Raw genomic sequence first — 57,671 nt, forward strand, 5'->3', positions numbered from 1 at the left:
GAATTTCTTGACGACCATAGAGCGTTGGAACCACCTGATCCCATCCCGAACTCAGAAGTGAAACGATGCATCGCCGATGGTAGTGTGGGGTTTCCCCATGTGAGAGTAGGTCATCGTCAAGATTAAATTCCGAAACCCCAATTGCGAAAGCAGTTGGGGTTTTGTTTTGCCCGCAGGAAAGTTTTTGCTCACGTTTGAGCACGCGTTGTTGGTTACCATGTGCGTCCGTTCGGCAGGAGGCAGGCAATGCAACTCAAGTTCAGTCACGTCGATGTACTCGTCAATAACCTCGAAGAAGCCTGCGCGTACTACGCGCAAATATTAAAGGCGAGAACCTCCAGGACGCTGGTGTGGGAGCGGGGCGGCCTGCATGTGCGTTATGCGATTGCGTTGATCGGGCAGGAGCGTTTCATGCTGGTTCAGCCATTGGCCGGGAATCTGCGGGAGCTCCTGGATAGCGCAGGCGAGGGCATGATCTACCGTCACTGCTATTCGACTCCCGATATCGAAAAAGCCTACGACGAGCTTGTCGCTGAAGGCGTACAGCCCGAAGATGAAAACGGTAAACCGTTGGTCCGCGAACATCTCCAATCACCGGCAGGGGCACGCATCATCTGGTTGCCCAAACGCTTCGGCCACTTCTCGATCGAAATCCTCGAGGAAGAGACGCTAGAGGCATTTATCGAAGACGCGTTTGCCTGATAGCTTCCCCTCTTGTGATACGCCATCACTACCCCGTATAAGAGCGACTTTCATTTCCGATATCAGAGTAGGGTGCACGCATGAGCAATGCCTGGAACGAGGGATATTTCACGGACGAAGGCTACACCTACGGGTATAGCCGGGAAATCAATCCGGTTTTCCAGCGTTATTGTCTGCTGCTGCGCGGTTTCGCCACGCTGGAGAGCACCGACGGTTATCACTGTGAGCTGGGCTTTGGTCAGGGCGTTTCGATCAACATCCATGCCGCGGGCAATCCAGGCTCCTATGTCGGTACCGACTTCCACCCGGGTCAGGCGTCCCATGCCATCGCTCTGGCCAGAGACTGGGGCAGCGATGCGCGACTGTATGACGACAGCTTCGAGCAGTTGCTGGCCCGCCATGACTTACCTCAGTTCGATAGCATCAGCCTGCATGGCATCTGGACCTGGGTCAGCCGCGACAACCATAAGCTGATCGTGGAATTCGTCCGCCGTCATCTCAAGCCAGGTGGTCTGCTCTACGTCAGCTACAACTGCTTCCCGGGCTGGTCGCCTCAGGCACCGTTGCGCCAACTGTTCAGTCTGCACGACCGTTTCGCCAGCCAGCCGTCTGCGCGCCCTGATCAACGTATCGACGCTGCGCTGCAATTTTCCGAAGCGCTGCTGGCTGCAAATCCTAAATATGCCAACTCCGCACCGGGGCTGGACGCCAAGCTCCAGAGCATCAAGGGTCAGGATCGCCAGTACGTCGCCCATGAGTATTTCAACCGCGACTGGAACTGCATGTATTTCACCGACGTGGTGGATGCCCTGGCACCCGCCAAGCTCGATTACGCCACGACAGCCGTGCCGCTGGACTCCGTCGACCCGCTCAACCTGAGCGCCGAAGGCATGGACTTTCTGGAAGGTATCGAGCATCCCGTCATGCGTGAGCAGGCGCGTGACTACTTTGTGAACCAGAGTTTCCGCCGGGATCTTTATGTGCGTGGCGCCAACAAGCTGTCCGCCTCCGAGCACCGTGAGCGGATGCTCAGCACGCGCTTCGTCCTGTTGCAGGCAGCCGACAGCGTGCCGGCCAACGTCACCGGTCCGGCGGGCGCAGCGACGCTGCAGGCAGAGATCTATGGCCCGGTACTCGCAGCCCTGGCGGATGACGCCTATGTGCCGAAGACCTTGCGGCATTTGCTGGATCTCGTGCCCTCGTTGGCCTATGGCGACGTCGAGCAGGCCCTCAACGTGCTGATCGGCATGAGCGTTGTAGCGCCCTGTCAGAGCGAGGCGGCTGAAAAGCTGGTGCAGGCCCGTTGCAACACCCTCAACCTGCAGCTGTGCAAGCGTTCGTTGTACGGCAACAGGATTCAGACCCTGGCGAGTCCGGTGACCGGTGGTGGCGTGACGGTCAGCCGCTTCCAGCAGTTGTTCCTGATCTCGATCAAGCAAGGCAAAAAGCACCCGGCTGAATGGGCGCAACTGGCGTGGGGCATCATCGGCGGCCAGGGCGAAGGTCTTCTGAAGGACGGCAGGGCCCTGACCACCGCTGAAGAAAACCTTGCCGAACTGACCTGGCAGGCTCAAGCGTTTGCCGAGAATACGCTGGTGATTCTCAAGACTTTGAAAATCGTCTAGTCGAGACGAGGGACGGCGCAGCGGTCGTGGCGCAAATAATCCTGAAACGCTTGGCGCAAGAGCCTATCGCTCACCGGACCAGTCCATTCGGCCGAGTGAGTGTGAGCATCGGCACTGCGGCCGCCACAGGGTCGCAACTGGACACGGTACAAGGCTTGATCGCTGCGGCAGATCAGGCGCTGTATCAAGCCAAAGGGGCGGGCCGCAATCAGCTCGCCAAAAGTGTCGCCAGCGAAAGCTACTCTCCGTACACCGGGTAATCCACATAGCCTTCGGCATGGCCGCCATACACCGTGGCCGGGTTCAGCGAATTCAGCGGCCAGCCATTGGCGATCCGCGCGGGCAGGTCCGGGTTAGCCATGAACGGGCGACCGAAAGCCACGAGGTCCGCCAATCCGGATTCAAGCAACCGCGCACCGCTTTCGGCGTTGTAGCGGCCCGCGTAGATGATCGCGCCGCTGAAGGTGTCGCGTACCGCTCGACGGAAGGTTTCCGGCATCACTGGCGCGTCGTCCCAGTCGGCTTCGGCGATGGACAGGTAGGCGATGCCGACGTCTTGCAGCACCTTGATCGCTTCGATATAGGTGGTGTGAGGGTCTTCCTCGACCATACCCAGATAAGTCCGCGCTTCATCGGTGGTGGTGAACAGCGGCGCAAAGCGCACGCCGACCTTTTCCTTGCCGATGCATTCGGCGACCCCGGCCACTACTTCGCGCAGAAAGCGCAGACGGTTATGCAGCGAACCGCCGTATTGATCGGTGCGCAGGTTGCTGTGGGCGGAGATGAACTGGTTCACCAGATAACCATTGGCACAATGCAGTTCGATACCGTCGAAACCGGCGTCCATGGCATTGCGCGCCGCCTGGATGTACAGCTGAACCAGTTCCTGGACTTCATCGGTGGTCAGCGCTCGAGGCGCGGACGGCGGAACCAGAGCGCCCACACCGGGCGCGGTTTCGATGAACACACTGACCCGGTCGGTGGCGATGGCGGAGGCCGACACCGGTGCGTCGCCATTGGGTTGCAGGGCAGTATGGGATACGCGACCGACATGCCATAGCTGCGCGAAAATCACGCCGTCACTGGCGTGGACAGCCTCGGTGACCTTGCGCCAACCGGCAATTTGCTCAGGTGTATGAATGCCCGGGGTCCAGGCGTAACCCTGGCCACGGGGTTCGATCTGAGTGCCTTCAGTCACCAGCAAGCCCGCACCGGCCCGCTGCTGGTAATACTCGGCCATCAATTCATTGGCGACATTGCCCGGTTGGGTGCTGCGCTGGCGGGTGAGGGGCGGCAGGACTATGCGGTTTTTCAGGATGTGGCGGCCCAGGGTGACGGGTGTAAAGAAACTGCTGTGGTTCATGGAAATACCTTTTCATGGCCTTATTAGACCAGTCGACTATTCAAGTGGCGAAAAAAGAACACCGTGCAACGCACACACGGTGTCCGGATCAGTTGTTCGAGGATGTAGCGGAAAGCTTCAGCCCAGCAGCTTCAGCAGTTTTTCGGCGACAGCTGCCGAGCTGGCAGGATTCTGGCCGGTCACCAGTTTTCCATCAGTCACTACATGAACCTGCCAGTCGGCAACTTTGGAATAGCGACCGCCAAGACGCTGAAACTCGTCTTCGATCAGGAAAGGTACGACATCCGTCAAACCGACGGCCGCCTCTTCGGAATTGGTGAAGCCGGTCACTTCGCGATGCTGGATCAGCGGTTTACCGTCCGTATCGACCACATGACGCAGTACCCCCGGTGCGTGGCAGACAAAACCATGGGGCTTGTTGCTGCGCGCGAAGGCTTCGATCAGGGCAATCGAATGCTTGTCTTCGGCCAGGTCCCAGAGCGGGCCATGGCCACCTGGATAAAACACGGCATCGAAATCTTCGGCGCGGACGTCGGCCAGGCGGCCGGTGCTCGCGAGTACCTGTTGGGCCGCAGGGTCCTGGCGGAAACGGTCGGTTTCAGTCGTCTGAGCGTCGGGCTCGTCGCTCTTCGGATCCAGCGGTGGCTGACCGCCAGCGGGCGAAACCAGGGTGACGTCGGCACCGGCGTCCTTGAAGGCGTAGTAGGGGGCGGCGAACTCTTCGAGCCAGAAGCCGGTTTTCTTGCCGGTGTTGCCGAGTTGATCGTGGGAAGTCAAAACCATCAAGATTTTCATAGAGCACCCTGGGTTGGTCTGGCGGCGGTCATGAGCAAGGGATTCGCACAGGATCGGCACCGGGAAAAGGTTTGTCGGGGCGCAGCATAGTTTCCAATTAGACCAGTCGTCTAGTAATTTTTTCTTCCAGGGTTTTTCATGGACAGGTGTGGCAAACTCGCGTTCCTTTGAGATAAACGACTGGTCTATTGCCTGGTAATTCGTGCCCCATGAAACCGACCTACGACGACACCCGCCAACATTTGCTCGACACCGGCCACCGGATGATGGCCGAGAAAGGCTTCACCAGTGTCGGCCTGAACGAGATCCTGCAGACCGCCGGCGTGCCCAAGGGCTCGTTCTATCACTACTTCAAATCCAAGGAACTGTACGGTCAGGCCTTGCTCGAGGATTACTTCGTCGACTATCTGGCGGACATGGAGCGACGCCTGACGCTGCCCGGCCTGAGCGCCTATGAACGGCTGATGGATTATTGGCAAGGCTGGCAGGATCGCTGCACCCTGGAAGGCCATGGCGACGAATGCCTGGTGGTGAAACTCAGCGCCGAGGTGGCTGACCTTTCCGAAACCATGCGCCTGACCTTGCGTGATGGTGCAGAGCGAGTGGTGGCGCGCATCAGCGAGTGCATCGAACAGGGCCAGGTCGAAAAAAGCTTGCCTGAGGGCGATGCTCGGCAACTGGCTGAAACCCTGTATCAACTGTGGCTGGGGGCCAGTTTGCTGAACAAACTGCAACGCACAGGACAGTCGTTGAGTACGTCAATGGCGACCACGAAACGCCTGTTGAGCGTGTGAGCAGGAAATAGACGCAAGAGGTGAGAGTCAGCTGCACAAACGAATGGGAATGCCTATCAATTGCGCGGCGAGTGGTATACCATCCGCCGCGTTTTTGCTGGCAGTTATCCCCTTCGTTCTGGCCTATCCGTAAGGTTTTCTCCTCATGCGTCGAACTCTGCTGTCCATCTGTGTGTTGCAAACGTTGTCTCCCTTTGCTTGGGCCGAGCCATCCGATTCAACGGTGTCAGCGCTGGAGCTGGAGGCAACCGATGTGGTCGGTACCGCGGATTACGAAAGAGCGGACGGCCCGGTACACGGATATCGCGCGACCCGTTCGGCCAGCGCCACCCGAACCGATACCTCGATCCATGAAACCCCGCAGTCGATCAGTGTCGTCACTAAAGACGCGGTCGAAGACATCGGTGCTACCCGGCTGCAGGACGCACTGGATTACGCGGGCGGCGTAGGGCGAGCCAACAATTTCGGCGGCCAGGGACTGACCACGTTCACCGTGCGCGGATTTACCACCGGCGAGTTCTACCGTAATGGTTTCCCGATCAACCGCGGTTATCCGAACATGCCGGATGCCAACACCATCGAGCGTCTGGAAGTCTTGCGCGGGCCGGCGACCATGCTCTACGGCCGTGGCGATCCGGGTGGCACCTTCAATGTCGTTTCCAAACAACCGTTGCCCGAGCGCACGGTCACACTCGGCAGCCAGTTGAATGACCAAGGCATGCGCCGCGGTACCCTGGATGCTTCCGGTCCGCTCGATGAAGAGGGGCGTCTGGCCTATCGCCTGAACGTGGTGGGCGAGGGCGGCGATACCTTCCGCGATCACGTCGAAACCGAACGCTACGGCGTGACCCCGGTGCTGACCTGGCAAGCCAGCGATGACACCCGAGTGATCTTCGAGGGTGACTTCATGCGCAACAATCATCCGCTGGACCGGGGCGCGACGCGTTATCCCCGGCAGATCGGCACTGCCTCCCGTGACACCTTCTTCGGTGAACCGGACGCTGGCAAATTGCACAACGACAACAACATGGCGCAATTGCGCTTCGAGCATGTGCTCAATGAGGACTGGACGCTCGGCGGTGGCTTCCAGTGGCTCGACGGTACCTTGCAGGGCAATGCCATTGAAGCCAACGGCATTGCCGCCGACGGCCGGACCCTGGGACGAAATTTCAACTACCGCAAGCTGGAGTGGACCGACAAGGACACTCAGCTCAACCTGACCGGTCACTTCTCCACGGGCGGCCTGCAGCACACATTGCTCACCGGTATCGAATACGAGGACTACGACTACCAGTCGATCATCCAGCGCTCCAGCGGCGCGGTAAGTGCCTATCCGATCGATATCTTCAATCCGGTGTATGGGCAGCCCCGTCCGGCACTGACGCGCACTCCGACCCACGACAAGGAAAATCTCAAGACCTACGCCGCGTTCGTACAGGACCAGGTAGCGCTTACCGATCGGTTGAAAGTCCTGGCCGGCGCACGTTTCGAACGCTTCGAACACGACTACGAAACCTACGTGCCCGGCGGCAAGAACTGGCAGGCCAGTGACAATGCCGTGACGCCCCGCGTCGGTGTGATCTACGACCTGACCGACACCCTCGCGGTCTACGCGGACACCGCGCGTTCATTCAAGCCCAATACCGGCGCGAGCCGACAGGGCGGGGGCTTTGAACCGGAGAAAGGCAAGTCCTGGGAGGTGGGCGTCAAATGGGAAGCGCTGGATCATCAGTTGAGCGTTGACGCGGCGATCTATCAGATTGAAAAGCGCAATGTCCTGACCACTGACCCGGTGGACTCGACTTTCAGCGTGGCTGCCGGGGAAGTGCGCAGCCGGGGATTTGACCTCAATGTCGCCGGCAACCTGACCCCCGAGTGGCGTGTCATCGGTGGTTACGCCTACGTCGATGCCGAGGTGACCAAGGACAACGTGATCCGCTCCGGCACGCGACTGATGAACATCCCGAAAAACAGCTTCAGCCTGCTCAACGTCTATGAGTTCCAGGACGGTGCCCTCAGTGGTCTGGGTCTGGGAACAGGCCTCAAATATGTCGATGAGCGCGCGGGTCAGACGGCGAACACCGCGTTTTCGATGGGGAGCTATACCGTTGTCGACCTGCTCAGCTACTACAAGGTCAATGACAAGGTGCGCCTCAACTTCGACCTGAAGAACCTGTTTGACCGGGACTACGACGAGGGTGCATTCGGTAACGTCTACGCCTATCCGGGGGCACCGAGAACGGTGCAGGTCGGCATTTCTTACACGTTGTAGTCGGGGTCTGGAATCTGTCAGCGGGGGCTGTGGCCCCCGATGACTGTGAGGTTCAGCCGGTCACACACCCTTGCGGAGTCTTTCCGGCAAAACTGTCCACCAGGCTCGCCACAACCATCTCGCCCATGCGGGTGCGGGTCTGCAGGGTCGCACTGGCGCGGTGCGGTTGCAGCACCACCTGTTCCTGGGCAAACAAGGCTTCAGGCACGTTGGGCTCATCGACGAAAACATCCAGCGCCGCTCCCGCGATCTCACCGGCCGTCAGGGCCGCCACCAGATCGGTTTCGTTGACCAGTTTTCCCCGGGCGACGTTGATCAGGTAGCCGCCCTTGCCCAGGGCCTGCAGCACGGAGGCATCGATGATGGCTTCGGCCTTGTCGGCGGCCGCCGCGAGAATCAGCGCATCACTGTCGCGGGCCAATTGCTTGAGGTCGGCGATGAAGGTGTGGCTGATATCGCTCATCGGTTGCAGGTCGGTGTAACTGATCGGACAGCCAAACGCGGCAGCGCGAGTGGCGACCGCTCGGCCGACCCGGCCCATGCCCACGATGCCGATCCGCATGCCGGACACCTGACGTGCCAGCGGCAGCGGTGCAAGCGGCGTCGGGCTCTGCGGCCACTGGCCCGAGCGCACGTAACGGTCACTGGTACACAACCCACGGCACACGGCGATCAGCAAGCCGATGGCCAGGTCGGCCACGTCTTCGGTCAGAGCCCCGATGGTCGCCGTCACGCGGATCCCGCGATCCCGGGCGTAGGCCAGGTCGACCGCATCGGTGCCGACACCGTTGACCGCCACCACTTCCAGTTTGGGCAGTTGCGCCATCAACGCCTGACTGATGCCCGTGTGGCCACCGGTGATCACGCCGCGAATGTTGGCGCCGTGTTCCTGCAAATACGCCGCTTTGTCGGCCTGCTCGAAATAACGCCTGATCGTGAACAGTTCGCCGAGACGGGCATTGATTTGCGGAATCAGGATCGGGCTCAACTGCAAGACTTCTGGCTTCATGTAAACCTCACTTACGCAATAAAAAAGCCGGCTCAACCACGGCCGACAAACGGCATGGCAGTGGCCATGACGGTCATGTTCAGGACGTTGGCCGACAGGGGCAGACCGGCGATGTAGCGCACGGCGTCGGCGACATGCTTGACGTCGACCATCGGCTCCACGGCGATGCTGCCGTTGGCCTGGCGCACGCCTTTGGTCATGCGCACCGACATTTCGGTCAAGGCATTGCCGATATCGATCTGGCTGCAGGCGATATTGAAGTCCCGACCATCCAGCGCCAGGGATTTGGTCAGCCCCAGCACCGCGTGTTTGCTGGCGGTGTACGCGCTGCTGAAAGGACGCGGGGTGTGCGCCGAAATCGAACCGTTGTTGATGATGCGTCCGCCCTGTGGCTGCTGCCGGCGCATGAGTCCGAACGCTCCTCGGGCGCAGAGAAAAACACCGTTGAGGTTGGTGTCGATCACATTTCGCCACTGCTCGAACGTCAGCTCATCCAGCGGCACGGCGGGGGCATTGACCCCGGCGTTGTTGAAGACCACGTCCAGGCGTCCGTAGACTTCGGCAATGGTTGCAAACAGCTGATCGACACTGGCCGGGTCGCGTACATCGGTGGGCACCGCCAGCGCTTCGTTTCCTTCGCTGGCCGCCAGATCGACCAACGCCTGCAAGGGTTCGGGGCGGCGTCCGGCCAATACCAGTGTGTATCCGTCGGCCAGCAGGCCCAGGGCTACGGAACGGCCGATCCCGCTGCCGGCGCCGGTCACCAGGGCAACTTTCAAGGGTTGAGTGTCAGACATCTTGTTGTTCTCCTTTTTTCCAATCACTTAAGGCCAGACTCAAGACCGGGGGCCGACGCGCATTTCGAGTTGGCCAATGCCGTCGATCCCGGCGCTGATGACGTCGCCGGGTTGCAAGACATCGACGCCGGCGGGGCTGCCGGTCATGATCAGGTCGCCGGCCTTGAGTGTTACGGATTGCGAGATGCGGCTGATGACTTCACTCACCGACCAGATCTGGCTGTCGAGACGATCGCGCTGGCGTTCTTCACCGTTCACGCTCAACCATAATTCCCCTTCGAGCCGACCGGCCCGAGTGACCGGCACAATGGCGGTCATCGGTGCGGCGCCGTCAAACACCTTGGCACCTTCCCATGGCAAACCGTCGCGCTTGGCCAGGCGCTGTACGTCACGACGGGTCAGATCCAGCCCGGCGGCGTAGCCCCAGACATAGGCCAGCGCCTGGCTCTCGGGAATCTGCGAGCCGCCTTCGCCGATGGCCACGACCAGTTCGATTTCATGGGCGAACTCTTCGGTCAGTGACGGGAAGATCACTTCGCCGGCAGCGTCGACGACACTGCTGGCCGGTTTCATGAAGAACACCGGTGGCTGACGCGGTTGGCCCAGCGTGTCCGGCCACGGGTAGTTACGGCCGACGCAAAACACGCGTCCGACGGGAAAGCGTTGCTCACTGCCGACAACCGGCAAGGTCACTGGCAGATCCGGGGTAAAGACGTACTCGGTCATGTTCATCCTGGTGCAAGTCCTGTGTGAAAGGTCAGCGTACGGCGGCAATCGTTGGCGAAGTTGGACGAAAGCCACCTCCTGTTGGAGAAAACGGTGATTCTTGCTTCAGCGTGTTTTCAACTCGATGCGGTACAGGCGGCCGAGCAACAATGAATAGGAGAGGGTGCCGATCAGCGCCACGGCGCCGATGAACCAGAACGCCCAGGCGAACGAGCCGGTGGCGTGGACGATGGCGCCGATCACGATCGGGGTCACAATGCCGCCGATGTTGGCGGCCAGGCTGGTGATCCCGCCGGTCAGCCCGATCAGTTCCTTGGGCGCCACCTCCGACACCGCCGCCCACGAGGACGACGCGATGCCCTGCGCGAAGAAGGCAATGGTCAGCACGGCGATGCAGATGACGTTCGAGTCGGTGAAGTTCACCAGCACGATCGACATGCCCAGCATCGACCCGACTACCAGCGGCAATTTCCGGGCGAAAGACATTGAATAGCCACGACGGATCAACAGGTCGGAGACGATGCCGGCGAGCAGGATGCCGACCGTTGCGCCCACGAAGGGCATCACGGCAAAGATCCCGGCCTTGATCGTGGTCAGATGGCGTTCTTCAATCAGATAGGTCGGGAACCAGGTGAGGAAGAAGTACAGCGCCGAGGTGCTGGCGAACTTGCCGATACAAATGGCCCAGACCTGGCGATAGCTGAACAGCTCGGCGATCTGCCGCCAGTTGAAACGGGTGCGTTCCTGGCTGCTCTTGACCAGTCCGCCACCGGCCTCGATGTATTTCAACTCTTCTTTGCTGACCTTCTTGCAGTTCAGCGGATCGCGATACAGATACAGCCACAGCACACCGAAGACGATGCCGAGCGCGCCGGTGCTGTAGAAGACATGGCGCCAGTCAAAGGTTGTGGCCAGCCACAGCAGGGCACCGGTAAACAGTGCCGTGCCCAGGTACTGCCCGCAGACGTAAATGCTGCTGGCCAGTCCCCGTTCCCGCGCCGGAAACCATACGGTTACCGCACGGCTGTTGGCCGGAAACGCCGGCGCTTCCATCGCCCCGACGGCCAGACGCAAGCCGAACAGCGAAGCGAAACCCGTGGCGAAGCCTTGAAACACCGTGACGGTCGACCAACTGATCAGTGAAACCCCGTAGGTGAAGCGTGAGCCGAAGCGGTCGGCGATAAATCCGGCCGGCACGAGAGCGAGTGCGTAGGTCCAGGCAAAGGCAGAGAAGATCAGCCCCATTTCGATCTTGTCCAGGCCCAGGTCCTTGGCCATGAACGGGGCGGCGATCGAGATGTTCACCCGGTCGATGTAATTGATGATCGTCGCAATCAGCAGCAGCGAGAGCATGAACCAGCGTCGGCGCGTCGGCAGCCGCCGGGAAGAGACGGCGTCCCTGTCGCCGGCAATCAACGGCGGGGCGGTGGTGGGGGAGGTGTGTGAATTCGACATGAGTGGACCTCGTTATTGTTAGAAGTGTCGAGTTGTTTGCGGACAGCCGACGCCGTTGCCCGCTGTTCGGGGGCAAGGCAATCGAAGTTGAAACCAATGGCAAAAACGGCCAGGGTCAGACGTTCAGGGACGTCTTCCGGCTGGCATCGTCGGTAAAGGGTGGGGAGGGGCGGCGGGGAGCAATTGCAGATTCATGACGTGCGCACCTTTTTTGTTTTTGAATGAGGTTGGGCTGCATGGGAAATACAGTGGTCGTACAACCTCTTGAAATCAATCAAGGTGTTAGATCATTTTTTCCGAAGAAGGGCGCGTCGGATAAACCTGTCCAAAAAAAGTCCACACAGTAAATTTTCCATATGCTCTCTGCTTTGTTTTCTATCCGACTGTTTTTAAAAGGAAAAAGTACTGAATTTGCGGACGCGTTTTTTGGACAGTGATCATTGGCAGTGGCGGTGTAGAAAAAACACTGAGTCTGGCGTCGTCGTATGACTGCTTGAAGGGGCGGCGACGAACCTTCAAGATGAGCCAAGCCGATAACTCGGTAACGCCAGGAAAACCTGCCCAAGTAACCTGTCGAGGATTCTCAAGAAATGACGTCACAATGCCGTGTGCCCACCTACGTCATGCAGCAACGCAGCGAGATGATGGATTTCTACATTCGTGACAAGAAAGGTCGCCGCGCCGAGACTGGCCCGCACCGACACGAATACTTCCAGATCCAGATCAACCTCGGCGGCGACACGGTGCAGCACATTGGCAACGCGGTTCGTCCGTTTCCGCGTAACGCACTGGCGTTTATCCTGCCGCACCGTGTGCATGTGATCCCGCATCCGGCGGACAGCAATTTCATGGTGATCAACTTTTCCCAGACCTTTCTGTTGCCGCATTTGCAGTGCGACCCGATGGATCTGGAGGAGGTATCGATTCTCCTGGCGCCCGAACTGTCGCCGTTTCGCTTTCAGGAGCATTTGGATTTCATTCTGGGGAATGAGGATTTCAACGAGGTCTGTGGCCTGATCGAACAGATGCGCAGGCTGGACGAGAATCGTCAGTTCGGTACGCGCGAAGTGCTCAAGGGATTGCTGCTGCAACTGGTGGGCAAGGTGTGCGTCCTGTATGCCGAACCGCTCAAGCGCCTGGCGGAAGAAAACGCAGCACAGGCCAGTCGACGGGATGCACTGAGCCGGATGTTCGAGTACTTGCGCAAGAATATTGCCGACCCCGATCTCAATCTGATCAAGGTGGCGGCGGCGACCTACCTGTCACCGACTTACCTCACGCACTGGCTGCGCAAGGAAATCGGCAAGACCTTCACCGAGCTGGTGCTGGAACGCAGAATGCACGCGGCGCGCAATTACCTGCTCAATGGAGCCCGGCCAGTGGGCGAGGTGGCGAGGCTGTGTGGTTTTGCGGATGAAGCTTATTTCTCCCGGCGCTTTCGCCAGATCCACGGCCAGCCACCTGGACAGTTCCGCCGTCGGCAACTGGACCCCGACACCCCGCAGTCACCTGTAGATGCCTGATCGGCTAATGCGACGAAACATAAACCGAGGCCGACGTCGGCGCAGGCAACGCATACGTTGCCTTCATCCACTCGATCTCCGCTTGCGGCGTTCGGCCGAAGAACCGTTTGAACTCGCGGCTGAATTGCGACGCGCTTTCATAGCCGACACTGAACGCCGCCGCTGACGCGGTCATCGCGTGGCGCAACATCAAAAGTCGCGCCTGATGCAGGCGTGTCGACTTCAGGTATTGCATGGGCGAGGCGTCCGTCACGCTGCGAAAGTGCAGGTGAAAACTGGGTACGCTCATGCTCGCTTCGCGGGCCAGTTGCTCGACGTCCAGGCGCTCCTGATAGCTGCTGTGGATCTTGCGGATCGCCCGCGTCACCTTGCCGAAGTGTCCCTGTCGATTGAGTGCGGCGCGCATCGAGCCGCCTTGTTCGCCGGTCAGGATGCGGTAATAGATTTCCCGCAACAGCGCTGGCCCCAATATCTGTGCCTCACCCTCAATACTCATGGCTTCGAGAAAGCGCAGCGTCGATGCGCGCAGGCGGTCGTCCATCGGCGAGGCAAACATGCCCTTGGGTGGCGCATCACTCGGGCCGTGAATCTCATCCACCTGCGGCATCAACTCGCTGGCCACCTGGAAATCGAGTTGCATATAGATCGCGAGCATTGGCTCGTCCTCAGAGGCGTCGGTCTCCATGGTGAAGGGGATCGGAACCGACACCACCAGGTAATGCTGGGCGTCATACACGTAGATGTCATCGCCCAGATACCCGCGCTTCTGGCCCTGACAGAGAATCACGATGCCGGGGTCGTACAGCACCGGCGTGCGGGTCAGTGGCCGGTTCGAGCGCAGGAAGCGCACGCCCTCCAGCGCGCTGAGGTTGTAGCCCTCGACCGGTGCCAGCGTTTCCATGAGCTGCACCATGCGCGAAGTGCTTGGGTCGGCCTGTTTCATCGGGTTCTCTCTGTGGGCCGTTCAATGGTCGGTGGAACGGGTCAGCGCTTCCCATTGATCGATCTCGCTGGCGGCGCGTTTCAGCTTGTCGCGCACCAGGTTCAATGCATCGCTGCCCAGCAACAGATGCGCTGGCGGAGCAGGGCTGGCGATGATCTGCAACATCGCCTGCGCCGCTTTGCGCGGATCACCGAGTTGCTTGCCGCTTTTGTCTTCGCGGGCCTTGCGCACCGGATCGAAACTGGCGTCATAGTCGGCGATGCTGCGCGGTGTGCGCTGCATCGAGCGACCGGCCCAGTCGGTTCGAAATGAACCCGGTGCGACGGCGGTCACGAAGATATTGAACGGCGCCAGTTCCTTGCTCAGGGTATCGGAGATGCCTTCGAGCGCAAACTTGCTGCCACAGTAGTACGCGATACCCGGCATGGTGATTGTGCCGCCCATCGAGGTGATATTGAGAATATGACCCGCCCGCCGCTGGCGAAAGAACGGCACAAACGCCTTGGTCACCGCGACCGCGCCGAACACATTCACGTCGAACTGGCGGCGCATGTCCTCCAGCGGCGATTCTTCGAAAATGCCTTCGTGACCGTAGCCGGCGTTGTTGACCAGCACATCGACCGGGCCGTGGGTCGCTTCGACAGTCGCCACGACGCCTTCGATGCGGTCGAAGTCGGTGACGTCCAGCAGCACGCCGTACGCATTATCGATAGAAAGAGCCTGAAAGGCTTGCAGATCGGCTTCGTTGCGCACGGTGCCGATGACGCGGTGGCCGGCATCCAGCGCTTCCTTGGCCAGCGCGTGGCCGAAGCCGCTGCTGACGCCGGTGATGAAGAGGGTTTTGGTGGTGGTCATGACGGGCTCCAGTTAATCCGGTTTCAACTCATGGTATCCATCGAAGAAACACTCCCCTATGTCGGTTTGTCTTTGATCATTGCCTATTCCTATCAACGGCGCGACAAACGGCCAATGAGCTTTTTGCGTTGCTCCAGGCATCCAGGCTGGAACAGACCGCAACCGCTGATATCCTGCGCAACAACCGCCGATTAGCCAGGACGAAATGAAGACATCAACCCGTTGGCCCGCAGACGATAACGAGTTGGCGCAATTGCGCGCGTTCAACCGCAAGCTTGCCCGGCTGCCGCGCTTTCGCATCCGCAATCGCATCACCCCACGGGCGATTCAGTTGTTGTTGCGCCTAAGCCAATTGGGCGGCGCAAGAAAGTTGCTCAAGCACGGGCTTAAGGCCGAACGAAAAGTGGTGGGTGTCGACGGCGCGTCAGTGCCGGTGCGGATTATTCGGCCAAATACAAAGGCCAAAGGCGTAGTGCTGGATTTCCATGGCGGCGGCTGGGTCATCGGCAACGCGCAGATGAACGATCCCCTCAACATCGCCATGGTGAAAGCCTGCGACGTGGCAGTGGTCTCGGTCGACTATCGGCTTGTGGTCTCGACTCCGATCGAGGGCGTCATGCAGGACTGCCTCACGGCGGCCCGCTGGCTGCTGAGCGATGACTGCCGCGAGTTTGCGAACCTGCCCGTTATCGTCGTGGGCGAGTCGGCAGGCGGCCATCTCGCCGCCGCGACCCTGTTGCAACTCAAACAGTGGCCTGACCTGCTCGAACGGGTGAGCGGGGCGCTGCTGTATTACGGCGTCTACGACCTGACCGGAACCCCCAGCGTACGCAACGCCGGGCCCGATACCTTGCTGCTGGATGGGCCGGGGATGGTTGAAGCGCTGCAAATGCTCACTCCGGGATTGAACGATGAAGAGCGCCGGCAGGCGCCGTTGTCTCCGCTGTACGGTGACTTCACCGGTTTTCCGCCAGCGTTGATGTTTGCTGCGCAACTGGATCCGCTCAGGGATGACACGCTTGAGTTGGCTGAGCGTTGGGGTAGAGCGGCGGAAGTGGAGGTGCATCTGTTGCCGGAAACCGCACATGGGGTGATTCATTTTCCGCTGGGGTTGGCGGGGAAAGTGCTTGGGTATAGTCGTGCGTGGGTTGCGGGGCGGCTTGTTGAGGGCTGAACCATCGACCCTCACTCAGCCGCCACCTTGAATTGCTCGAGAATAAGTTCAGCCAATGTCCTGACAGGCTCGGTGAAACTTCGCCGAGGCCTGTGCACCAGTCCGATATCACGATGGAAGGTGTGTTGGCCGAGATCAAGCGCCCGCACACCTGACGGCCATTGCTGATGGGTGGCCGTCTGCGGCACGAGCGCGACCCCTACGCCATTTTCCACCAGCCTGATGATGGCCTCCAGCTCATCCAGCTCAGAGACTTCACGCAAAGTGAAATGCATCTGTCGCAGGAAACGATCGACCTGCCTGCCGCCGAAGGAGGAGCGGTCATAGCGAATGAACGGCAGGCTTGAGAGCAGTTCGATCCAGTCTTCTCCCGGTACGTCCTTGGGCACGATCAGACGGTAGGGTTCAAGCGCCAGCGTGGTCCAGCGCAGATCGCTTTGAAGCGAGAAGGGCGGCCGAATGATCGCTGCCATGTCGATTTCGCCGGTGTCCACCAGATTCACCAGCTCCATGGAAAGACCGGGCACGACACGCGTTCGGCATTCCGGGCACTGCTGGTGAAACCTGGCGAGTGCGTCCGGGAGAAACGATCGCTGGACTGAGGCGATTGCGCCGACGTTGACCAGAATGCGGGTGGAAAGACCGACGGTGGTCGATCCCAGGTTGTCGTAAAGACGAAGCAGCTCCTGCGCCTGAAGCAGGACTTGCTGGCCCATCCTGTTGAGGTGGGCCGAGCGTCCTTTTCTGTCGAATATTTCAAAGCCGAGCTCGGCTTCCAGACGTTGAATCTGGGCGCTCACCGCCGCCTGGGTGAGGCCGATCCGGTTGCCGGCAGCCGCGAAAGTGCCTTCCCGGGCGACGGCAATGAGGGTCTTGAGTTCTTTGATCATTCACAAATATTAGTTGTGTTTCTGAGAAATATATATTGATTTTTTTGCTGTCAGTGTCGCCCTACGATGTGCTCACCAACCACAAAAACCGTATCGGAGTCCTGATGAGCCTTTCGCCATTCCACCTCGCCATCCCCGTGTACAACCTGGCTGCAGCCCGCACTTTTTACGGTGAGGTCTTCGGCCTGGAAGAGGGTCGTTCCAGTAACCAATGGGTCGACTTCAACTTTTACGGGCATCAACTGGTGATTCACGAACACCCGAAAACCGCGTCTCAGGAAAGCGTTCACAGCAACCCGGTCGACGGGCACGACGTTCCTGTTCCTCACTTCGGCATCATCCTGGGATGGGAAGAGTGGGAAGCGCTGGCAGAGCGCCTCAAGTCTTTCGGTACCGAATTTGTGATCGAACCTTACATTCGATTCAAAGGACAGGTTGGCGAGCAAGCCACCATGTTCCTGTTCGACCCTTGCGGCAATGCCCTCGAATTCAAGGCCTTCAAGGATATGAGCCAGCTCTTCGCCAAGTAAGAAACGCAATGGCACAACGGCGTTGTGCCATTTGATCTCAAGTGAGCTGGAAGCTCATGACTCTAGCAACTGCCGATTGATGCAGTCCTTTCATTCCAACAAGAAGGCTAGACATGAAACGTATTCCCCTGGTGTGGCAAATCGTTGCCGGGCTGTTGCTTGGCGTGCTCGTTGGTTGGTACTTCAATACCCATCCGCAGTATCAGTCGTGGGTCAGTACGGAGATCCTGAAACCGCTTGGCGATATCTTCATCAAGATGATGAAGATGGTGGTCGTGCCTATCGTGTTCTGTTGCATGATCCTGGGTATCGCCGGAGGCGGGGATAACAAGTCGTTCGGCCTGATGGGCATCAAGTCGCTGGGCTATTTCTTTGCGATCACCGGCCTGGCCATCGTGATCGGCCTGTGTTTCGCGAACCTCTTCGAACCCGGTACGGGCACCGATATTTCGGGCATCGCACACGGTGCTGCCGCCATCACGATGGAGCCTACGAAGGGCGCGCTCGTGATTGTGCAAAACATCGTTCCGGATAACGTTCTGGTGGCGATGTCCGAGGCGAAGTTGCTTTCTGTGCTGTTCTTCGCGGTGTTGTTCGGTGTCGCGCTCAACGCATTGCCCAGGCAGAAAAGTGCACCTGTGGTTGCGCTGGTCCAAGGCATTTCAGATGCGATGTTCAGGATCGTCTCGATCGTCATGGCCTATGCCCCGATAGGGGTGTTCGGCATGATCGGTGCGACCGTCGCTACCTTCGGTTTTGCCTCGTTGTTGCCCCTGCTCAAGTTGATTGGTGTGGTTTATCTGGCGCTGATCGTCTTCGCATTGGTAGTGCTCGGAGGAATCAGTTACCTGATCGGCGAGAACATCTTCAAGTTGATCAGGTATTTCCGCGACGAGTTGATTCTTGCGTTCTCCAGTGCTGCCTCTGCAGCGGTCATGCCGCAGTTGATGAGCAAGCTGGAGAACTACGGCGTACCACGGCGCATTGTCAGTTTTGTGGTGCCAGTGGGGTACGCGTTCAACCTCGATGGCGCGTCGATCTTCCTCGGCGTGGCGACAATTTTCATCGCCCAGCTTTATGGAATCGATCTGTCGCTTTCTCAGGAAATCCTGCTGGTGGTGACCATGGTGCTGACCTCCAAAGGTGCTGCCGGGGTGCCTGGATTCGCCATCGTCATCCTGTCGGCCACGTTGGCGTCTGCCGGTCTCCCGCTGGAGGGCGTGGCACTGATCGCCGGTATCTTCAGGATAATCGACAGCGGCACCACCACCCTGAATGTATTGGGCAATGCGATTGCGCCCCTGGTGATCGCCAAGTGGGAGAGGGTGACTCTTGAGCCTTCGCGCACCCGCCCGGACGTACAAAAGGCCTGACGATCACAAGGAGCACTGACGGCGCTGCACGAGTAAACGCCTGCTGATGTACAGGCGATTTTTTTCATCAAGTTACTAGACGACCGGTCTGATATTGAAGGTATGCAACATGATTGATAACAGTCGCAACACGGATCTTTTTTCTCCCATGCAAATGGGCGCCCTGCAATTGACCAACCGGATTGTCATGGCGCCCGTGACCCGCAGCCGGATGGCTGAAGACGGCGTTCCGAACGAACTGCACGCGACTTACTACGCACAGCGCGCGAGTGCCGGCTTGATCATTGCCGAAGCGACAAACATTTCGGCGCAGGGGCGTGGCTACGCCATGACGCCGGGGATCTGGTCGGACGCGCAGGTGGCGGGGTGGAAAAAAGTCACGGACGCCGTCCATGCCGCAGGTGGCCGGATTGTCAGCCAGTTGTGGCACGTGGGGCGTTTTTCCAGCGTCGAGTTGCAGCCCGACCGCGCCGCTCCCGTTGCGCCCTCGGCGATCAAGGCAGAAGGCAGCACCTACACCGAGAACGGCTTTGTCGAAGTGTCGATGCCCCGGGCGCTGGAGACATCGGAGATTCCCGGCATCATCGAGCAATACAAGCGCGCCGCTGAAAATGCCAGGCGTGCCGGTTTCGATGGGGTGGAGGTTCATTCGGCGAACAGCTATCTGCTCGACCAGTTTCTGCGTGACTCGACCAATCAGCGTACTGACCGGTACGGCGGCACCATTGAGAACCGCGCCCGACTGACGCTTGAAGTCACTGAAGCGGTGATTTCGATCTGGGGCAGTGACCGCGTCGGCATCCGTCTTTCGCCGGTCACGCCCGATGCCGGAAACACGCCTCCCGACAGCAATGTCATGGCGACTTACGGATATCTGATTCAGCAGCTCAACCGACTCAATCTGGCCTATCTGCACTTCGTCGAAGGCGCCACCGCGACTTCGCGAACGGTTCCTGATGGCGTTGATATGGATGCATTGAGCGCGCAGTTCGAAGGCCCCTTCATCGGCAATAACAACTACGACCTCGAGATGGCACTGAAGCGCCGGGCGCAGGGCCGGATTGACGCGGTGGCGTTCGGGCGCCTGTTCATTTCCAACCCCGACCTCGTGGAGCGCCTGCGTCGGGGCACCGAACTGACCATCGCACCACGCGAGAGCTACTACGGCGGCGGCGCCAAGGGCTACACCGACTGGCCAACGGCTGACCATTGATGTGTGCGCCCTGAACCGGATCGGCGCAGGGCGGCTTGATTGAAAAAACATTCACAGCAAACAGGAGTTCGTCATGAGCCATCCAACTTACGTGCAGGAATACAACGCAATCGTCGAAGTGCTCAGCCAGTACAACGAAGGGGGAGCGAAGGCTGACAGCGCCTTGATGAAGCCCGCGTTCAATGCGCAGGCGACCATGTTCGGGGTTGACGACGGCAAGCTCGTCGGCGGCGCGATCCAGAATCTGTATGACGTCATCGACAGCGCGTTTCGTCCATCCCCCGAAGCCGAAGCCGCGATCGTCCGCATCGACATCGTCGGCACGGCCGCGAGTGCCCGGGTCGATACCGACAACGTGTCGGGGTTCCGTTTCACCGACTTCTTCAACCTGCTGAAGGTAGACGGCAAGTGGACGATCGTCAGCAAGATCTACCACACCCACCCGAGCGCCTGAGCCCTCGTCTTCTGCCCCGGCAGTACCGGGGCAGCACCGTTTACGCCTGATCCATCGCCTCGGCCACGCCCTGATCCTCACCCAGAAACCCGCCACTCTGATGCTGCCACAACCGCGCATAAGTGCCGTTTTTCGCCAGCAGTTCGGTGTGGGTGCCTTGCTCGATGATCCGTCCCTCATCCATGACAATCAGTCGGTCCATCGCCGCAATCGTCGACAGCCGATGGGCGATGGCGATCACGGTCTTGCCCTGCATCATTTCATCGAGGCTTTCCTGGATGGCGACTTCGACTTCCGAGTCCAGCGCGCTTGTCGCTTCGTCCAGTAGAAGGATCGGAGCGTTCTTGAGCATCACCCGGGCGATGGCGATGCGTTGGCGCTGGCCACCGGAAAGCTTGATGCCACGTTCACCTACCAGCGTGTCGTAGCCGGTGTGGCCCTGACGGTCGCTGAGCTGGTTGATGAAGCCGTCGGCCTGGGCGTTGGCGGCAGCGCGCTGGATCTGCGCGTCGGTCGCGTCCGGTCGGCCGTAGGCGATGTTGTCGCGAATCGAGCGGTGCAGCAGGGACGTGTCCTGAGTGACCATGCCGATCGCGCTGCGCAGACTGTCCTGTGTCACCTGCGCGATGTTTTGCCCGTCGATGCGGATCTCGCCGCGATCCACATCATAGAAGCGCAGCAGCAGGTTGATCAGCGTGGATTTACCGGCGCCGGAGCGGCCCACCAGACCGATTTTTTCCCCAGGCTGGATACTCAGGCTCAAGCCGTCGAGCACCTGGCGTTCGCCGTTGTAGTTGAAGCTGACGTTGTCGAATTCCACGGCGCCGCCGGAAGGCACCAGCACGCCGGCGTCCGGCGCATCCTGCACCTTGGGGCCACGGGTCAGGGTATCCATGCCGTCCTGCACGGTGCCGATGTTCTCGAACAGCGACGTCATCTGCCACATGATCCAGTGCGACATGCCGTTGATGCGCAACGCCATGGCCGTGATCGCCGCCACGGCGCCGGTGCCGACTTCGCCGTGATGCCACAGCCACAAAGCGTAGCCGCCGGCGCCCATGATCAGCCCGACCACCAGCGCCTGATTGACGATCTCGAACTGGCTGACCAGACGCATCTGGCGGAATCCGGTCTGCTTGAAATCCTCCATTGCCGCCCGCGCAAAATGCGCTTCACGTTTGGAGTGGGAGAACAGTTTCACCGTGGTGATGTTGGTGTAGGCGTCCGACACCCGGCCCGTCATTGATGACCGCGCATGGGCCTGTTCCTGGCCGACCTGGCCCAGGCGTGGCACGAAATACAGCATCGCCAGCCCGAACAGCGCGACCCAGGCAATGAACGGAAGCATGAGTTTCAGGGCGAAACCGCCGGCCAGGGCGATGATCGCAATGAAATAGACGCCGATACCCGGTGCGATCTCGATGACGGTGAACAGCACTTCGCGCACGGCCAGTGCGGTCTGCATCACCTTGGTCGTGACCCGGCCGGAAAACTCATCGGAAAAGAACGAAAGGCTCTGCCGCAGCATCAGCCGGTGGAAATCCCAGCGCAGGCGCAGCGGCAGATTGATCGCCAACACCTGGTGCTGAACCATCGTGCGCAACGCCACCAGCCCGACGCTGGTCAGCAACACGATGCCGATGCCCCACAGCACACGGCTCTCTTGCCCGTTCACGTCGCCGCCGGCCTGCCAGGTCGAGAGCAGATCCACGACCTGACCCAGAAAGGAAAACAACCAGGCTTCGTAGATCGACACACCGGCACTGAGCAGCGCCAGCGCGAGGATATAACCGCGAGCGCCACGGGTGCAGGCCCACAGGAATCGCGCCAGACCGACCGGCGGTGGCGGCGCTTCGTCGGGCGGGAAGGGGTCGAGCCGTTGTTCAAACAGGCGAAGCATTGTGGGTCTCCGAATTCATCAGTTGCGGGGATTCTGCCACTTATCGATCACATTGAGGGGCTGCAGGTTCAGCGCATGATTTTTTGAGGGAAAACCCTCATTGTTGTAACGCTGACGCCTTACTAGCATGAACTCCGACATTGACCCACTCGATGGAGAGCACCATGGCTACCACGCAGACTGACGACAAGCGCCCAACCCCCGATCCGGCCGAGGACAACGCGTTTTTCCCCTCGCCGTACTCCCTCAGCCAGTTCACTTCGCCCAAATCCGATCTCGGTGATGCCGAGTACCCGAACCGTTACAAGGGCGGACGCTGGAAGGTTCTGATGATCGGTGCGGACGAGCGCTATCTGTTGACCGACAACGGCACCATGTTCTCCACGGGCAATCAGCCGGTTGAAACGCTGCTGCCGATGTATCACCTCGACAAGGCCGGTTTCGGCTTCGACGTCGCGACGCTGTCGGGCAATCCGGTCAAGTTCGAATTCTGGGCCATGCCCTCCGAAGACGCCGAAGTGAAGGGCTTCTACGAGCAATACCGCGATCAGTTCAAGCGTCCGCTCAAGCTGTCCCAGGTGATCGAAGAAGCGCTGGGCGAAGACTCGGACTACATCGGCGTGTTCATTCCCGGCGGGCACGGCGCGCTGATCGGCCTGCCGGAAAGCGAGGACGTGAAGAAAGTCCTGCAATGGGCCGTCGCCAAGGACAAATTCGTCATTACTCTGTGCCACGGCCCGGCGGCGCTGCTGGCGGCCGGCCTCGGCGAAACAAAAGATTCATGCATCTTCAATGGCTACCGGATCTGCGCGTTTCCCGATGCCCTGGACGCGACAACCCCTGACATCGGTTACATGCCCGGCCACCTGACCTGGAAGTTCGGCGAGCAGTTGCAGGCGCTCGGTGTGGAAATCACCAATCAGGGTATTTCCGGGGCCACGCTTCAGGATCGCAAGTTGCTGACCGGTGACAGTCCGCTGGCGGGCAATGCGCTGGGCAAACTGGCGGCGGCCGCGCTCCTCAAAGAGGTCACGTCGGGGTGAGCTCCGGACCTGCCGAGGCACTCTTGCGCGCCGCCCTCGACATCGAGGCGGCGCCCACGCTAGTGGCGATCCAGAAGGCCGTTCGCGGTTTCGCCGGGGCCTATGGTTACGATCGGTTCGTCCTGTTCTCCGCCACCTCGGCGTCGGAGGACGTGGTCGAGCGCATTTACTGGGTGGAAGGCGACTGGTTTGGTGATGGCACTGGCGTCGACGCCGAGACCTACGTTCAGCGCTGCCCAGTGACTCGCCACCTGTTGGACGCCCCCGAATCGTTCTTCTGGAGCAAGGTGCAGGAGGAGAGCGGCGAACTCTATCGGGTGGTTCGCTTGCCAAGCGGGCCGGGCGTGCATGGATTACAGATTCCGGTCTTCGGCCCGCAGGGGCTTGAAGGCGCCATGAGCCTGGGTGGCGAACAGATCGATGCTTCTGCGCGGACTCGACTGGCGCTGGGCATGCTCGCCTCGGTGGCGTTTTACGCTGCACGACGCTTGCTCGAAGCGCCGCTGGACGAGACGGCCGGAAAACTCTCGACCCGTGAGCGCGAAGTGCTGGCGTGGGTCGCTGCCGGTCGGCGGCAGGCCGACATCGCTGCCACCCTCGGTCTGTCCGGGCGCACGGTGGAAAATCACCTGCGTTCGGCCCGTCGGCATCTCGGCGTGGCCACCACCGCTCAGGCCATCAAAATTGCCATTCGCAAAGGGGAAATAAAGGGGTGAGGTTCTCACTCTGCCGGTGCCGTGCTTGAACGACCATGCAAAACTCCTATCATGCAAAGGGCCTGCGCCGGCTGTCTGTAACTGGCGCCGCCCCCTACGTTTTTTAGAGAGATCGATCCTCGTGGAGTCTTTTCCGGACGCATTGCACGAATCCCTCACGACCCAATTCATTTTCGGTCCGTTCTGTGTCGTTCCAGGTAAACGGCTGCTGACCCGCAACGGGGTGGCGGTCGAGATCGGCGGGCGGGCGCTGGATCTGCTGATCGCCCTGCTCGAGCAACCGGGACGCGTGCTGTCCAAGTACGACCTGATCGACAAGGTATGGCCCGACAGCGTAGTGGCCGAAGGCAGCCTGCGCTTTCATATGACCGGCCTGCGGCGGATTCTCGGCGATGGCGAGGAGCAGGCGCGTTACATCGCGACCCAGGTGGGCGTGGGTTATGCCTTCGTCGCACCGCTGGAAAGAAAACAGGCCGCTGTGCAACCGGCGCCCATCGTGACCCGAGCCATCGAGGGCGTGTGCAGTCTGCCGCCCCGGGCCAAACTGATCGGCCGAGAAACCGATCTGCAACTGGTCATCGACCACATGCAGCAACCGAGGCTGTTCACCATCGTCGGCCCCGGCGGCGTCGGCAAGACCAGCCTGGCCATCGAAGTGGCGCACCGCATCGCCGCCCAGGGCTACGAGCGCGTCAGCTTCGTCGATCTGGCGCAAGTGGAAGACTGCGCGCTGGTGCCGTCGGCGCTGGCCCGATCGCTGGACATCCCGGTGCAGGCGGAAGACCCGCTGTTTGTCCTGCTCGCGCATTTGCGCGAGCAGCGGTTGATGTTGGTGATTGACAACTGCGAACACCTGATCGACGCGGTGTCGACGCTCCTGGAGCAGATCAGCGACACCGCGCCGGAGGTCGGGGTTCTGGCCACCAGTCGCGAGCCGCTGCGGGTGCGTGGTGAATACGTGCACTGGCTCAATCCGCTGGAATTTCCCCGTGAGCCGCAACACCTCGGCGTTGAGGAGTTGCTGGCATTCCCGGCCATCAAGCTGTTTGTCGAACGCGCGTCGTCGAGCAACGCCGCGCTCTTGCTGGAAGCGGGCGGAGGGCAAATGATTGCGGACATTTGCCAGCGGCTGGAGGGCATGGCGTTGCCGATCGAACTGGCGGCGATGCGGGTCGCCAGCCACGGACTGAAGGCCACCCACGCACTGCTCGGCGAGCGTTTCTCGCTGGGCTGGTCGGGGCGCAGGACGGCGGTGCCACGCCATCAGACCCTGCGTGCCATGCTCGACTGGAGTTATGACCTGCTGTCGCCGCAAGAGCGCTTGGCGCTGGAGCGATTTTCGGTCTTCGTCGGGCCGTTCTCCCAAGAGGCCGCCGCTCAGGTGGTGGCTGAGTCGCAACACGAAAGCGCCACGGCGGCCGCGCTCCTTGATGACCTGGTGTGCAAGGGGCTGGTCACGGTCGATCACAGCGACTCGACGGATTCGTATCGCTTGCTGGAGATGACGCGCGCCTACGCCCGGGAAAAATTGACCGCGCGGGGAGAGGCCGAGGTCAATGCGCTGGCGTTCCGGCACGCGGCGTTTTACATGGATCTGCTCGGCCATCTGGGGACTGCGCCCGACGAAATTTTCCGTCATTCGGCGCGTCTGGCCAGCCAGTTGGGCAACGTTCGCGGTGCGCTGGAATGGAGCTTCGGGCCCCACGGCGATCCGGGACTGGCGTTGCCGCTGGCGGCCGCGAGTGCGCCGTTGTTCCTGCATTTTTCCTTGCTGGTCGAGTGCCGCACCTGGTGTTCCCGGGCGGTGGAACTGCTGGAGCTGGGGTACTACGGCACGCTCACCGAGATGGAGCTGCAAGCCGCGCTCGGTCTGGTGCTGATGTTCACCCGAGGCAACAGTGAAGCCGCCGAAAAAGCCTTGCTCCGGGCGCAGGATATTGCCGTCGCGCTGAACGACTACGGCTCACAGCTGAGGTTGCTGGGCCGCTTGCAGATCTTCTACGAGCGCATCGGTGATTTCCCGTCGTCGCTGGCCTGGGCGGAGCAGGCCGCCGTGGTCGGCAACATCCTCAACGAGCCCGCCGCCATCGCGATTGCCGCATCGCTGACCGGCATCTCCCATCATCTGCTGGGCAACCAGCGTCTGGCCCGTCAGGAACTGGAAAGCTCGCTGCGCAACAGCTTGCCGTCCCATCCCAGCAACACGATCTACTACGGCTTCGATCACCGCAATCGCACGGGGCTGGCGCTGGCGCGTTCACTCTGGCTGCAGGGCTATCCCGATCAGGCCCGGCGTTGGGTCGAGCAGATAGAGGCTGAAGCGTCGGCACTGCAGCATCCGGTCACCTACTGCATCGCCATGGTCTGGATCTTGTGCATCTATATCTGGACCGGTGATCTGGCGAAGGCAACTGCGAGCCTCGAGCGGTTCAGCGCCATCGCCGAAACCAACGCACTCGGCCCCTACATTGCCGCCTGCCACGGGTTGCGCGCGGCGATCGCCATCCGCGCCGAGGAGCTGGGGGATGCAGTTGCCATGCTGGAAGAAAGTCTGGCGCGGTTGCGCAGCATGCGTTACGAACTGCTCACGACCTCATTTGAAATCGCACTGGCCGAAGGCCTGATGCTGGCGGGCCTACACCAAAAGGCACTGACGCTGGTTGACGGCACCATCGCTCACTGCCGGCAAAGCGGTGATGCCTTTGCGCTGCCGGAGTTACTGCGGATCAAGGCCGGTATTCTCAAGGTGATCCAGGCCGACGATGTTCAGGCCATGCTGGCGGTTCTTGAGGATTCCATTGCGCTGAGCCGCGAGCAGGGCGCCTGGGCGTGGGAGTTGCGGTCATCGATGGATCTGGCCCGGTTCTGGCTTGAACAGGGTCAACCGGATCAGGCCCGGACGTTGCTCGGTGCCTGCCGCGAGCGGGCTTCGGAAGGCTTCGACAGCCTTGATCTGCGTCGGCTGGAAAGCTTCTGGCAGAGCCTGCCGGTCACGCAGGCGTAATCAGGGCGGCCATTTTCACCAGGTCCGCCAGCGAGCGGGCCTTCATCTTGCGCATCACCTTGCCGCGATGGGCCTTGACGGTGATTTCGCTGATGTTGAGGTCGGCGGCAATCAGTTTGTTGAGCCGCCCGCTGACCACTGAAGCCATGATCTCTTGCTCGCGCGGCGTCAGGGTCTTGTAGGCCTCGAGCAGTGAGCGCAGGTGCTTTTCTCCCTCCAGCGCCACACGACTGCTTTGCAGCGCATCGGCCATGGCGGCGAGGATCACCTCGTCATTGAACGGTTTGGTCAGAAACTCCACCGCGCCGGCCTTCAAGGCCCGCACCGTGCGCGGAATATCGCCGTAGCCGGTGATGAAGATGATCGGCATGTTGTGGCGTTCATCGGCAAGGGCGGTCTGCAGATCCAGGCCGCTCAGGTCGGGCAGGTTGATGTCCAGCACCAGGCAACTGGGCACCAGCGTTCGGGGCGCGTCGAGAAAATCCTGCGCGGACTCGAACAGCCGTGGCTGCCATCCGGCGAAGCGGATCATCAGCTCCAGCGACTCGCGCACGGAAATGTCGTCATCGACAACGAATACGACGGGCGTGACATCACTCATCGGTAATGCTCCACGGGAAGGGGCGATTGCGTTGTTCGCGTTCAACATGTCGATTCCTTGTTCTGTTCGGCTTCACGCTCAGTCGAGGGGCAGGGCGGCGCTCAGGGCCTTGAGCAATTGGGCTTCGCTGAAGGGTTTGAACAGGCACTCCACGGCGCCACTGTTCAGCAGCTTCGCCTGTTCGCTGTCGTCGCCGTGCGCGGTGATGAAAATCACCGGAATGCGATAGTCGCGGCGCAGCAGCTCCCGTTGCAGATCCGGGCCCGACATCCCCGGCATGGCCACGTCGAGAATCAGGCAATGGGTCAAGTCCAGATAGGGCGATGCCAGAAACGCCTGCGCCGAGGCGAATGCCTGGACGGCAAAGCCGAATTCCTTGATCAGGTCCGGCAGGGATTCACGAACCGATTCGTCGTCATCGACCACCGATACGAGCAAATGCGTACCCATCAATCATTCTCCACGGTGCGATCGGCGAGGTCGCGGTTATCGGTTTGCGGCAAGTCCGTCGAATTCGGGATGGCAAAGGTAAACGTCGCACCCGGGCCGTCGTTGGCGGTGGCCCACAGCTTCCCGTCGTGGCGCTCGATAATCGAGCGACTGATGGACAGACCGACGCCCATGCCCGAACTTTTGGTGGTGTAAAAGGCATTGAAAATGCGCTCGATGTCCTGCGGATCGACGCCGTTGCCGCTGTCTTTCACCGCCAGGCAAACGCTCTCGTCCGCCCCAAGGCCGGTGCTGACGATCAATTCTCGGGGCCGGCCGTGGATCGCACTCATGGCCTCGGCGGCATTCATGATCAGGTTGAGGATCACCTGCTGAAGCTGGACCCGGTCGCCCCTGACCAGCGGCAGGGCTTCGGCAAATTGCGGGTGCAGCACCACGCCGTTGCGTTGCAGCTCGCCCAATAGCATGGCGATGACTTCCCGTGCCGCGTCATTCAGATTGACGTCTTCAATCGTGATGCTTTTCTTCGAGAACAGCGCCCGCAGTCGATTGATTACATCGGCCGCGCGATTGCCATCGCGAATGGTGCGGCGCGCGGTTTCCCTGGCGCCGTCGACATTCGGCGGGTCCGCACCAAGCATGCGCAGGCAGGTGCTGGCGTTGGTGATGATGCCGGCCAGCGGTTGATTGACCTCGTGGGCAATCGACGCCGTGACCGCGCCAAGGCTGGCGACTCTGGCCAGGTGCGTCAGTTCCGAGCGCGCCTTGCTCAAGACCTCTTCGGCGAGCCGGCGCTGGGTGATGTCCTGCAGGGCGGCGATGTATTCGAAACCGTCCGGCGCATGGGCGATCGAGTGCGCCACCAGCCGCACGTATTTCACCGTGCCGTCGGGCATCAGCAGCCGGTGTTCGTGTTCGAAATCACGCCCCTTGCGGCGCTGGCGCTTGATCATCTCCCGATGGCTGGAGATGTCGTCCGGATGCACCCGGCGATAGATCGCCTCGAAGCCGGGCGGGGTGTCCGGGTCGAGTTCAAGGATGCGGTAGACCTCGTCCGACCAGGTGATCTCGTCGGTACTCACCCGCCAGGAAAATGTGCCGGTGGCGCTCAGGCGCTGGGCCTTGGCCAGAAAGACTTCCGCCCGCTTGCGGTCTTCGATGTCGGTATTCTCGCCGTACCAGCGCACGAGCCGCCCGGTGTCATCGCGCTGGGGCACGGCGCGGATCAGAAACCAGCGGTAAATGCCGTCGAAGCGTTTCAGCCGGGCCTCGTACTCACCGGCGCTGCCCGATTGCAGAATCCCTTGCCAATAGACTGCCAGGCCCGGTGCGTCGTCCGGGTGGATGGACGCCGTCCAGCCATGGCCGCAGGCCTGTTCGAGGGACATGCCGGTGTAGTCGCACCAGCGTCGATTGACGAAGCCGACGCTGCCTTCGGGCGAGGCGCTCCAGACAAAACCGGGGACGGCATCGATGATCCCGCGCAAGCGCTCTTCCGATGCGCTGACTTCAGCGAGGGCACTGGCGATCAAGGCCTTGTCCCGCCGGCGCTCGTCGATGTCGACCTGCAGCACGCACCAGCGTGTGATGGTGCCTTCGCTGTCTCTGATCGGCAGGCCGCGCACATGGAACCAGCGATAGACACCGTCGGCGCGTCGGATGCGATGTTCGACTTCATAGGGCGTGCCGGTGTCGACTGAATGCATCCAGGCGGCGATGACCGAGGGCAGGTCGTCCGGGTGCACGGTCTCGCCGGCTTGCCATTTTTTCAGTTCATGAAGCGGGGCGCCGATGTAGTCCATGATTTGCCGGTTGACCTGTTCCAGCTCACCGGAAGGCGTCATGAAGGCGACCATGGCCGGGATGCTGTCGATGATGGCTTCGACCCCCGGCATGGGCATGATTGCGTCACTGGCGCAGTCTGGATCGTCCTCGATGACGCGCTCCTGCTCGTTCGTCATACCGATTCTCATTGTGTGCAGTCACCGTTGAACAAAGATGCGCCTTCTGCTGGCACTCGCCCATCATACTTTGGTGTCGCCCGTGGCGAATATCGGCCGACATTGCACACTGCGATGGGCATCACAGTGGCGCTTTTGTAAGCCACTGTATCTACGGCCCCTCTAGCCATACAAGCATGCACAGCGCCGGGTTGGCGAAACCGCCGGGATACATCCGCCGCGCAGCCTTGGTCCTGGTTTCAACGTCCTTCGACGTTGAGTGAAAGCAACGTGACGTCCGCGCTCCTGCGACCTGAAAGGCAGCAGGACCGGTCGTCCCGATGACAGGGCAAAACATCATGAAAGCAGTAATCATCCAGGCCTTTGGCGGGCCTGAAGTGTTGACGGTACGCGACATTCAACTGGCAGAACCGGGGCCCGGACAGGTCGTGGTCAAGGTCATGGCGGCAGGCATCAATTTCATGGACACCGGTGCCCGACGCGGGCTCGGCGCGGCCTGGGAGTTGCCGCTGACGCCGGGTGCAGAAGGCGCCGGCATCGTTCTGGCCGCCGGCCCGCAGGTGACGGAGTTCGGAGTCGGTGACCGCGTGGCCTGGCATTACGTGCCGGGCAGCTACGCCGAACAGGTGATCGCCCCGGTCAGCCAGTTGGTGCCGTTGCCCGATGAGATCGACTTCGCCACCGCCGCCAGCCTGATGATGCAAGGCCTGACTGCCAGCAATCTGGTGGACAAGGTGCATGCGATCCAGCCGGGTGACGTGGCATTTGTGCACGCGGCGGCAGGGGGCGTGGGGCTGATGCTGACTCAGATGATCAAGCTACTGGGCGGTAAGGTCATTGGCCGGGTGTCTCACGCCGACAAGGTGGAGGCAGTACTCGCGGCCGGGGCTGACTATGTGGTGATCGGGCGGGCGCACAACATTGCCGGACAGGTCATGCGCCTGACCGAGGGGCTGCGGGTGAATGCGGTGTACGACGGCACCGGCGAGGAAGGCTTTGCTGACTCGCTGGAGATGCTGGATTACTTCGGCACCCTGGCCTTGTACGGGCCGTTCATGAACCCGATCCCGCCGATCGATATCTTCAGCATGCCGCGCAGCATCAAGCTGACGTATCCCTCGGTCATGCACTACGTGCGCGATCGCGAGGTGCTGCTGGAAAAATCCCGGCAACTGTTCGCGTGGGTCAGCACCGGCAAACTGAAAACCTTCATCGGCAAACGTTATTCACTGGACGAGGTGCAACAGGCCCATCGCGATATCGAGTCGCGCAACACGACGGGCAAGCTGATCATCGTCCCTTGACGCCACGCCAGATCAGCAGGGCCGCCAACACCTGGCTACCGGCGAAAAACGTGAACAGGTGTTGTGCGGTCCATCCGGCATCCAGCAGAAACCCGGCGACCAACGGCGAAATGATCGCCCCCAGACGCCCCATCCCCAGCACCACGCCGACACCGGTCGTACGAACCGAGGTGCAGAACGCTTGAGGAGCCAGGACATACAGAGCCGCGACCGCACCATTGAGCATCAGCCCCAGCGTGACTGCCACGAGTGTCGTCAGACCGGGGATGTGAGTGGCCGGCAGCATCAATGGCAGCAGGGCGGCGTTGAGCAGCAGAAACCCCGACAACAATCGCCGGCAGCCGAAACGATTGGCCGCCAGTCCCAGCAGCAGGGCACCGAGCATCCCCCCCAACGCCAATAACACTCCGATCCGGGCGCCTTGTTGGTCGGTAAAACCGTTGTGGACCAGCAGGCTCGGGGTCCAGCTCATGACGAAGTAAAAGCAGAACATCAACAGAAAGAGTGCCAGTGCCAGCGATGTGGTCTGTTGCCACTGACCGGGCGAAAACGGTCGACTGGGGTTGTCAGGCGACGGTGGAGCGACAGGCGCGCCGTGTTCCAGTGCCAGAAATGACGGCGACTCTCGCAGCCAAAAGACGCCGACCAGCGCTGCCGCCAGCGTGATGCAACCCCCGGCCAGAAAGACATACCGCCAGCCCATCAAATCATTGAGTACATGCGCCAGCACTCCGCCCAGACTCGCGCCCATGGCGAAGGCGAGGGATTGCAGGGCGATGGCCAGGTTGCGCCGCTGCGGGCTGGCGTGTTCGAACGTCATCACGTTGGCCCCCACCAGTACCGCCCCCGTGCCGATGCCGGTCACCAGTCGCAAAAGTATCAGTACGTGATGATCCGGGCTCCAGAACGACAGCAACATGCTCAGGCCGCTGAGCAGCAATCCGGCGAGCAACAAAGGCCTGCGCCCGAAGCGGTCGGCCCTGGGCGCGGCCAGCAGCGAGCCGAGCGCCATTCCGACCAGACTTGCGCTCAACAACAGGCCCAGTTGCGCGCCGCTCAACGTCCACTGCGCCGAAACCCGACTGCCGGTGAAGGCCATGGCCATGACGTCGAGTCCGTCGATCACGTTGAACAGCATGCACAACCCGATCACCCACCACTGCGAGGTGGACGATGGCGTGCCGCTCAGGCGTTCGAGCGCTGTTTCCCCACGCATCCGCAATCCTTGTTCCGCTCTGTGATTCAAATGGGTCTTTTCCCCGCCGCATTCTGCCCGTTAAGCGCTGCTGAGTTCGAGCGCGATTTTGCGCGCCGGGCCAGCGCGTCATACCAAGGTATCGACCGACACCATCGTGTAATCGCCCCGGTGCCAGCGCAGTGGTCTGATCCGATTGGCGATGCCTTTCGAATAATGACTACAAGGAGATCCATCATGGTTGCGCTTTCGTCCGGTCTTACCTGGCGCCATTGCCTGGCGTCATCCATCAGGGGCGGCGCGCTCGGCCTTGCCGTACTCGCTGGCAGCAGCGGCGTCTGGGCCGCGGATCCGTCGCAAGCCATTCGCCCGTACACCATCCATGTGGACGAAGCGAAGTTGAGCGACCTGCGCAAACGCATCGCCGACACTCGCTGGCCGGACAAGGAAACGGTCGGCGACGTGTCCCAGGGCGTGCAACTGGCGCAGGTCCAGGCGTTGGTGAAGTATTGGGGCGACGGCTATGACTGGCGCAAGGCCGAAGCGAAGCTCAATGCCTTGCCGGAGTTCGTGACCACCATCGACGGCGTCGACATCCAGTTCATCCATGTGCGCTCGCGCAATCCCAATGCGATGCCGCTGATCCTCACCCACGGCTGGCCGGGTTCGCAGTTCGAATTCCTCAAGACCATCGGCCCGCTGACCGATCCCGTGGCCTATGGCGGCAAGGTCGAGGACTCGTTCGACGTGGTGATCCCGTCGATTCCCGGCCATGGTTTTTCCGGCAAACCGACCGAGCTCGGCTGGGGCCCTGACCGGGTGGCGAAGGCCTGGGATGTGCTGATGAAACGTCTGGGTTACAGCCATTACGTGTCCCAGGGTGGCGATCATGGTTCGGTGATTTCCGATGCACTGGGTCGCCTGGCGCCGCCCGGTTTGCTGGGTATCCACCTGAACATGCCGGCCACCGTGCCGCCGGAACTGGTCAAACCGATCAACAGCGGCGACCCGGCCCCGGCAGGACTGACTGCGCCGGAGGTGACGGCCTTCAATTCGCTCAGTCAGTTCTTCGGTCGTAACGCCGCTTACGGCGCAATGATGGTGACCCGGCCGCAAACCATCGGTTATCTGCTGGCCGACTCGCCCGCCGGCACGGCCGCGTGGATGTATGAAAAATTCGCCGCATGGACTGACAGCGACGGTCAGCCCGAGAAAGTCCTGAGCCGCGATGAAATGCTCGACGACATCAGCCTGTACTGGCTGACCGACAGCGGGGCGTCGTCCTCCCGTTTCTACTGGGAGAACAACAACAATAACTTCAGCGCCGCCGCGCAGAAGACTGCCGACATCAAGGTGCCGGTGGCGATCACTGTGTTCCCGCACGAAATCTACCGCGCGCCGAAAGTCTGGTCGCAGCGCGCCTATCCGTCGCTGGCCTACTTCAGCGAAGTCGGCAAGGGCGGTCACTTCGCGGCATGGGAGCAACCGCAACTGTTCAGCGAAGAACTGCGCGAAGCCTTCCGGCCACTGCGCGCGGCGGCGCAGAAAACCGCTGCTCAGGCAGCGCGCTAGCCCTGCAATCCGCAAGCACTTCAACCCTAAACCCTTGACCACAAAGCCCGGAACCGCCGCCCGGCGGTTCACGAGGGAGACCCGGCATGACTGACTCTAACGCTGTAACCCCATCCCGGCGCGTGCTCGCCGTTTCGATGCTGGCGCTTGCGCTGGGCGTCGCTTCGGCATACGCCAGCGCCGCCGACGTGCCCGCCGGCAAGATCGACGCCATTACCGCCGGCACCAACGTTTCCTTCGGCGCGCTGAAACACGTCAAGGCCGGATTGCTCGACGTGTCGTACGCCGAAACCGGTCCGGCCGACGGTCCGGTGGTCATCCTGCTGCACGGCTGGCCCTACGACATTCACAGCTACACCGACGTGGCCCCGGCGCTGGCGCAGAAGGGCTATCGGGTGCTGATTCCTTACGCGCGCGGCTACGGCGACACGCGTTTCCTGTCCGCCAAAACCGTGCGCAACGGCCAGCCGGCGGCGCTGGCGAAAGATCTGATCGACTTCATGGACGCCCTGAAGATCAAGCAGGCCGTGCTTGGCGGCTATGACTGGGGCGCGCGTACTGCCGACATCGTTGCAGCGCTCTGGCCCGAGCGGGTGAAAGCGCTGGTGGCGGTGAGCGGTTACCTGATCGGCAGCCAGGAGGCGGGCAAGACGCCGCTGCCGCCGGTGGCGGAGTTGCAGTGGTGGTATCAGTTCTACTTTGCGACCGAGCGCGGTCGCCTGGGTTACGAAAAAAACACCCATGATTTCGCCAAACTGATCTGGCAGCTGGCCTCGCCGAAGTGGAGCTTCGACGACGCGACCTACGACCGCAGCGCCGCCGCGTTGCAGAACCCGGATCACGTCGCCGTGTCGATCTTCAACTACCGCTGGCGCCTGGGGCTGATCAAAGGGGAAGCGCAATACGATCCGCTGGAGAAAAAACTGGCGACATTCCCCTCGATCGGCGTGCCGACCATCACTCTTGAAGGCGACGCCAATGGCGCGCCGCACCCACCGGCCGAGGCCTACGCCAAACGCTTCACCGGCAAATACGAACACCGGCTGATCAGCGGCGGCATCGGCCACAACCTGCCGCAGGAAGCGCCGCAGGCGTTCGCTCAGGCGGTGATCGATGCCGATCATCTCTGACTGCTGGCCTGAGGGGATCCGACGATGAAACTCAACCATTGGGCCGTGTTGCCAGCGGCCATTGCGCTCGCGGCACTGGCGGCCACCGGCGTCGCTTTGGGTCAGGCCGATGACGGCGAAGCGTCGCCGATCTACGGCGTGAAGCTGCCGAAAAACTATCGCCAGTGGGCGCTGATTGCCCCGGCCCAGGAAGCCGCGCCGCTGGATGAACTGCGCGCGGTGCTGGGCAATGACCGGGCCCTCAAGGCTTACCAGAGCGCATCGCTGCCGTTTCCCGACGGCACGGTGCTGGTGAAGCTGGCGTGGAAACACGTGCAGTCGCCGGAGTTCGAGCCGGCCTCGATTCCGGGGGCGGCCACCACCGTTCAGGTGATGGTCAAGGACTCGCGCAAATACGCCTCGACCGGTGGCTGGGGATTCGGCCGGTTCATCAACGGCAAACCCGCCGACGAAGCCCAGCACCAGACCTGCTTTGCCTGCCATCAGGCGCGGGTGCAGAACCACGATTTTGTCTTCACCCGATACGCTCCCTGAATCCGTCATACGAGGAACATCCAGATGAAAAAAACACTGATTGCACTGAGCATCGCTGCGGGCCTGTGCCTGGGCGCCAATGCCTTCGCCCAAACCGCCAAACCCACTGTGGTGCTGGTGCACGGCGCATTTGCCGACGCGTCGAGCTGGAACGGCGTGGCGAAGATTCTCGAGAAGGATGGCTACACGGTGATCGCCGCCGCCAATCCGCTGCGCGGCGTCAAGAGCGATGGCGCAGCGGTATCGGCATTGCTGAGCAGCATCCAGTCGCCGGTGGTGCTGGTCGGTCACTCCTATGGCGGCAACGTCATCAGTGATGCGGCCAACGATCATGCCAATGTCAAAGCGCTGGTCTACGTCAGCGCGTTTGCCCCCGAGGCCGGTGAAACCGTCGCCGGGCTGGCCGGCAAGTTTCCCGGCAGCACCCTCGGGCCAACGCTGGCGCCACCCGTTGCGCTGGCCGACGGCGGCAAGGACTTGTACATCCAGCAGAGCAAGTTCCACGATCAATTCGCCGCCGACGTCCCCGCTGCACAAGCGGCCCTGATGGCCGCGACTCAACGTCCGGTCACCGAAGCGGCACTGAACGAGCAGGCCGGAACGCCGGCCTGGAAGCACATTCCGTCGTGGTACATCTACGGCGACAAGGACAAGAACATCCCGCCCCAGGCGATGGCGTTCATGGCCAAGCGTGCGGATGCCAAGGCCGTTGAGGTGGTGAAGGGCGCCTCGCACGTGGTGATGGTGTCGAACCCGGCGCCGGTGGCGCGGCTGATTGAAAAAGCCGCTGCAGCCAACTGAAAACCTGCGACGTGCCGACGCGCGTCGCAGGTCTGTCACCCCCCGGCTCAGGCAACGGACACCTGCGGCGATCCAGCCGGTGCCAGTCTGAGCAGGGGTGTGATGCCGAGCATCAACAGCAGTACCGCGAACAGCAAGGTGTACGCCGGGCCATAGTGTCCGGCGTATTCGCGCAGGGCACCGAACAACAGCGGCCCGAGCGCGGCGATCAGGTAACCGATGAACAACATGAACACCGTCCACAATCCGGCCTGTTCACTGGTGCTGGCGTGATCCAGCGGCAAGGTCATGGCCACGGTAAAACCCATGCCCAGGCCGATGGCCGCGAGCACCACGTAGAACATCGGCCAGTACGCCGGCAGGAATGCCATGCCGCCCACCCCGAGCAGGGCCAGCAATGCCGACAGCCCGAGCAAACCGCGCCGGTCGTGGGCCTTGCCCGGAATCAGCCCCGCACCCACGCTGGCCACGGCGAACACCGCCGTAAAAATACCCAGCAGGACGCCCGGGGAAACACTCGATGTGGCCGCTTCCACCGACGCTGGCGCCATCCAGGCGAAGAGGGCGTAGACCACGAATTGACCGGCACCGAAATTCAACGCGATCAACCACGCTTGCGGATTGCCCCAGGGCAGGCGTTTGCTCGGGTTCGACGGCGATTTCACCGCTGGCACCGCTGTCGCAAAACGCCGCGCCATCCACACCCAACTGGCGATGGCGGTGAGGCACAGCACGCTCCAGACTCCGGCGCTGACCCGCCAGTCCTGCGCCAGCTCGGCAATCGGGGCGCTGAGCACCGCCGCGAGGGTCGCGCCCAGGCTCAGGCCGCCGGCATAAATGCCCATGAACAGCGCTGGTCGCTGAGCAAAGTGGGTCTTGATCCAGGCGCCGGTCATCGCGCCGGCGACCGCAATGCCGATGCTGGCGAAGAACGTGCTGCCGAGCAGGAAGAATGCATTCGGCGAAATCGCCCGCAGCAAGGTCGAGGCACCCAGCAACGTCAGTGCGACCACTACACTGCGATCGATCCCGAAGCGTCTGGCCAGGCTCGGAACCACCAGCGCGAACACGCCCATGCAGATGTCGGGAATCGAAGTCAGCAGCGCGGCCTGGGTGTAGCTCAACTGGAAGTGCTGCTGGATCAACAGCAGAATCGGCCCCACCGAAATGATCGGCGGCCGCAGGGCGATGGACAGGATCAGCAGGCCGATCACCGCCGTGACGCTCTGTTGGTGGCCGGAGAGATTGCGGGTGATTGCCATGGGAAAAGCCTCATTGATGAACAATGAGCGCAAGGCTAACAATGGGCCGGCCATGGCAAATGCCAGGGTTTGTCGCCAAAGTGACAATCGCCGCTTTAACACGATCAAGGTCTGTTTTCAGGAGACGCCAGCCGATGAAACGAGAGGTGCGCAAGGTCATCGCCCAGCGTGAGTCCACGCCGCGCAGCGAACGTTATCCCGACTATCAGGACGTGCCGCGCGTAATGACCGTGCTGGTGCGCGATCAGGCCACCGGCGAATACAACGAACCGCACGTGCATCGGCACGGGCAGTTGCTGTATGCCTCGAACGGCGTGATGCAGGTGGCTACCGAGCGCGGCTTGTGGATCCTGCCGCCGAAGCGCGCGCTGTGGATTCCGCCCGGGGTGATCCACGACCAGTTGATGCTCAGCGCGGTCAAGATGCGCTCGATCTACATCGAGCCGCAGGTCTGCGCAGGGCTAGGCCATCACTGCAAAGTGCTGGAGATCCCCGGACTGCTGCGCGAGTTGATTCTGGCCCTGGCCGAGCAGCCGATCGAATACCCGCAGGAAGGCCGCAACGTGCACATCGTGGCGTTGATTCTCAGTGAATTGCAGGCGGCGCGGACGTTGCCGATCGAAGTGCCATGGCCGGTCGACCGGCGACTGGTCACGGTGTGCGAGGCGATTCTGCAGGATCCCGGACAAGACCATTCGATCGGCTATTGGGCAGACCGGGTCGGTGCCAGTTCGCGCACGCTGATACGCCTGTTCGTCAATGAAACCGGCCTGAATTTCCGCCACTGGCTGCAGCAGGTGCGGCTGGCGACCGCCATCGACCGGCTCGACAAGGGGCAATCCGTCGGGGTGATTGCCCGGGATCTGGGCTACGCCAGCCAGAGTGCCTTCAGTGCCATGTTCAGACGGGTGATGGGTGAATCGCCCCGTGAATTTCTCGTTCGCGATTAGCGCGTTCCGGCGATTCCGATACCTTCGTATTCTGTCGTCGAAGGGAGGCGGGTGGTATCAATGACGCTGCTGTTGCAGGTGCATTGAACACCCACCCTCGTTCCGCGAGGAACCTTCGAAGAGTGAGAAATCCTGATGCTTTTATACCTATCGACCTGGTCCGAAATAGCGCAATTCCTCGAACGCAGCCGCACCATCGTCATCCCCATCGGTTCCAACGAACAGCATGGGCCGACCGGCCTGCTGGGCACCGACTGGATGTGCCCGGAAATCATCGCCCATGAAGCGCAGAAAAACGCCGATATTCTGATTGCCCCGACCTTCAACATCGGCATGGCGCAACATCACCTCGGCTTCCCCGGCACCATCTCGCTCCGGCCTTCGACCTTCATCGCCGCCATCGCCGACTGGACCCGTTCGCTGGCCGCCCACGGCTTTGAAAAGATCTTTTTCCTCAATGGCCACGGCGGCAACATCGCCTCAATCGAAGCGGCGTTTTCGGAGCTGTACGCCGAAGCGAGTTTCGCCCGACGCAAGGCCGGGTTCGCCCTGAAGCTGTGCAACTGGTGGGATCTGGAAGGGGTGAACGAGCTGGCGCGTGAGCAGTTCCCGACCGGCCACGGCATTCATGCCACGCCTTCGGAAATCGCCGTGACCCAATGGGCCTACCCCGATTCCATCAAGTCGGCGGACTACTCGCCGCAGATCGCCAACTGGGGGCCGATCCGTGAAGCGGCGGATTTCCGCGCCCGTCACCCGGACGGCCGCATGGGCTCGGACCCGGCCCAGGCTTCGCCGGAAAAGGGTCGGCAACTGGTGGAAATGGCCGCTCGCGGTCTGGTGCAGGAGGTGCAGGCCTTCAGCCGCGAATCACTGCCTGACTGATTCGTACAAACAACAACGCCCGGATAATCCGGGCGTTGTTGTTTCGGCTCCCTGCCAGCGTCATTGCAGATCAGCCCAGTGCCTCAATGGCGTGCGCAACTCCTGCGCCATACGCCGGATCTGCCCGGGTGCAGTGGTCGATGTGTCGTTGTTTCGACTCTGCGCTGGCGCCATGGATCGAGCGCGCGGTGTTCTCGAACAAGACCTGTTGCTGGGCGGGGGACATGGCTCGGAACAGTGCGCCCGGTTGCGAGAAGTAGTCGTCGTCCTCGCGGTGATTCCAGTGCCCGGCGCTGCCTTTCAGGGCCAGCGGTGGTTCGCTGAAATCCGGTTGCTCGGCCCACTGCCCGTAGCTGTTGGGTTCATAGCCGATTGTGCTGCCCGCGTTCGCATCGGTGCGCATCTGGCCGTCCCGGTGGTAGCTGTTGACCGGGCAGCGCGGGGCGTTCACCGGAATCTGGTGATGATTGACGCCGACGCGATAGCGCTGTGCATCGCCATAGGAGAACAGGCGCGCCTGGAGCATTTTGTCCGGTGAAAAACTGATGCCCGGCACCACGTTGGCCGGGTTGAAGGCCGCCTGTTCGACGTCGGCGAAGTAGTTGTCAGGGTTGCGGTTGAGTTCGAGCACGCCGACTTCGATCAGCGGGTAATCCGCGTGAGGCCAGACCTTGGTCAGGTCGAACGGGTTGATCGGGTAGGTCTCGGCGTCCAGTTCCGGCATCACTTGCACGTAAAGCTTCCATTGCGGGAAGTGGCCCTCCTCGATGGCGTTGTACAGGTCGCGCTGGGCGCTTTCGCGGTCATCGCCGATCAGTGTCGCGGCTTGTTGATCGGTCAGGTTCTCGATGCCTTGTTGAGTCTTCCAGGTGAACTTCACCCAGAAACGTTCGTTCGCCGGGCTGATGAAACTGAAGGTGTGGCTGCCGAAACCGTGCATGTGGCGGTAGGTGCGCGGCAGTCCGCGGTCGCTCATGACAATCGTGACCTGGTGCAGCGCCTCCGGCAGCAAGGTCCAGAAATCCCAGTTGTTGCGGGCGCTGCGCATGTTGGTGCGCGGGTCGCGTTTGACCGCATGGTTGAGGTCGGGGAATTTCAACGGATCGCGCAGAAAGAACACCGGCGTGTTGTTGCCCACCAGATCCCAGTTGCCTTGCTCGGTGTAGAACTTGATGGCGAACCCGCGGATGTCACGCTCGGCGTCCGCCGCGCCACGCTCGCCGGCCACGGTCGAAAACCGGACGAACACATCGGTGGTCTTGCCCACGCTGGAAAACAGCCTGGCCTTGGTGAAACGGGTGATGTCGTGGGTGACGGTGAAGGTGCCGAACGCGCCCGAACCCTTGGCGTGCATGCGCCGCTCGGGTATGACTTCCCGATCGAAGTGCGCCAGTTTTTCCAGCAACCAGACGTCCTGCAACAGCATCGGGCCTCTCGGGCCTGCCGTCTGTACGTTGTTGTTATCAACCACGGGCGCGCCCGCAGCAGTCGTCAGCTTGTTCATGCGCAACTCCTGGCTTTTGTCGGTTTCCCACCATCACATCAAAAGCCCCGGGCGCGATCTATTGCACCATGGTGTCGCCGGATAGTACGAAGGTGTGGTTGGAATGGATTGCGTTTTGCTGTCGGCAAAAGACGGATCAGGCGAGGGTGATGCTGACCTTGATGTTGTTGCGCGTGGCCTTGGAGTAGGGGCAGTTCTGGTGCGCTGCGTCGATCAGCTGGAGCGCCACTTGCGGTTCGATATCCGGCAGCGAGACCGCCAATTGGGCCTGCAGGAAGAACCCTTGCTCCCCATGAGCCAGATCGACTTGCGCATTAACCATCGCTTGTGCAGGAAAACCGATCTTGCGCGCGTTGCAGGCATGGCGCAGCGAGCCGAGGAAGCAGGCCGACCAGCACACGGCGAACAATTGCTCGGGGTTGGTTCCGGTGCCCGGCGCACCCGGTGGCGACAGCTTGAGATCCAGTCGGCCATCGTCACTGCGTCCTGTGCCCTCGCGGCCACCTGTGGTGCAGGTATGGGCGGAGTAGAGGGTTTTTTCGATATCGATCATGGGCATTCCCTGAAGAGCATTTCACAGCGAAAAGGGCGGTTCATGTTGCCCGTGTGGGTTCATGACATTCACGCGCAGACGCACCCGCCAGCGCGTCGGCCGTGGCCACGGCGTCAGTGCCGCGATGGCCCAGGTTGTCGAGCAGGATCGTGCGGGCGATCTCGATCAGCCAGGCGCGAAACGGAAAGCTCGGGTCATGGGCGGCCTGTTCCTGATAGAGCGCCCTGAAGGCTTGCTGAACGAGGCCGCCGGTGTCTTCGCGACGGATCCGCCCGGCCTGCACCTGACCTTCGTAAAAGGCGATGAGCAACGGCGTCACCGTCGCGAACAGCTGTTGCGCCTCACCCCGGCCATGCCTGACGGCGCCCGCGACCAAGGCATACAGTTCGTCGTTGCCGAGCCGGTCTGACTCGCACAGGCAAGTGTGGCGATAACCTTCAGCCATGGTCGAATCCCTCGCAAAACCATTGTTCGACTGAGCGCGGCTGCGGAAAAGATTTGCAGGTGGCCCGGCGTTCAGCGGTGAGATTCAAGCCTGCCTTCACAGCCGAATGACTGCCAGTTATGCGTTGTTAGCGCTTGTTAGCGCCCGGCTATCGAGGTATGTCGCGTGGTGACTTTTTCGCTGGCCACTCAAGACTCTGCAGCGGTTTTCGATGCCCGTGGCCTGCACGAAACGGCGGAACGGTGTACGAGCATTTTTGACATCCCTGTCCCTTTGCCATCGTCACAACCATGTAGGAAACGTCCGATATTTATTTAGCAAATTTCCTACATTTTGTTTGCCTCCCCGGCAAAAAACGTGGTTATTATCCGCCGGCGCTTCGGGTCACAAACCCGGCGCCAGAAGATTGCCGTGTGTCTACAGACCCGGCAGTCGCAGCCGATCGGGACCACCCTGGCGCTGTCATCCCCGCGCAGGTTGTTCCTCGTCGTTGACCCTCAAATGGAAGTCGAGGTTTCAATTGGTCACGCGGTTTGCAATCGTCGATGCGATGAACGGGGCGACGTCTGTCGCCAATGATCCGGCCCACTTTCCAGTTGCCTGCGCCGACCGCGCGGCGGCGTTTTTCTCCAGCCTGTCTCCCCCCGAATTTCTGTGTGTGCCCGCGTTCAACGCGAGTCTGCACGCGCGCGCCGCGCCATCCTCCTGAATTCGAATGACCGTGCCGGCATCTGATGCCGGGGCCTGACTGGCGGGGCATTTCTGTCCCGGCCTGATCACAAAAATAATGTAGTCATGGACGGTAGCCTCCGATGCTCGACAACACTTCCTTGCGTGGGACGAATTCCGCGCAGCCCGACGTTTGCTCCTTGAAACCGTTCGATGCGGACCTGTGCGTGCACGGTCTGTTTGAGGCGCAGGTGCTGCGCAACCCCGAGGCCATCGCCGCACGCTGGCAGGAGGAAGCGCTCAGTTACCGTGAACTGAACACCCGCGCCAACCGGCTGGCCCATCATCTGCGCAGCCTCGGGGTCGGGCCGGACGTGCGGGTCGGGCTGTGTCTGGAGCGTTCGCTGGAGATGCTGGTCGGCGTGCTCGCGGTGCTCAAGGCCGGCGGCGCCTATGTGCCGCTGGACCCGGCGTATCCGCAGGCGCGGCTGGCGCACATGCTGGCCGACAGCGCACCGCCGGTGGTGCTGACCCACGGCCAGGCGCGCGATGTTTTGCGGGCGGTGCTCGAACAGTCGGCGACTGCACCTGCGGTATTGGATCTGGCCGACGCTCATGACTGGGCTTCGCTCTCGGCAGACAATCCCGATCCTCACGCAATCGGTCTGACACCCCGTCACCTGGCTTACGTGATCTACACCTCCGGCTCCACCGGCACCCCGAAAGGCGTGATGGTCGAGCACTTCGGACTGGTCGCCGTGAGCGCCGACTGGGCGCAGCTCTATGCTTTGGGCGAGCCGGTCAACCACCTGCAGATGGCGGGTTTTTCCTTCGACGTGTTCAGCGCCGACCTGATCCGTTCGCTGGGTTTTGGCGGCACGCTGGTGCTCTGCCCACGGGACACCCTGATGGACCCGCCGGCCCTGTATCGCCTGATGCGCGAGGCGCAGATTGGCTTTGCCGACTTCGTGCCGGCGCTGCTCAATCCGCTGCTGGCGTGGGTCGAAGAGAGCGGCCACGACCTGTCGTTCCTGCGCACCGTGGTTTGCGGCTCGGACATCTGGACCGCCCACAGCGCGCGGCAATTGCGCAGGCTCTGCGGTGAGCGGGTGCAGATCGTCCAGGCCTATGGCGTGACCGAAGCGAGCATCGACAGCACCTGTTTCGAGTTCACCGAAAACAGCCCGATCGACGCGGTGCTGCCCATCGGCCGGGCACTGCCCAATACCCGGATTTACCTGCTCGACACTGACGGCGCACCGGTTGCCGAGGGCGTCGCAGGCGAGCTGTACATCGGCGGCGTCGGCGTGGCGCGCGGTTATTTGAACCTGCCACAACTGACCAGCGAGCGTTTTATCGACAGCCCGTTCGAGGCGGGCGAACGCCTTTACCGCACCGGAGATCTGGCGCGTTATCGGGCTGACGGCCAACTGGAATTCCTCGGCCGCAACGACTCCCAGGCCAAGTTGCGCGGCCTGCGTCTGGAACTGGGGGAAATCGAAACCCGGCTGGCGGACATCCCGGGTATTCGGGAAAGCGTGGTGCTGCTGCGCCAGGACAGTCCCGGTGAACCACGTCTGGTCGCCTACTACTGCGAAAAACCAGACTCAACGCTGAGCCCGCGAACGCTGCGCGAACAGCTGCAAACCAGTCTGCCGGACTACATGGTGCCCACCGCCTTCGTGCGCCTCGACTCGTTGCCGCTGACCGCCAACGGCAAGGTCGATCGGCCCGGTTTGCCGGCGCCGGACGCCGAGGCGTTCGATCAGCAGGAATACCAGGCACCCGAAGGCTCGCTGGAAACCGCGCTCGCCGCGATCTGGGCCGACGTGCTCGGCGTCGAGCGGGTGGGGCGTCAGGATCAGTTCTTCGCCCTCGGCGGTCACTCGCTGCTGGTGATGCGCGTGCTGGCGCAGGTTCGTCACACGCTGGGGCTGGAAGTGGCGCCTTCGACGCTGTTTGCCGCGCCGGTTCTGGCGGCGTTCGCCGAACGGCTGCAAGCCAGTCAGGCTGCGGCTCGCCCGGCCATCACGGCCCTTGAACGCACGGGCGCGCAAACGTTGTCGTCTGCTCAGCAGCGCCTGTGGTTTCTGGCGCAAATGGAGGGTGGCAACGCGGCGTACCACATGCCGCTTAACCTGCGTTTGCGCGGTTCGCTGGACGTGCCGACACTCGAACGCAGCTTCAATCAGCTGGTGGCGCGCCATGCTGCGCTGCGCACCACGTTCATTGCCGTTGAAGGGGAAGGGCGACAACGGGTTTCGCCGCCGGCGCACAGCATCCGGCTGACGGTGACTGACGTGCAGGGGCACGATGCGCAAGAGCGTCTGACCCGCTTGATTGACGAGGAGGGCGCCAGACCGTTCGACCTGAGCCGCGGCCCGTTGATGCGGGTCAGCCTGCTGCGGCTGGCAGCGGATGACCATGTCTTACTGCTGACCCAGCATCACATCATCTCCGACGGCTGGTCGATGGGCGTGCTCACCCGCGAGCTCGGTCAGCTGTACGCAGCGGCGTTGCAGGATCGCGACGATCCACTGCCGCCCTTGCCCGTGCAGTACGTGGATTACGCCGTGTGGCAAAAGCAATGGCTGTCCGGCGACGTGCTGGAGCAGCAGAGCCGTTACTGGCGCGAAACCCTCAGCGGCGCGCCGGTATTGCTGGAGTTGCCGACCGACCACAAGCGTCCACCCGTGCAGGATCACCTCGGCGGCTTTGTTCCGTTGGTCTTAGACGCCGCTTTGACCGCACGCCTGAAAGCCCTGGGCATGCAGCAAGGCACCACGCTGTTCATGACTCTGCTGGCCGGTTTTTCACTGCTGCTGTCGCGCCTGTCGGGGCAAAGCGATGTGGTGATCGGCGTGCCATCGGCCAACCGCCCGCAGCAGGAACTGGAAGGGCTGATCGGTTTCTTCGTCAACACCCTCGCGCTGCGCATGACTCAGTCCGGGACGCCGTCGGTGGCGCAATGGCTGCAACAGGCGCGGCGAGTGGCGCTGGAGGCTCAGGAACATCAGGATCTGCCGTTCGAGCAAGTGGTGGAATTGCTCAATCCGCCGCGCAGTCTGGCCCACAGTCCGCTGTTTCAGGTGTTGTTTGCCTGGGAACAGGATCAGGATTCCGACCTGCTGCTGACCGGGCTGGACGTTACGACGGTCGAGAGCAGTCATCACGTGGCCAAGTTCGATCTGCAACTGGCGCTCAGTGAGCGTGACGGGCAGATCGTCGGCGGTCTGGAATATGCCTCGGGCTTGTTCGAGCGCGACACCGTCGAGCAGTTCGGCGAGTACCTGCGCCGGGTGCTGACGCAGATGGTCGAGGACAGCCAACAGTCGCTGGCAAGGATCCAGCTGCTGAACGCCGAGCAACTCCAGCAGATCGTTCATGACTGGAACCGTACCGCGCGAGATACCACGTCACTGCCCGGTTGCGTGGCGCGCTTCGAAACCGTCGCCCGGCAAACGCCCGACGCCGTAGCGCTGCTCGCTGACCGTGAGCAACTGAGCTACGGCGAACTGAATCGCGCCGCCAACCGCGTTGCGCATTACCTGATTGAGCAAGGCGTAGGCCCTGAACATCGCATTGGTTTGTGCCTGGAGCGCTCGCCGCAAATGGTCATCGGCCTGCTGGCGATCCTCAAGGCCGGCGCGGCGTACGTACCGTTCGACCCGGCTTACCCGAGCGAGCGTCTGGCGTTCATGTTCAGCGATGCCGCGCCGACCTTGCTGCTGACGCAATCGAGCCTGGTATCCGGGCTGCCAGCCAACGAGGCGAAGATCTGCTGCCTGGACACCGACGCAGCGCAATGGGCGCAACACCCGACGGATGATCCGCACGTCAATGTGAGCCCGGAAAACCTCGGCTACGTGCTCTACACCTCCGGCTCCACCGGACGCCCGAAAGGCGTGGCCCACAACCGTCGTGCGCTGGACAACCTGATCGCCTGGCAGCTTGATCAAGCCACGGCACCGCAACGCGTGCTGCAATTCGCCTCGCTGAACTTCGACGTCTCGTTCCAGGAAATCTGCAGCACGCTGTGCCAGGGCGGCAGCCTGTTGCTGATGACCGAAGACAGCCGCAAGGACCTCGCCGCGCTGCGCCCGACTCTGGTGGCCGAAGGCGTGCAGCGGGCGTTCCTGCCGTTCGCCGTGTTGCAGCAACTCGCCGGCCTGACCGAGGCCGGTGCGCCGATGCCGGCCGGCGGCTGCGAAATCATCACCGCCGGTGAAGCCCTGCAAATCAATGACGAGCTGCGCGGTTTTGTTCGCGGACTCGGTGGCGCGCAACTGCACAACCAGTACGGGCCGACCGAAACCCACGTGGTCAGCCAGTTCAGCCTCGACTGCAATGAGGCCGAATCCTGGCCGGACGCGCCGCCCATTGGCCGTCCCATCGCCAACGCGCGGCTGTACGTGCTGGACGAGCATTTGAATCCGGTCCCGGTCGGCGTGGCGGGCGAGTTGTACATCGCCGGCGCCTGCCTGGCCCGAGGGTATCTGAACCGTCCGGACCTGACCGCTGAACGCTTCCTGCCGGACCCGTTCAGTGGCGAGCCGGGCGCGCGGATGTACCGCAGCGGCGACCTCGCGACATTCCTGGCCGACGGCAACGTGCAATACCTGGGACGCATCGACCAACAGGTGAAACTGCGCGGCTTCCGCATCGAACTCGGTGAGATCGACAGCCTGCTGCATCAACAACCCGGTGTGCAGGAAGCCGCCGTGTTGCTGCGTGAAGACGTGGCCGGGGACAAGCGTCTGGTGGCCTACGTGGTCGGCTCCGCGACCAGCGAATTCTTGCGCGCCGAACTGCAACGCCAGTTGCCCGAACACATGATCCCGAGTGCCTGGGTTCGCCTGTCGCAATTGCCGCTGACCCGCAACGGCAAGATCGACCGCCAGGCGCTGCCGGCACCGGAACGCAGCGCCGGCGCGACTTACGAAGCGCCGCGCAACGACATTGAACGGCAAATGGCCGAGATCTGGGCCGAAGTGCTCAAGTGCGAGCGGGTCGGCATCCACGACAACTTCTTCGACCTCGGCGGCCACTCGCTGCTGGCGACGCGGATGATCTACGCGATCAACCAGCGCATGGGCGCGCAACTGTCCCTGAGCAGCCTGTTCCAGACCCCGGTGTTGCTGGATCTGGCGGCGCAGGTGTCGCGTGAAGAGCAAAGCGTTGAACCGGCGTTCATTCAGATCGAACCGGATCGCGACAATCGACATGAACCGTTCCCTCTGACCGATATCCAGCAAGCCTACTGGTTCGGTCGCGAGGCCACGGTCAGCCTCGGTGGCGTCAGTGCCCACGGTTACGAAGAACTGCGCATTCCCGAGTTCGACGCCGAGCGTTTCGAACAAGCCTTGAACCGCATGATCCTGCGCCACGACATGCTGCGCGTGGTGTTCCTCAGCGACGGCACGCAACAGGTGCTGGCGCAGGTGCCGACCTATCGCATGCCGCGCAGCGATCTGCGCGGTTTGCCCGCCGATGTGGCGCAGCGCACGCTGGAAGCGACCCGCGAACGCCAGTCCCATCAGGTGCTGGACGCCAGTCGCTGGCCGCTGTTCGAGTTCAGCCTGTCGCTACTCGATGACGGCATCACCCATTTGCACATCAGCCTCGACGCGCTGATCGTCGACGCCGCGAGCACGCAGATTCTCGCCCGCGAACTGATGGCGTTCTACGTCGATCCGAACCTGGAACTGGCGGAACCGGGCCTGACTTTCCGCGACTATGTGCTGGCTGAACAGCAACTGCGTAATGGCCGCCGCTACGAGCAAGCGCTGGGCTATTGGCGTGAACGGGTGACCACACTGGCCCCTGCGCCGGACCTGCCGCTGGTACGCCAGCCCGAAAGCATCGCCAACCCGCACTTCACCCGCCGCGACCGCGACATGTCGGCGGCGCAGTGGACGCAGCTCAAAGCCGTGGCCAAACAGTTTGCGGTGACGCCGTCGGTGATGCTGCTTACCGCGTTCAGCGAAGTGCTGGCGCTGTGGAGCCGCACGCCGCGTTTCACCCTGAGCCTGCCGCTGTTCAACCGTATGCCGCTGCACACCGATGTCGACGAAATCATCGGCGATTTCACTTCGCTGGTGCTGCTGGAAGTCGGCATTGACGGAACACAAACCTTTACCGACAAGGCCCGCGCCGTGCAGGCGCAACTGTGGCGCGACATCGACCATTCGGTGGTCAGCGGCGTGCGGGTGCTGCGTGAATTGTCCCAGGCCCGGGGCGTGCAGCAGACGGCGATGCCGATCGTGTTCAATAGCACACTGTCGGAAGCGGCGCCGGAGTTGGCCGAGTTCAACCTCGCCGACGCGTTGAACGCCAGGCACATGCACAGCATCACCCAGACCCCGCAAGTGTGGCTCGACCACACGTTGCTGGAGCTGGAAGGACGCCTGTTGTTCAACTGGGACAGCATCGACGAACTGTTCCCGCAAGGCATGATCGAGCAGATGTTCGTCGCCTATAACACCCTGCTCGACAGCCTCTGCGAGCCGGCGGCCTGGAGCGCAAACACGCCACAACTGCTGCCGCAGGCACGCTTGCCGGCACCGGTCGACCATCAGCAAACGCTGCCATTGATGCACGAACTGTTCGAACGTCAGGCCCTTGCCACACCGGACGCACTGGCGGTGATCGGCACGCGACAGCTGACGTACGCCCAGCTTCGCTTTGAGGCCCGACAACTCGGCGCCCGATTGCAAACACAGGGCGTGCTGCCGAACCGCTTGGTGGCGGTAGTGATGGAGCGCGGCTGGGAACAAGTGGTCGCAACGCTGGCGATTCTGTATGCCGGCGGCGCTTACCTGCCGATCGAGCCGACGCAACCGGCGGAACGGCTGCGGCATATTCTGGAGCGGGCCGAGGCGAGTCTGGCCCTGACCCAACCGGCGCTGCTCGACAGGATCGAATGGCCGGCGCAGGTCACGGCCATCGCGGTCACCGATGAAGTCTCGAACGATGAACTGCCACTGCAACCGGTGCAGGTGGACGAAAGCGACCTCGCTTACGTGATCTACACCTCCGGCTCCACCGGTCAGCCGAAAGGCGTGGTGATCGACCATCGCGGCGCGGTCAACACCTTGCTCGACATCAACCGGCGCTTTGCCGTCGGCCCGAACGACCGTGTATTGGCGATCTCGTCGCTGAGCTTCGACCTGTCGGTCTATGACTTCTTCGGCACGTTGGCCGTGGGCGCGGCGGTGGTCATCCTCGACCCGCAACTGACCCTCGATCCGGCGCACTGGCTCGAATTGATCAAGCGTCATCACGTCAGCCTGTGGAACTCGGTGCCGGCGCTGCTCGGCATGCTGGTCGAATACGTGGAGGGTGAGGGCGGCGCGTTGCCTGCCAGCTTGCGGGTGGCGATGCTGTCCGGCGACTGGATTCCCCTGACCTTGCCTGAGCGGGCCTGGGCTTTGCAGCCGCAGTTGCAGTTGATCAGCCTGGGCGGTGCCACCGAAGCGTCGATCTGGTCGATCTGTTACGCGGTACAGCACGTCGACCCGGCCTGGCGCAGCATTCCCTACGGCAAGGCCCTCGATCATCAGCGCTTCTATGTGCTGGACGAAGCGCTGCAAGTGCGCCCGACCTGGGTCGCGGGGCAGCTGTACATCGGCGGCATCGGTCTGGCGAAAGGTTACTGGCGCGATGAAAAACTCAGCGCGGGCAGTTTCTTCGATCACCCAGTGACCGGCGAACGGCTTTATCGCACCGGTGACCTGGGCCGATTGCTGCCGGACGGCAACATCGAATTCCTCGGTCGCGAAGACAATCAGGTCAAGGTCCAGGGTTATCGCATCGAGCTGGGTGAGATCGAAGCCGCGCTCAATCGCCATCCCGGCGTGCAGAGCGCGGTGGTGCGGATTCTTGGCAGCACGCTGGGCGAGAAGCGTCTGGCGGGCTACGTGCTCAAGGCCGATCCGGCGTTGCAGGCCAGCGATTTCAGCGCCTACCTGAGCGACAAACTGCCGGCCTACATGATTCCGGCCACGTTCACTTTCGTCGAGGCCTGGCCGTTGTCGTCCAACGGCAAGGTCGACAAGAAACGCCTGCCGGAACCAGAGCAAATCGAAGAGCAAGGGCCGGCGCTGGAAGTCGACGGCCCGCAGGAACAGCGGCTGGTGGAAATCGTGCAGGACGTGCTCAAGCGCGAATCCATCGCCGCCAACGCCAACCTGCTGAACCTCGGCGCAACGTCGATCGATATCGTCCGGATCAGCAACGCGTTGTCCGGCGCGTTGCAGTTCCGCCCGCACGTGGCACAACTGCTGGCCCAGCCGACGTTGCTGCACCTGCTCGGCATGTACCGCCAGAACCGGGCGCGTCAGGATCTGCTCGGCAACGTGCAGCAGGCGCCGGAGCCCGTGCAGGACATCATCGAGGATCCACAGCAGCGGGCGCAGTTCAAAGCCGAACAGCGTGGGCGCCGCGACTTCGCTCAAGCCTTGCCGGCAGTGGCATTGGATCTGCCGCAAGACCCGGCCTTCGCCCGACGTTTGAGCGATTACCGCTCGGTGCGTCAATACGATCTGCAACCGATCGCCACTCAGGCCTTCGCGCACGTACTGGCAGCGCTGGCCCAGGGGCAACTCGACGGCGAAGTGAAATACCAGTTCCCGTCGGCGGGTGGCCTTTACCCGATTCAGGTGTACCTCTACGTCAAGCCGGATCGCGTGCTCGGCGTGCCCGGTGGCGCGTATTACTACGATCCCCGCCAGCATCGTTTGCTGGCGCTCCAGAGCGGAGCGCTCGACCCGGACACCTACGACTATTTCGTCAACCGACCGGTGTACGAGAACGCCGCGTTCTCGCTGTTCTTCATCGCCGACATGGCCGCGATTCGCCCGCTGTATGGCGAGCGCAGCCGCGACTTCTGCCACATCGAAAGCGGGGCGATGGCCCAGTTGCTGAGCATGACCGCCGTCGAGCACGGCCTGGGCCTGTGCGGCATCGGCTCGGTCGAGGAACAGCAACTGACGACGCTGTTCGATCTGGGGCCAAGCCATGAATTGATCTACTCGATGATCGGCGGGCTGCGCACAGCCGATGAACAACACCGCGCGCCGGTCGAGGCGTTTGCCATCGAGCCTGCGACCGCCAGCCTGGACGACGAAGACATGGAGGAGTTCGAAGTATGAATGCCGATCAATTGCTGGCGTTGTTCGCTCGCCATGGCGTGGTGCTCGAAGTGGACGGTGACAGGCTGCGCTGCAAGGCGCCGCGCGGGTTTCTCACCGAAGAGCTGACCCAGGCGCTCAAGCGTCACAAACAGGAACTGATCGCCTTGCTCGGCGGGCACGATGACGCGGCGATTCCCCGCCGTGCCGGCGCGCACGCGTCCTGGCCATTGTCGTTCTCGCAGCGGCAACTGTGGTTTCTCGATCAACTGGAACCCGGCAACCCGTTCTACAACGTGCCGACGGCGGTAACACTGAAAGGGCAGTTGGATGTCGCGCAGCTGGAGCGGGCGCTGAACGAATTGGTGGCCCGGCACGAAGTCCTGCGCACGACGTTTTGCAGCGTGGACGGTGAACCGCGTCAAGTTGTTCATGCATCGATGCCGCTGTCGTTGTCGGTAACGGATCTGCGCCATTTGTCTGCCGAAGACCGCGAGCAGCACGTGCGATCCGCCGTCGAGCAGGACGCCCGGGCGCCATTCGATCTGGCGAGCGGGCCGTTGCTGCGGGCGTCGTTACTGCGCGTGGCCGACGATGAATACCTGTGGCTGTACAGCGTGCATCACATCATCGCCGACGGCTGGTCGATGGGCGTGATCCTGCACGAAGTCGCCACGTCGTACGGCGATTATCTGCGTGGCGAAACCCCGACGCTTGCGCCGCTGCCGGTGCAATACGCCGACTACGCCTGCTGGCAGCAACAGCGAGTGGGCGGCGCCGTGCTGGACGCACAGCTCGATCACTGGCGGCGCACCCTGGACGACGCGCCGCTGTTGTCGACCTTGCCCGCCGACCGGCCGCGTCCGTTGGTGCAGCGCTATGTCGGGGCCACGTTCAGTTCCTCCGTCGATGGCGGCACCTTGCGTGAACTCACGGCGCTGGCCCGGCAGACCCAAGGCACGCTGTTCAACGTACTGCTCGGTGCTTTGGCTGTGTTGTTGTGGCGCCACAGCGGTCAGCAGGATCTGTGCATCGGCACGCCGTTCGCCAACCGTAATCGTCCGGAAGTCGAGCCGCTGATCGGCCATTTCGTTAACACCTTGGTGCTGCGTCAGCGCCTGAATCCGCAGCAGACCTTCGCCGAACTGCTGCGCGAGGTGCGCGGCCAGATGCTCGACGTCCACGCCCATCAGGACGTGCCGTTCGACCGCGTGGTGGAGGCCGTCAACCCGCAGCGCGATCCCGGTTATTCGCCGTTGTTCCAGGTGATGCTGGTGTTGCAGAACACGCCGGGCAACGCGGTGCAGATGCCTGGCCTGGAACTGGCGCCGTACGGCACCAGCAGTGCCACGGCCAAGTTCGATCTGGCGTTCGAATGGGTCGAGCGGGAAGGGCGGCTGGACTTGCTGGTGGAATACAACACCGACCTCTACGACATCGCAACCATCGAACGCCTGAGCGGGCACTACCGTCACCTGCTCGAACAGATCGCCGCCGACGCCAAGCAACCGATCAATGCCTTGCCGCTGATGAATGAGGCTGAGCGTCAGCAAGTGCTTGTGGACTTCAACCGCGCCGCGCCACTGACGCAAACGGCGCCCTGCGTGCATCAACTGGTTGAAGCGCAGGCCGCGAGCAACCCTCAGGCCTGCGCGGTGGTGTTCGAGGGTGAATCCCTGAGCTACGCCGAACTCAATGCCCTGGCCAACCGACTGGCGCGGCATTTGCGCACCTTGGGCGTCGGCCCGGATGTGCGCGTGGCGGTGTGCATCGAGCGTTCGCTGGAATTGCCGGTGGCGCTGCTGGCGGTGCTCAAGGCCGGTGGCGCCTACGTGCCGTTGGATCCGGATTATCCGCTGGGACGCCTGAGCCATATGCTCGGCGACAGCACGCCGGCGGTGCTGCTGACCCTCGGTTCGGCGCACGGAATTTTGCGTCAGGCCGTGCAAGGGTCGAACTGGGAAGTGCCAATCCTCGACCTTGAACAAGATGCCGCGAGCTGGGCGTCGTTGCCTGCCGACAATCTCGACCCACGCAATGTCGGCGTCACCCCTGACCATCTCGCCTACGTGATCTACACCTCGGGCACCACCGGTTTGCCCAAGGGCGCGATGGTCGCCCACCGTGGCTTGAGCAATCTGCTGCTGTGGTGTTTGCAGGTCTGCGGCGAAGCGGGGGCGATGCTGCACAAGATCCCGTTCGGTTTCGATGCCTCGGCGTGGGAGACCTTCTGGCCGTTGGCAACCGGCGGTCGGCTGGTGATCGCGCGGTCCGGCGGGCATTACGAACCGGCGTATCTGGCCCGCGAGGTACGCGAGCAGGAGGTCACGGCGCTGGTGTTCGTGCCGGCGATGTTGCAGCTGTTTCTGGAGGTTGACGAGGTCAGCCAGTGTACGTCGCTGACCGATGTGTTCAGCGGCGGCGGTGAACTGCCGCCAGCCCTGGCGCGGCGCTTTCAGGAGCGTCTGCCCCATGCACGGCTGCACAACGTTTACGGCCCGACCGAAACCACGGTGATCAACAGCATCTGGACCCTGGAGCCCGGTGCCGAAGTGCCGGCCCGGCAACTGCCGATCGGCCGGCCAATCTCCAACAATCGTTTTTACGTGCTTGATGACCGCGACCAGCCGGTGCCGGTTGGCGTGACCGGGCATCTGCACATTGGCGGCGTCGGCGTGGCCCGGGGTTATCTGGGGCTGGCGCAGCTCAGTGCCGAGCGCTTTATCGACAACCCATTTGTGGCAGGTGATCGGCTCTATCGCAGCGGCGATCTGGCGCGTTATCGCCCGGACGGTCAGCTGGAATTTCTCGGGCGCAATGATTTCCAGGTCAAGTTGCGTGGCGTGCGCCTGGAACTGGGCGAAATCGAGGCCCGGCTCGAAGCGTTTGCCGGTATCCGCAGCGCCGTGGTGTTTATGGTCGGCGAAGCGGCGCAGGACCAGCGGCTGGTAGCTTGTTGCGTGGTGGCAGAGCCCGTGGACGAAGCAGCGGTGCACGCCCATCTGGCGACAACCCTGCCCAGAGCCGTAATCCCCGGCAGCTATCTGTGGCTCGACGCGCTGCCTCTGACCGCCAATGGCAAGGTTGATCGCGCCGCGCTGACGGCATTGGCGGACGAGGAATTGGTCAATCGTCAGGTCAACCTGAGCAGCCCGCGCGATCACATCGAGCTGGCGCTGTACCAGATCTGGAAAAGCCTGTTGCTGGCGCCGCAGATCGGCATTCGCGACAACTTCTTCAATGTCGGCGGCACCTCCATCGCCGCGATCAAAATGGCCCATGAAATCAGCCAGCAGTTCGCGGTCGAAGTGCCGGTGCGCGTGGTGCTCAGCTACCCGACCATCGAGGCGCTGGGTGGCTGGCTGCGGGTCGGGGCGAATCCGGCGCTGGCCCAGAGCAACCTGATCGAATTCCGTCGCGGTAGCGGCCGGCACAACGTGGTGTGCATTCACCCGGCGGGCGGCACGGCGTTCTGTTACCTGTCGCTGGCCAAGGTGCTGCCGGATGAAACCGGCGTGTACGGGGTGCAATCGCCGGGGCTGAATCCGGGGGAGAGCACCGAGCCGACGGTCGAAGCGATGGCCGAGGCTTACTTGCGCCAGATCGAGCCGCTGACGCAGCAACCGCTGATCCTCACCGGGCTGTCGTTCGGTGGTCTGGTGGCCTATGAGATGGCGCGGCGGTTGACGGCGGCGGGGCATCGTCAGGTGACGGTGGTGCTGCTCGACACTCAGGGCAGCGACGATCCGGGTTTCCGCGAGCAGATCGGCACCGTGGACATGGCCGAGTTCCGCGACAAGCTGGTGCGTTTCAACGGCATGTACCCCGGCATCGAAGACGCCCAGGTCGAACGCTACTTCAACATCTACAACCACAACCGGCTGGCCATGGCCGCCTATGAGTGCGCGCCGCGCGCCGGTCGCGTGGTGCTGATTCAGGCGCGGGAAGATTTCAGCCGCCATCAGTTGCATGAACTGCGTGGCTTCTGGCGTCGCCGCGCGGGCAGCGGCTATTTGGCGAAACTGGTCAGCGGCGGGCACTGGGACATGCTCGAAAGCGCGGAAATCCACCGGGTCTCGCAAATCATCCGTCGGGAGCTGCAACGCTTCGACGCGCAGGAGGCGAAATGATGAGTGCGTCCAAAGACTTGCCATTGCTTGCGCGTTTTGCCGAGCAAGTGGCGCGTAATCCGCAAGCCCCGGCGGTGATCGATCAGTCGGTTACGCTGACTTACGCCGAACTGGCCAGCGCCAGCGAGCGTATCGCGCGAGGGTTGCTGGCGCGCGGCGTCGAGCCCGGTCAGTCGCTGGCATTGTGCATGCCGCGCTGCTGGCAGTGGCTGGCAGCGATTATCGGCGCCCTGAAAGTCGGTGCGGTGGAGGTGCCGCTGGATCGCGCCAGCCCGCGCAAACGTCGGGAGTTGATGTTGGCGGATGCGGCGTGTGTCGGCCTGATTACCCTGGATGAAGAACCGCTGTGGTCGCCTTCACTGTGGCAAACCAGCGTCGAGGCCTTGCTCGATCAACCGGACGCTCCGCCGCAGACGCTGGCCGAAGATTTCGCCGAGGTGATGTTCCTGTTCTACACCTCGGGCACCACCGGCACGCCAAAAGCCGTCGAGGTGGGCGAGCGCGGCTTGCTGCGGCTGGCGCACAGCGACGGCTATATCGAGATTCGCCCGACGGACCGGTTTGCCTGCCTGTCCAACCCGGCGTTCGATGCGTGCAGTTTCGAACTGTGGGCGCCGCTGCTCAACGGCGGTTGCTGCGTGATGATCGCCGACGATGACGTGCTGGATGCGCGTCGACTGGCCGAGGTGCTGGAGCGGACGCAGGTCGACAACCTGTTCATGACGGTGTCGCTGTTCAACACGTTGATTGCCGAGTGGCCGTCGTGTTTTTCCAGCGTGCGTCAGGTGCTGATTGGCGGTGAGCAGATCAGTGCCGCCGCTGTTCGTGGTTGGTATCGGGACAATCCTGAGAGCCGCTGCCGGATTTTTAACGTCTATGGCCCCACCGAGTGCACCACGTTTGCCTTGTGCTGGCCGATCAGCCGCGACTTTGCCGGCGACTCGGCGCCCATTGGCCGACCGTTGCCGGACACTGGCGTGTTGGTGCTGGATGAACAGCAACGGCCAGTGCCGCCGGGCGAGGTGGGCGAGCTGTATTTGAGTGGCAGCGGCGTCGCCCGTGGCTATCGCAACCGGCCCGAAGAAACCGCCCGCCAGTTCGTGCGTTTGCCCCACCTCGATAGTGGCGCGCAGGTGCATTACCGCACCGGCGATCTGGTCCGGCGCAACGCCGAAGGCTTGATCGAGTACCTGGGGCGCGTCGACCGGCAGGTGAAAATTCGTGGCTTCCGGATCGAGCCGGGGGAGGTTGAACAGCGGATGCTGGAGTATCCCGGCGTGGCGCAGGTGTACGTCTGCACCCGGCGTCAGGCGGCTGAAGATCATCAGTTGCTGGCGTTCATCGTGCCGCGCGGGGATCTGGACTATCACGCCTTCGAAAACCATCTGCGGGCACAACTGGCGCCGTATATGCGGCCGCATCAGTTGTTTCTGCTGGA

41 protein-coding genes, 1 rRNA gene and 1 pseudogene (1 of these 43 running past the window's edge) are annotated in these 57,671 nt (G+C 62.1%); 25 read left to right on the plus strand and 18 right to left on the minus strand.

What is annotated here, in order from left to right:
- Window positions 1-6: 6 nt before the first annotated feature.
- The 4 genes and pseudogenes from rrf to GQX66_RS00035 all read left to right on the plus strand — a co-directional run.
- Window positions 7-122 (plus strand): 5S ribosomal RNA (gene rrf, locus GQX66_RS00020).
- A gap of 124 nt (window positions 123-246) precedes the next feature.
- Window positions 247-702 carry a VOC family protein gene (locus GQX66_RS00025; RefSeq protein ID WP_085747571.1) on the plus strand — a complete coding sequence of 152 codons (456 nt, stop codon included), beginning with the start codon at window positions 247-249 and terminating at the stop codon, window positions 700-702.
- Between the two features lie 80 nt (window positions 703-782).
- On the plus strand, window positions 783-2,327 hold the full coding sequence (locus GQX66_RS00030; RefSeq protein WP_240864837.1) for a class I SAM-dependent methyltransferase: 1,545 nt from the start codon (window positions 783-785) through the stop codon (window positions 2,325-2,327).
- Window positions 2,328-2,329: 2 nt separating this feature from the next.
- Window positions 2,330-2,587: pseudogene (locus tag GQX66_RS00035) on the plus strand (diguanylate cyclase); the annotation flags it as partial.
- Here the strand turns inward: GQX66_RS00035 and GQX66_RS00040 are convergent.
- On the minus strand, window positions 2,566-3,690 hold the full coding sequence (locus GQX66_RS00040) for an alkene reductase (RefSeq protein ID WP_240864846.1): 1,125 nt from the start codon (window positions 3,688-3,690) through the stop codon (window positions 2,566-2,568). The pseudogene GQX66_RS00035 and the gene GQX66_RS00040 overlap by 22 nt on opposite strands.
- A gap of 117 nt (window positions 3,691-3,807) precedes the next feature.
- Window positions 3,808-4,485: a type 1 glutamine amidotransferase domain-containing protein gene (locus GQX66_RS00045; RefSeq protein ID WP_102717358.1), complete on the minus strand. Its 678-nt coding sequence runs from the start codon at window positions 4,483-4,485 to the stop codon at window positions 3,808-3,810.
- 209 nt (window positions 4,486-4,694) lie between these two features.
- Between GQX66_RS00045 and GQX66_RS00050 the strand changes: the two genes are divergently transcribed.
- Window positions 4,695-5,279 (plus strand): TetR/AcrR family transcriptional regulator, encoded by a 585-nt coding sequence (locus GQX66_RS00050; RefSeq protein ID WP_134023107.1) that lies wholly within the window; start codon window positions 4,695-4,697, stop codon window positions 5,277-5,279.
- 145 nt (window positions 5,280-5,424) lie between these two features.
- Complete coding sequence (locus GQX66_RS00055) at window positions 5,425-7,551, plus strand: TonB-dependent siderophore receptor (RefSeq protein WP_240864849.1); 2,127 nt, start codon at window positions 5,425-5,427, stop codon at window positions 7,549-7,551.
- A gap of 52 nt (window positions 7,552-7,603) precedes the next feature.
- On the opposite strand, the gene GQX66_RS00060 is transcribed toward GQX66_RS00055, so the two are convergent.
- From GQX66_RS00060 to GQX66_RS00075, 4 genes are all read right to left on the minus strand, one after another.
- Complete coding sequence (locus GQX66_RS00060) at window positions 7,604-8,560, minus strand: 2-hydroxyacid dehydrogenase (protein ID WP_085747564.1); 957 nt, start codon at window positions 8,558-8,560, stop codon at window positions 7,604-7,606.
- A 32-nt stretch (window positions 8,561-8,592) separates the two neighbouring features.
- Window positions 8,593-9,357, minus strand: coding sequence for an SDR family oxidoreductase (locus tag GQX66_RS00065; RefSeq protein ID WP_240864851.1), 765 nt, complete (start codon window positions 9,355-9,357; stop codon window positions 8,593-8,595).
- 39 nt (window positions 9,358-9,396) lie between these two features.
- The gene (locus GQX66_RS00070; protein ID WP_240864853.1) at window positions 9,397-10,089 is read right to left on the minus strand and encodes a fumarylacetoacetate hydrolase family protein; all 693 of its coding nucleotides are present in this window, start codon (window positions 10,087-10,089) and stop codon (window positions 9,397-9,399) included.
- Between the two features lie 99 nt (window positions 10,090-10,188).
- Window positions 10,189-11,538, minus strand: coding sequence for an MFS transporter (locus GQX66_RS00075; protein ID WP_085605052.1), 1,350 nt, complete (start codon window positions 11,536-11,538; stop codon window positions 10,189-10,191).
- Window positions 11,539-12,128: 590 nt separating this feature from the next.
- On the opposite strand from GQX66_RS00075, the gene GQX66_RS00080 reads away from it, so the two are divergent.
- The gene (locus GQX66_RS00080) at window positions 12,129-13,061 is read left to right on the plus strand and encodes an AraC family transcriptional regulator (RefSeq protein ID WP_085747560.1); all 933 of its coding nucleotides are present in this window, start codon (window positions 12,129-12,131) and stop codon (window positions 13,059-13,061) included.
- Between the two features lie 4 nt (window positions 13,062-13,065).
- Here the strand turns inward: GQX66_RS00080 and GQX66_RS00085 are convergent, their stop codons facing one another.
- Both GQX66_RS00085 and GQX66_RS00090 read right to left on the minus strand, forming a co-directional pair.
- Window positions 13,066-14,004, minus strand: a complete 939-nt coding sequence (locus GQX66_RS00085) for an AraC family transcriptional regulator (RefSeq protein ID WP_240864855.1) — start codon at window positions 14,002-14,004, stop codon at window positions 13,066-13,068.
- Window positions 14,005-14,025: 21 nt separating this feature from the next.
- Entirely contained in the window at window positions 14,026-14,859 is an 834-nt protein-coding gene (locus GQX66_RS00090; RefSeq protein ID WP_240864858.1) for an oxidoreductase, read from the minus strand.
- A 205-nt stretch (window positions 14,860-15,064) separates the two neighbouring features.
- Here GQX66_RS00090 and GQX66_RS00095 point away from each other — a divergent pair, with 205 nt between their 5' ends.
- A complete protein-coding gene (locus GQX66_RS00095; RefSeq protein WP_129973864.1) occupies window positions 15,065-16,033 on the plus strand; it encodes an alpha/beta hydrolase in 969 nt (322 codons plus the stop codon).
- Window positions 16,034-16,044: 11 nt separating this feature from the next.
- On the opposite strand, the gene GQX66_RS00100 is transcribed toward GQX66_RS00095, so the two are convergent.
- Window positions 16,045-16,923: a LysR substrate-binding domain-containing protein gene (locus GQX66_RS00100; protein ID WP_039771013.1), complete on the minus strand. Its 879-nt coding sequence runs from the start codon at window positions 16,921-16,923 to the stop codon at window positions 16,045-16,047.
- Between the two features lie 104 nt (window positions 16,924-17,027).
- Between GQX66_RS00100 and GQX66_RS00105 the strand changes: the two genes are divergently transcribed.
- The 4 genes from GQX66_RS00105 (at window position 17,028) to GQX66_RS00120 (ending at window position 20,493) form a co-directional block, all read left to right on the plus strand.
- Window positions 17,028-17,453 carry a VOC family protein gene (locus GQX66_RS00105; protein ID WP_011333668.1) on the plus strand — a complete coding sequence of 142 codons (426 nt, stop codon included), beginning with the start codon at window positions 17,028-17,030 and terminating at the stop codon, window positions 17,451-17,453.
- 113 nt (window positions 17,454-17,566) lie between these two features.
- The gene (locus GQX66_RS00110) at window positions 17,567-18,826 is read left to right on the plus strand and encodes a cation:dicarboxylase symporter family transporter (protein WP_240864860.1); all 1,260 of its coding nucleotides are present in this window, start codon (window positions 17,567-17,569) and stop codon (window positions 18,824-18,826) included.
- 109 nt (window positions 18,827-18,935) lie between these two features.
- On the plus strand, window positions 18,936-20,039 hold the full coding sequence (locus GQX66_RS00115; protein ID WP_240864863.1) for an alkene reductase: 1,104 nt from the start codon (window positions 18,936-18,938) through the stop codon (window positions 20,037-20,039).
- A gap of 73 nt (window positions 20,040-20,112) precedes the next feature.
- The gene (locus GQX66_RS00120; protein ID WP_039771019.1) at window positions 20,113-20,493 is read left to right on the plus strand and encodes a nuclear transport factor 2 family protein; all 381 of its coding nucleotides are present in this window, start codon (window positions 20,113-20,115) and stop codon (window positions 20,491-20,493) included.
- A gap of 40 nt (window positions 20,494-20,533) precedes the next feature.
- Here GQX66_RS00120 and GQX66_RS00125 read toward each other — a convergent pair whose 3' ends face one another.
- A complete protein-coding gene (locus tag GQX66_RS00125) occupies window positions 20,534-22,393 on the minus strand; it encodes an ABC transporter ATP-binding protein (RefSeq protein ID WP_240864865.1) in 1,860 nt (619 codons plus the stop codon).
- A 164-nt stretch (window positions 22,394-22,557) separates the two neighbouring features.
- Between GQX66_RS00125 and hchA the strand changes: the two genes are divergently transcribed.
- The 3 genes from hchA (at window position 22,558) to GQX66_RS00140 (ending at window position 27,156) form a co-directional block, all read left to right on the plus strand.
- Window positions 22,558-23,436 carry a glyoxalase III HchA gene (gene hchA, locus GQX66_RS00130; protein ID WP_240864867.1) on the plus strand — a complete coding sequence of 293 codons (879 nt, stop codon included), beginning with the start codon at window positions 22,558-22,560 and terminating at the stop codon, window positions 23,434-23,436.
- Window positions 23,433-24,152: a PA1136 family autoinducer-binding transcriptional regulator gene (locus GQX66_RS00135; RefSeq protein WP_240864869.1), complete on the plus strand. Its 720-nt coding sequence runs from the start codon at window positions 23,433-23,435 to the stop codon at window positions 24,150-24,152. The genes hchA and GQX66_RS00135 overlap by 4 nt, the downstream gene beginning before the upstream one ends.
- Before the next feature lie 121 nt (window positions 24,153-24,273).
- Window positions 24,274-27,156, plus strand: a complete 2,883-nt coding sequence (locus GQX66_RS00140; protein ID WP_240864878.1) for a winged helix-turn-helix domain-containing protein — start codon at window positions 24,274-24,276, stop codon at window positions 27,154-27,156.
- On the opposite strand, the gene GQX66_RS00145 is transcribed toward GQX66_RS00140, so the two are convergent.
- From GQX66_RS00145 to GQX66_RS00155, 3 genes are all read right to left on the minus strand, one after another.
- On the minus strand, window positions 27,143-27,757 hold the full coding sequence (locus GQX66_RS00145) for a response regulator (RefSeq protein WP_240864881.1): 615 nt from the start codon (window positions 27,755-27,757) through the stop codon (window positions 27,143-27,145). The genes GQX66_RS00140 and GQX66_RS00145 overlap by 14 nt on opposite strands.
- Window positions 27,758-27,835: 78 nt before the next feature.
- Window positions 27,836-28,207: a response regulator gene (locus tag GQX66_RS00150; protein WP_102686655.1), complete on the minus strand. Its 372-nt coding sequence runs from the start codon at window positions 28,205-28,207 to the stop codon at window positions 27,836-27,838.
- On the minus strand, window positions 28,207-30,168 hold the full coding sequence (locus GQX66_RS00155; RefSeq protein WP_240864883.1) for a PAS domain-containing sensor histidine kinase: 1,962 nt from the start codon (window positions 30,166-30,168) through the stop codon (window positions 28,207-28,209). The genes GQX66_RS00150 and GQX66_RS00155 overlap by 1 nt, the downstream gene beginning before the upstream one ends.
- A 338-nt stretch (window positions 30,169-30,506) precedes the next feature.
- On the opposite strand from GQX66_RS00155, the gene GQX66_RS00160 reads away from it, so the two are divergent.
- Window positions 30,507-31,472, plus strand: coding sequence for a quinone oxidoreductase (locus GQX66_RS00160; RefSeq protein WP_240864886.1), 966 nt, complete (start codon window positions 30,507-30,509; stop codon window positions 31,470-31,472).
- Here the strand turns inward: GQX66_RS00160 and GQX66_RS00165 are convergent.
- Window positions 31,459-32,688, minus strand: a complete 1,230-nt coding sequence (locus GQX66_RS00165) for an MFS transporter (RefSeq protein WP_240864887.1) — start codon at window positions 32,686-32,688, stop codon at window positions 31,459-31,461. The two genes, GQX66_RS00160 and GQX66_RS00165, sit on opposite strands and share 14 nt — an antisense overlap.
- A 216-nt stretch (window positions 32,689-32,904) precedes the next feature.
- On the opposite strand from GQX66_RS00165, the gene GQX66_RS00170 reads away from it, so the two are divergent.
- From GQX66_RS00170 to GQX66_RS00185, 4 genes are all read left to right on the plus strand, one after another.
- Window positions 32,905-34,239 (plus strand): epoxide hydrolase family protein, encoded by a 1,335-nt coding sequence (locus tag GQX66_RS00170; protein WP_240864890.1) that lies wholly within the window; start codon window positions 32,905-32,907, stop codon window positions 34,237-34,239.
- A gap of 86 nt (window positions 34,240-34,325) precedes the next feature.
- Window positions 34,326-35,369, plus strand: coding sequence for an alpha/beta hydrolase (locus GQX66_RS00175; protein WP_240864892.1), 1,044 nt, complete (start codon window positions 34,326-34,328; stop codon window positions 35,367-35,369).
- Between the two features lie 24 nt (window positions 35,370-35,393).
- Window positions 35,394-35,903 carry a cytochrome P460 family protein gene (locus tag GQX66_RS00180; RefSeq protein ID WP_240864894.1) on the plus strand — a complete coding sequence of 170 codons (510 nt, stop codon included), beginning with the start codon at window positions 35,394-35,396 and terminating at the stop codon, window positions 35,901-35,903.
- 24 nt (window positions 35,904-35,927) lie between these two features.
- Window positions 35,928-36,704, plus strand: a complete 777-nt coding sequence (locus GQX66_RS00185; RefSeq protein WP_064382021.1) for an alpha/beta hydrolase — start codon at window positions 35,928-35,930, stop codon at window positions 36,702-36,704.
- Between the two features lie 47 nt (window positions 36,705-36,751).
- On the opposite strand, the gene GQX66_RS00190 is transcribed toward GQX66_RS00185, so the two are convergent.
- Window positions 36,752-37,966: an MFS transporter gene (locus tag GQX66_RS00190; protein WP_240864896.1), complete on the minus strand. Its 1,215-nt coding sequence runs from the start codon at window positions 37,964-37,966 to the stop codon at window positions 36,752-36,754.
- Between the two features lie 134 nt (window positions 37,967-38,100).
- On the opposite strand from GQX66_RS00190, the gene GQX66_RS00195 reads away from it, so the two are divergent.
- Window positions 38,101-38,916 (plus strand): helix-turn-helix transcriptional regulator, encoded by an 816-nt coding sequence (locus GQX66_RS00195; protein ID WP_240864898.1) that lies wholly within the window; start codon window positions 38,101-38,103, stop codon window positions 38,914-38,916.
- A gap of 135 nt (window positions 38,917-39,051) precedes the next feature.
- Window positions 39,052-39,801 (plus strand): creatininase family protein, encoded by a 750-nt coding sequence (locus GQX66_RS00200; RefSeq protein WP_064595644.1) that lies wholly within the window; start codon window positions 39,052-39,054, stop codon window positions 39,799-39,801.
- A 70-nt stretch (window positions 39,802-39,871) separates the two neighbouring features.
- Here GQX66_RS00200 and GQX66_RS00205 read toward each other — a convergent pair whose 3' ends face one another.
- From GQX66_RS00205 to GQX66_RS00215, 3 genes are all read right to left on the minus strand, one after another.
- A complete protein-coding gene (locus tag GQX66_RS00205; protein WP_236191293.1) occupies window positions 39,872-41,305 on the minus strand; it encodes a catalase in 1,434 nt (477 codons plus the stop codon).
- A 136-nt stretch (window positions 41,306-41,441) separates the two neighbouring features.
- A complete protein-coding gene (locus GQX66_RS00210; RefSeq protein ID WP_085747538.1) occupies window positions 41,442-41,858 on the minus strand; it encodes an organic hydroperoxide resistance protein in 417 nt (138 codons plus the stop codon).
- A gap of 40 nt (window positions 41,859-41,898) precedes the next feature.
- Window positions 41,899-42,303, minus strand: a complete 405-nt coding sequence (locus GQX66_RS00215) for a hypothetical protein (protein WP_102686666.1) — start codon at window positions 42,301-42,303, stop codon at window positions 41,899-41,901.
- Between the two features lie 812 nt (window positions 42,304-43,115).
- Between GQX66_RS00215 and GQX66_RS00220 the strand changes: the two genes are divergently transcribed.
- The 3 genes in view from GQX66_RS00220 to GQX66_RS00230 are tightly spaced (each overlapping or abutting the next) and all read left to right on the plus strand, a layout consistent with a single transcriptional unit that may run on beyond the window.
- Window positions 43,116-52,124, plus strand: a complete 9,009-nt coding sequence (locus GQX66_RS00220; protein WP_240864900.1) for a non-ribosomal peptide synthetase — start codon at window positions 43,116-43,118, stop codon at window positions 52,122-52,124.
- A complete protein-coding gene (locus GQX66_RS00225; RefSeq protein ID WP_240864902.1) occupies window positions 52,121-56,233 on the plus strand; it encodes an amino acid adenylation domain-containing protein in 4,113 nt (1,370 codons plus the stop codon). The genes GQX66_RS00220 and GQX66_RS00225 overlap by 4 nt, the downstream gene beginning before the upstream one ends.
- Window positions 56,230-57,671: the beginning of a non-ribosomal peptide synthetase gene (locus GQX66_RS00230; RefSeq protein WP_240864905.1), read on the plus strand. 7,654 nt of this gene lie beyond the right edge of the window; 1,442 of the gene's 9,096 nt are visible here — the first part of the coding sequence; the start codon lies at window positions 56,230-56,232; the stop codon falls past the right edge of the window. The genes GQX66_RS00225 and GQX66_RS00230 overlap by 4 nt, the downstream gene beginning before the upstream one ends.

Source organism: Pseudomonas sp. B707 (genome assembly GCF_022496685.1).
Taxonomy (GTDB): Bacteria; Pseudomonadota; Gammaproteobacteria; order Pseudomonadales; family Pseudomonadaceae; genus Aquipseudomonas; species Aquipseudomonas paraglycinae.

Coding starts and splice junctions, on each gene's coding strand:
- GQX66_RS00025 (WP_085747571.1), top strand. CDS start 247: ATGCAACTCAAGTTCAGTCACGTCGATGTACTCGTCAATAACCTCGAA.
- GQX66_RS00030 (WP_240864837.1), top strand. CDS start 783: ATGAGCAATGCCTGGAACGAGGGATATTTCACGGACGAAGGCTACACC.
- GQX66_RS00040 (WP_240864846.1), bottom strand. CDS start 3,690: ATGAACCACAGCAGTTTCTTTACACCCGTCACCCTGGGCCGCCACATC.
- GQX66_RS00045 (WP_102717358.1), bottom strand. CDS start 4,485: ATGAAAATCTTGATGGTTTTGACTTCCCACGATCAACTCGGCAACACC.
- GQX66_RS00050 (WP_134023107.1), top strand. CDS start 4,695: ATGAAACCGACCTACGACGACACCCGCCAACATTTGCTCGACACCGGC.
- GQX66_RS00055 (WP_240864849.1), top strand. CDS start 5,425: ATGCGTCGAACTCTGCTGTCCATCTGTGTGTTGCAAACGTTGTCTCCC.
- GQX66_RS00060 (WP_085747564.1), bottom strand. CDS start 8,560: ATGAAGCCAGAAGTCTTGCAGTTGAGCCCGATCCTGATTCCGCAAATC.
- GQX66_RS00065 (WP_240864851.1), bottom strand. CDS start 9,357: ATGTCTGACACTCAACCCTTGAAAGTTGCCCTGGTGACCGGCGCCGGC.
- GQX66_RS00070 (WP_240864853.1), bottom strand. CDS start 10,089: ATGAACATGACCGAGTACGTCTTTACCCCGGATCTGCCAGTGACCTTG.
- GQX66_RS00075 (WP_085605052.1), bottom strand. CDS start 11,538: ATGTCGAATTCACACACCTCCCCCACCACCGCCCCGCCGTTGATTGCC.
- GQX66_RS00080 (WP_085747560.1), top strand. CDS start 12,129: ATGACGTCACAATGCCGTGTGCCCACCTACGTCATGCAGCAACGCAGC.
- GQX66_RS00085 (WP_240864855.1), bottom strand. CDS start 14,004: ATGAAACAGGCCGACCCAAGCACTTCGCGCATGGTGCAGCTCATGGAA.
- GQX66_RS00090 (WP_240864858.1), bottom strand. CDS start 14,859: ATGACCACCACCAAAACCCTCTTCATCACCGGCGTCAGCAGCGGCTTC.
- GQX66_RS00095 (WP_129973864.1), top strand. CDS start 15,065: ATGAAGACATCAACCCGTTGGCCCGCAGACGATAACGAGTTGGCGCAA.
- GQX66_RS00100 (WP_039771013.1), bottom strand. CDS start 16,923: ATGATCAAAGAACTCAAGACCCTCATTGCCGTCGCCCGGGAAGGCACT.
- GQX66_RS00105 (WP_011333668.1), top strand. CDS start 17,028: ATGAGCCTTTCGCCATTCCACCTCGCCATCCCCGTGTACAACCTGGCT.
- GQX66_RS00110 (WP_240864860.1), top strand. CDS start 17,567: ATGAAACGTATTCCCCTGGTGTGGCAAATCGTTGCCGGGCTGTTGCTT.
- GQX66_RS00115 (WP_240864863.1), top strand. CDS start 18,936: ATGATTGATAACAGTCGCAACACGGATCTTTTTTCTCCCATGCAAATG.
- GQX66_RS00120 (WP_039771019.1), top strand. CDS start 20,113: ATGAGCCATCCAACTTACGTGCAGGAATACAACGCAATCGTCGAAGTG.
- GQX66_RS00125 (WP_240864865.1), bottom strand. CDS start 22,393: ATGCTTCGCCTGTTTGAACAACGGCTCGACCCCTTCCCGCCCGACGAA.
- hchA (WP_240864867.1), top strand. CDS start 22,558: ATGGCTACCACGCAGACTGACGACAAGCGCCCAACCCCCGATCCGGCC.
- GQX66_RS00145 (WP_240864881.1), bottom strand. CDS start 27,757: ATGAGTGATGTCACGCCCGTCGTATTCGTTGTCGATGACGACATTTCC.
- GQX66_RS00150 (WP_102686655.1), bottom strand. CDS start 28,207: ATGGGTACGCATTTGCTCGTATCGGTGGTCGATGACGACGAATCGGTT.
- GQX66_RS00155 (WP_240864883.1), bottom strand. CDS start 30,168: ATGACGAACGAGCAGGAGCGCGTCATCGAGGACGATCCAGACTGCGCC.
- GQX66_RS00160 (WP_240864886.1), top strand. CDS start 30,507: ATGAAAGCAGTAATCATCCAGGCCTTTGGCGGGCCTGAAGTGTTGACG.
- GQX66_RS00165 (WP_240864887.1), bottom strand. CDS start 32,688: ATGCGTGGGGAAACAGCGCTCGAACGCCTGAGCGGCACGCCATCGTCC.
- GQX66_RS00170 (WP_240864890.1), top strand. CDS start 32,905: ATGGTTGCGCTTTCGTCCGGTCTTACCTGGCGCCATTGCCTGGCGTCA.
- GQX66_RS00175 (WP_240864892.1), top strand. CDS start 34,326: ATGACTGACTCTAACGCTGTAACCCCATCCCGGCGCGTGCTCGCCGTT.
- GQX66_RS00180 (WP_240864894.1), top strand. CDS start 35,394: ATGAAACTCAACCATTGGGCCGTGTTGCCAGCGGCCATTGCGCTCGCG.
- GQX66_RS00185 (WP_064382021.1), top strand. CDS start 35,928: ATGAAAAAAACACTGATTGCACTGAGCATCGCTGCGGGCCTGTGCCTG.
- GQX66_RS00190 (WP_240864896.1), bottom strand. CDS start 37,966: ATGGCAATCACCCGCAATCTCTCCGGCCACCAACAGAGCGTCACGGCG.
- GQX66_RS00195 (WP_240864898.1), top strand. CDS start 38,101: ATGAAACGAGAGGTGCGCAAGGTCATCGCCCAGCGTGAGTCCACGCCG.
- GQX66_RS00200 (WP_064595644.1), top strand. CDS start 39,052: ATGCTTTTATACCTATCGACCTGGTCCGAAATAGCGCAATTCCTCGAA.
- GQX66_RS00205 (WP_236191293.1), bottom strand. CDS start 41,305: ATGAACAAGCTGACGACTGCTGCGGGCGCGCCCGTGGTTGATAACAAC.
- GQX66_RS00210 (WP_085747538.1), bottom strand. CDS start 41,858: ATGATCGATATCGAAAAAACCCTCTACTCCGCCCATACCTGCACCACA.
- GQX66_RS00215 (WP_102686666.1), bottom strand. CDS start 42,303: ATGGCTGAAGGTTATCGCCACACTTGCCTGTGCGAGTCAGACCGGCTC.
- GQX66_RS00220 (WP_240864900.1), top strand. CDS start 43,116: ATGCTCGACAACACTTCCTTGCGTGGGACGAATTCCGCGCAGCCCGAC.
- GQX66_RS00225 (WP_240864902.1), top strand. CDS start 52,121: ATGAATGCCGATCAATTGCTGGCGTTGTTCGCTCGCCATGGCGTGGTG.